The sequence below is a fragment of the Vibrio sp. 1S139 genome (genome assembly GCF_041439475.1).
In the GTDB taxonomy this organism is placed as follows: domain Bacteria; phylum Pseudomonadota; class Gammaproteobacteria; order Enterobacterales; family Vibrionaceae; genus Vibrio; species Vibrio crassostreae_C.
Genome location: NZ_JBGOOD010000002.1, coordinates 115343 through 162658 on the forward strand (window position 1 = coordinate 115343; position 47316 = coordinate 162658).

The window sequence follows — 47316 nt, forward strand, 5'->3', positions numbered from 1 at the left end:
GATGACTGTGTAAATCATGGGTGTATTGTGCTGTGACCCTTTTCCCCGTCCCTAAATCACCAACAAATAATAGAAGTGGGTTAGTTTTGGTATCTAGGGTGATCAATTCTCGGCGTAATGCCTGCATTGATGGTGATTGACCAATCAGTTTCGGGCCAACCTGATTTTGCATTGCCAACTCTTTACGCAGTAGGTTGTTCTCTTCAACCAGTGCGAGCTTATCCGCCGCTTTTTTAACGGCAGTGAGTAGGGCATCGACCACAAATGGCTTTTCCAGAAAATCGTAAGCGCCGGCTTTCATCGAGGACACCGCGGTTTGCACGTCACCATGTCCGGTAAGTACGATGACCTGAAAATGAGGATTTTGGCTCAGTAACTTTTGCGTCAATTGAATGCCATCCATCACCGGCATGTGAATATCGGTGACGACAATTCCGGCTTGCGTGGTATCTATTTTCTTTAATGCCTCAATAGCATTGGGAAAGCAGACAATATCGATGCCTTCAATGAGCATGGCTTGTTCTACGGAGTCTCGAATGGCGGGTTCATCGTCGACAAAATAGAGTTTAGGCATAGAGTGCAAAAGCCGATTCCTTAGCAGTAGGTGAGATTAGCAGTATGTGAGATTCGTTTTCTAATCAGCGATAACAACGGCGTGTTAGCCCTTATCGTTATATAACGGGATGTTTAGCGAGAATACCATGCCTGAAGGCTCTAACCGGTTCGCGCTGATCGTGCCGTGATACGCTTCAATAATCCGTTTCGATATTGAAAGCCCTAGCCCTAAACCTTCCGGTTTGGTGGTGAAAAACGGGTCGAACAGCTGTTCTAGTTTGTCATCTGGCATGCCAATTCCGTTATCCCAAATGATCAGCTGACAAGAGTTGTGATGAAGTTGCCATTCGATGCCTATCTGTGGGCTAGCCTGTTGGTCAACGCTTTCCAGGTTTTGTTGCTCCTGCAAGATTTTCTGTTCAAGAACTTGTTGTTGCAGCGCTTGAATCGCGTTGTGAATCAGGTTCACTAGTACTTGTTCGAGTTCGGTTGGATGAATCGCAATATTGATGTCATCTGGCACCGTGCTTAGCCTTAGCGTAATGCCTTGCTTGATCATCAGCGCACTGAGAATGCTAGTGGCGTTATTGACCGCTTGATGCAGGTTCGCCACATGATGTTCTTGTTTGGTGACCTTGCGAGTAAAGACTTTGAGTCGCGCGATGATGTCGGTAATGGTGTTGTTGAGGCCAATCATTTTCTCAAGATTGCTTTTCACTAAATCGGTTCGTTCCATTTCCAGTAGCTTTAAGCTGTTTTCACTGTAGGTTCGCAGTGCTGCAAGCGGTTGGTTGATTTCGTGGTTAATGCTGGCTGACAGCTCACCGAGTACCGCTAATTTCGCGGTTTGTGTCAGCTCTTGCTCTGTCTGTTTCAACTTGGATTGCGACTCTTGGTATTGAAAAAGGGTTTGTTGCAGCTGTTGATTGGATTGCTTCAAGTAGTGGGTACGTTTATCTACGGTTTGTTCTAGGTTTTGGTTGAGTCGGGTCAACGCCACTTTCGCGAGATAAGTCTGGCGCCACGACCAAGCGATGAGCATCACCAAGCTGTAAATCACTACGAAGATGACATCGATCTGAAAGATTTTAATAAGTTCAGCTCTGGTCTCTTTTAGGGCGACGACTTGGTACTGGTTGTTGCTGATGGTAGCGGGGTAAAGATTAAAAGCACCAAGCTTGAATAACTGGTTGGCGGTGAGCTCTTTTCGGATTTCATTGGATTGAAGGTTGCTAGATTGATTGGCGTTGCTAGCTTCTGACTGAGATCTTGAAGAACGAAAGGCTTCGATGATCGAAATTTCGCTTTGACCGTATTGGCGTTGAAGTGCGATATCCGTTTGTTGTTGCTGCGTTAATGGCAACAGTGAATGATAAAGCCATGGAGCTTGGCTTGATAGAAAGACCACTTGGTTCGAGTCGAGTACTACGATCTCAAAATCGTCGCTGGTCAGGATGTTTTCGAGATTTTCTAAGCTCACTTTTACCGTGATAACGCCAACAACTTCCTTGTCGATATACAGAGGTGAAGACAGAAAATAACCTCGTACGTTCGAGCGAGCGCCTAGCGCGACATATTGTGTGTTGTTACCTTGAATGGCAGAAGCAAAGTAGGGACGAAACGAGAAGTTCTCACCTACAAAGGTACGAGGCTTTTGGTAATTACTGGAAGCGACCACAGTACCGCTCGGGTCGTGAATATAGATGGTGTCGGCTTGGCTTTGATTCGACCATTCAAATAGTAATTGATTGAGCTGCGCAGCGGAAATCTTGTCTGCTCGTGGTGATGAGTCAAAATAAGAGAGCAAGCGCGGGTCATGGCTGAGTAAATCCGGGATCTGTTTGAATTTATCCAATTCAGAGTCGATTTGTAGATTGGCTTTATTCGCTGCTTCATCGAGTTGCTGAGTGACGATTTTTTCTTGGAATTGCACTGCCATAAAGTGGGTTGCGGTCAGCCCTGCAGCTCCCAATAACAATGAGAATAAAACAAAGGGTGTCATTAGGTTAGGCAGTATTTTGGTCACTCGGATCTCAGCTTGTCATCGGTTTGTATAAAGATTATCAATATGATGGAGAGAGTACCGAGATCTTGTTAACACAGAGCACCTTCTGTGAGACAAAACCATGGCTTAGACTTGTGTTTCAAAGGATTACGGCGCAAAATCACAAAAAAATTTAAAGGAGCAAGCAAATGGAACTGACAGATATTCGTCGCGAATACGCTAAGGGTGGATTGAGACGTAAAGACTTGGCCGCAGACCCGATTGAGCAATTCAATTTATGGCTAGAGCAAGCCATTGAAGCGAAGTTGACGGACCCTACTGCCATGACAGTTGCTACGGTTGATGAAAATGGTCAGCCATTCCAACGCATTGTTCTGCTGAAGAATGTGGATAAAGACGGTTTCGTTTTTTACACCAACCTAGGTAGCCGTAAAGCGCACCAGCTTGAGCACAACAGCAAAATCAGTTTGCACTTTCCTTGGCATCCACTTGAGCGACAAGTTCATATTACGGGCACGGCTGAAAAGCTGACGGCTATGGAAAATATGAAGTACTTCTCGTCACGTCCAAAAGAGAGCCAATTGGCCGCGATTGCAAGTAAGCAGAGTAGCCGCATCTCAGCGCGTGGAATTTTAGAAGGTAAGTATCTAGAGCTTAAACAGAAGTTTGCCAAAGGCGAGATTCCTGTGCCTTCTTTCTGGGGTGGCTTCCGAGTTCGTGTGGATAGTATTGAGTTCTGGCAGGGTGGTGAACACCGCTTGCACGACCGTTTCTTGTTCTCACGCCAAGACAACAGTTGGGATATTGATCGCCTAGCGCCTTAGGCTGCTTGATCGCTTAGCTGCTTAACAGATCCAAAAATGCCGTTGATTAGACTGATCAAATCAACGGCATTTTTTTGTCTGCATTTTCAGCTGAACAGTCAATCAGTCACTGTGAAGAACAACAGAGATCTGTTTTTTGAGCAGAGTTTCTGGGATCACTGAGCCCAATCCTGAATCCAATGCATACTCAATCAATTGGCTTTTACTGCGTGCATCAAACTTCTGTTTCAATCTGGCGACATGACCTTCGACCGTTTTGATTGAAATGTTTAACGTCGACGCGATGTACTGTGGTTTCTTGCCGAAAAGCAGTAAGAACAGTACCTCTGATTCTCTCGAAGTCAGCCGCTTTTGCAGCTTAGACACGCGCGGCTCTGACCCCGCAAGCGATGCCTGATCGCCTTTTGTTCCTGTGGCCTGACAAACCCAATGATCGACCTCTAAGATCGCGGTATCGGTAAGCTCTTGGCCATAGAAGATGGTGCCTTGGACGTTGTCGTCGTCATCAAGCCATGGTGTTTTAGTAAAGATATGGGCGTGCCAGCGTCCGTCTGGATAGGGGTGAATATCGAGAATCTTAAGGGTACTGCGTGTATCCATCACATGTTTGTCTTGAGCTCTGAAATCTTGTGCGCACTCGGTGGTTTGACTGGGCATGTCGAAGTCGGTCAAGCCAGTACAAGTCTCATTGGGTTTTAAGCCAATCAATTGGTTGTAAGCAAGGTTGGCGTACACGAAGACCGAGTCAGTATCTTTGCAGCCCCAGCAGCCTGGAAGTTGTTCGAATAAAGAACGATGTATGGAGTTGAGTGGATCTGGCAAGGTTTTATCTCGTGTGTTGCGATGTTGCAATAATATCAGTTTCTTATAGCGCTGCAATGGCAATTAGAGTACGAAAAATAAGGGGGGACTGACAGTTAAACGGACTGCTGACTAACTGTGTCAATCACGGAGAATCGATGGGCATAAAGGGTGATAATCAGGCAAAAAAAAGCCAGCCTGAAGAGGGGCTGGCTAAAGACAAGATATGCCTTGTCGACATGTAGAAGATTTTCAGTCTAATTTACGAGGGTCAGGTAAATTAAACTGAGGCATCAATTTGATACCCAGAGTGACTTACTACTCTATCGACGAATCTACTCCTAGGAGTGCTTATGCATAAGGGGGGAATTCCCCTATAAATGCTGCTCAATGTGATAATTGAGAACCTAGAGTAAATATTTGGGATTCTGAGCCTGTGATTGGGAGCCTACAGCTCTCGTACTACTCGGAATCCTAGATAGTTCGCTGCCGTTGAAGGCGGTACGTACAGTTCGTTAAACACTTTTGCTTCTTCAGGAGAGAAGCTCCACGCGCCACCTTTTGCTAGGCCTTTCTGAACGGTTGTCCATTCCCATACATTACCCACCATGTCGTAGAAGCCTGTAAAATGTTTTTCGTGTTCGTGTTCGTGTTCGTGTGATTGCTTGTGAAGCCCCTAAATTCGCCGGAACGATTGGTTTTACAATGCCCGTAGTTTGTACGCTCTTGATCATCTTTCCGGAGGCATGATCAAGATGATCGCGGTAATGATCTTCTGTTTATGGTGAGGAAATGACTCTCATGATCATTTACAAATTCATCTTGTGCAGATTTCAGAGTATTATTCTCACTATGTCGATCTGAGTACTTTGCTGTCATGCCAAAACCTTTACCCTTTCCAAACCTAGACTTGTCCCCGCTAGGCCTTACTGGCCCTCGCCCTGCGGAGATCATTACTTTGCCTTCGCATATGGATTGTCACGATCACCACTATTCGCAAGTCGTGATTGGTTTAAATGGTCAGGCGGAATTTGAAGTTTGCGGTAAAGGTAATCTTATCGGGCCGGGTCAAGGTTGTGTGGTAACAGCGAGCTCTGATCATGCTTTCGGTGGGGTGGTTGGTCAGTCGGATATCCTAGTGCTCAATATGCCTGTGCCAACCGATGATGACCCTCTAATGTTAGAGAAGATTAACCAGTTAGAATCATCGAACGTCTACTTCCAATTAGACGCGCAAATTCAAAAGCTTATCCATATGTTGGTGCAAGAAATGCAGGCGAGCCCGGATGATCTATTGTTAAGCCGTGCCTGCAATGACACGGTGATCGCTCTGATGCAAAGGCACATATCGGCATTTGAAACCTCAATTAAAGACTCGCGTTTTGATCTTGAAGCACTGGATCGCTACATCGAGCAACACCTCGCGAATAAGATCTCTGTCGCTCAGCTTGCGGGCAGCGTGTTCTTGGGCGAAAGCCAGTTCCATATGCTGTTCAAAGAGCAAATGGGCATTACCCCTCACCAGTATGTTCTTGGTAAGCGTATCGATCGTTCTCGCCGTTTAATTGAACAGGGTAACCTTAGCCTTGGTCAGGTCGCAGAACTGGCTGGTTTCTCCGGTCAATCCTCTTTTACTCACACCTTTTCACGCCTTCAAGGCATGTCTCCATCCCAATACAAAAAGAAAATTTCTGTTAAATAGTGAAACAAAACGGCATATTATTTTAAAGTTTCATATGTGACGTTGTGTTTGTTTTGTTAATAAAGCGAGTTTTTAGCAAAAAACTCGGAGTTTTTGACAAGTAATCCTTATATACTCTAAATACACTGCAGCCATTGTAGAGATCCCGAACTCTTTTCGGGTGTGAGATTAAGGAAAACGCATGTTTACAGCTACTGATGTGTTAAAGCCAGAATTCAATGAGCAGTCGCTTGCTGATCTTTGGACGCTTATCTCACCATTATATATGGTGGATGAAACCCAATGGCTAGAGCAACTTCTGCCGCTAGCTACCCCTTCTGAGTCTGAAAAGCAGCAAATTACAGACAAAACGACGTCGTTGATTGAGTCTATCCGTGCGGATAAAACATCTATTCAGATGATCGACGCCTTGTTGCTTGAATACAGCTTAGATACTCAAGAGGGCATCTTGCTAATGTGTCTGGCGGAAGCCTTGATGCGTATTCCTGATTCGGCAACCGCTGATGCGTTGATTCGCGACAAACTTAGCGTTGCGGATTGGAAATCTCACCTGAAGAATTCTGACTCGGTTTTTGTTAACGCATCAACTTGGGGCCTAATGCTAACAGGCAAGGTGGTTGGACTTTCATCTAAAGAGCAGAGTGCAGGTCAAGCGGTTAACCGTTTAGTGAACAAGCTTTCTGAGCCGGTGATTCGTAAAGCGATGCACCAAGCGATGAAGGTGATGGGTCACCAATTCGTTCTTGGTCGCAGCATTGCTGAAGCGCAGAAGAACGGTAAGTCTATGCGTGACAAAGGTTTTACCTACTCATACGACATGCTAGGTGAAGCGGCACTGACCACTGCTGACGCAAACAAATACTTCAAAGATTACCTAATGGCGATTGAAGCCGTAGGTCGAGACACATACGTCTCTTCAAAATCTAGCCCAGCACCGTCTGTTTCTATCAAGCTTTCTGCGCTTCACCCACGTTATGAAGTGGCGAATGAAGACCGCGTACTGACTGAGCTATGCGACACGCTAGAGCAGTTACTGCGCCGTGCGATTGAGCTTGATGTTGCGATCACGATTGATGCAGAAGAAGCGGATCGCCTAGAGCTTTCGCTTAAGTTATTCGAAAAACTGTATCGCAGCGAGCTAGTGAAAGGCTGGGGCAAGTTTGGTCTGGTTATTCAAGCGTATTCAAAGCGTGCGTTACCGGTTCTAGTTTGGCTAAACCGCCTAGCAAAAGAGCAGGGTGATTTGATCCCGCTTCGCCTAGTGAAAGGCGCGTACTGGGACAGCGAAATCAAATGGTCACAACAAGCGGGCTTTACTGATTACCCAGTTTACACACGTAAAGAAGCGACAGACGTAGCTTACCTTGCATGTGCACGTTACCTATTGAGCCCAAGCGTTCGTGGCAATATCTTCCCGCAGTTTGCGAGCCACAATGCTCATACGGTTTCTGCTATTGCAGTAATGACCGATCATAAAGACTTTGAATTCCAACGCTTACACGGCATGGGTGACTCGCTTTACAACCATGCGATGGAAGCTTACCAACAGTCAGTACGTATTTACGCACCGGTTGGCAGCCACAAAGATCTACTGCCATACCTAGTACGTCGCTTGCTAGAAAACGGCGCAAACAGCTCGTTTGTACACCGTCTAGTTGATGCACGTTGCCCTGTGGCAGAGCTGACTCAACACCCAGTCGATATGCTTCTGGCGTTCGATACATTAAACAACACTAAGATTCCTCTGCCTCCAGCGGTATTCCCTGAGCGTAAAAATTCATACGGTGTGAACATTGATATCGAAAGCGAAGCGCATCAGTTTGAAGAGCAAGTAAAAGGCTTCTTAAACAATCAATGGACTGCGGGCCCTGTGATCAACGGCGAATCTCTTGCCGAAAGCATGATCAAGGCTGATCAGAATGTTGAACAAGTAACAGCACCTTACGATCGTCGTATTAGCGTGGGTCAGGTGGCTTTTGCAAACCTTGATCATGTTTCCGCAGCGATCACTGGTGCAGACGCCGCATTTGCTGATTGGAATGCGACATCGGTTGAAACCAAAGCCGCTGCGCTTGAGAAGCTGGCGGATCTGATGGAAGAAAACCTGGCTGAGCTGGTGGCAATTTGTCATCAAGAAGCGGGTAAGACAATTCACGACAGCATTGATGAAGTGCGTGAAGCGGTCGACTTCTGTCGTTACTACGCAAAACAAGCGAACAACCTACAAGGTTTCGAACTAAAAGGTTTTGATGGTCAAACACGAATCGCTTCTCGACAAGGTCGTGGTGTGTTCGTTTGTATTAGCCCTTGGAACTTCCCTCTAGCGATCTTCCTTGGCCAAATTACAGCAGCTTTGGTTGCGGGTAATACGGTTGTGGCTAAGCCTGCCGAGCAAACAAGCTTAATTGCAGCTCGCGCAGTGGAATTGATGAATGAAGCGGGTTTCCCTGCTGGCACGATTCAGTTACTACCTGGTCGTGGTGCTGAGATCGGCAGTGCACTCACCAGCCATGATGCAATTGCGGGCGTTGCCTTTACGGGGTCAACACCAACAGCACAACGTATCAACGTGTCATTGGCAAGTCGTAACGCTAAGCCTGTTCCGTTTATCGCGGAAACCGGTGGTCAGAATGCGATGATCGTCGACAGTACCGCACTGCCTGAACAGGTAGTCCGTGATGTTATTCGTTCGGCATTCGCTTCAGCAGGTCAACGTTGTTCTGCACTGCGTGTGCTTTACATCCAAGAAGACATTGCAGACCGTGTAATTGCATTGATTCACGGTGCAATGGACGAGCTGAGTGTTGGCATTCCACATCTTCATAAAACCGATGTCGGCCCTGTTATCGACCAAAACGCGAAACAGAAGTTGTTGGCACACTTAGAAAACATGACCAATACCCAGAAGAAGGTGGCTCAACTTTCTCTAGGTACGGATTGTGAACATGGTGACTTTGTTCCACCAAGTGCGTTTGAAATCGATGACATCAGCTGCTTGAAAGAAGAACAGTTTGGCCCTGTGCTGCATATCGTACGCTTCAAAGCGAGTGAGTTGACACAAGTAGTAGACCAAATCAACCAAACCGGTTTTGGCCTAACTATGGGTATCCACAGCCGTAACGAAACAACTTATCGTTGGATCGAGAAACACATTCGTGTGGGTAACTGCTACATCAACCGTGACCAAGTGGGCGCTGTTGTTGGGGTTCAACCATTCGGTGGTCAAGGCTTGTCGGGTACAGGCCCTAAAGCGGGTGGTCCTCACTACCTATACCGCTTTACTGATGTTCATTTTTCTCAATCACAAGACAAGGCATAAGGAGCAGTATCATGGTTCATCAAGTGACAGGTTTTTCTGATGCTTTGTTAGCGTGGGAACAATGGAATCTTACCGACTTTGATCATAAGAGTGCTCAGGTACTTTCATTTAAATCAGAGATCGAAAGCCAATCTGCGCCTCTGGCAGCGGTGGCGACTTATCATCTAGAGCAAGCGTCTGCGCTGCTTTCTGAGCATCACCTAATGGCGGGTCCAACGGGCGAAACCAATGAGCTGTATGCCGCAGGCCGCGGTGTGGCTTTGGTGATTGTTGATGATTGCGAAGAGAAGCTGCCGGCACTGCAAACTGCAACAGCGATGATTACTGCAGCACTATTGGCAGGTAACAGCGTTCAATTGTGCAGTGATGACGTGCAGTTCAATACCTTAATTGCTGATGCTGCAAAACAAGCGAATCTACCAACTAACTTAGTACAGGTTTCCTCGTATGACGCTGCTCAACAGCTGCTGTCTTGCGATGTGCGAAGTGCAGGTTACGTGGGTAATTCACAAACGGCACAAGCTATCAATTTACAGCTTGCTAAGCGTGACGGTGCAATCGTCGGTTTAGTGGCTGAAACGGATCTGGCGACAATGAATGTTGCTAATGATCCACACCTATCGCTGCGCTTCATTACCGAGCGTACGCGAACTATAAATATAACAGCCGTGGGCGGTAACGCGACCTTGCTCGAACTTGGAAGCGAAGCTCACTAACCTTCAGTAAAATTGGCTCTAAGCTCCTTTGGTTGTTTCCATTTTTTGGTTTCTCCATTTTTGGATTCAACCCTTAGTGCTTTGGAGCCTGAATACCTAACTCAATGCACTCGCTTGCCTTTACGGTGAGTGTCTTGCATTGAATTAGGCATGGAAGGCTTTCTACAAAATGAGGACTATCAAATGATAGAAAACAGTTTTGCAATAACGACGACGTTCATTGCGTATCTAATTATGATGCTAGCGATCGGTGTTATTGCTTACAAACGTACATCTAACTCAACTGACTACTTCCTAGGTGGTCGTTCGTTAGGCCCATGGCCTGCTGCACTTTCTGCTGGTGCATCAGACATGAGTGGTTGGTTGCTACTTGGCCTGCCTGGTTACGCTTATGCTGCTGGCTTTGAAGCATTCTGGCTTGCTGGTGGCCTACTGGTTGGTACTTGGGCAAACTGGTTAATCAGTGCTAAACGCCTACGTACTTACAGTATTACAACTGAATCACTGACGCTGCCTGAGTTCCTATCTCGTCGCTTCAACGATAACTCTAAGCTGATCCAAACAATTTCTGCTTTCTTTATCCTTTTATTCTTCCTTTTCTACACAAGCTCAGGCTTGGTAGCAGGTGGTAAATTGTTTGAAACGGTATTCGGCCTAGATTACACAACTGCGGTAATCATCGGTACCGTATGTGTGGTTTCGTACACCCTGTTTGGTGGTTTCCTAGCGGTATCTTGGACTGACTTGGTTCAAGGCCTACTAATGTCTGCTGCGCTATTGATTGTACCAATCGCAGCAATGAACGGCGGCCTTGGCCAGTTATCTACTGACCTTCATAACATCAACCCAGAGCTACTCACGCTATGGAATGATGCGAAAGGTGAGCCTCTTTCTGCTATCGCGATCATCTCGCTAGCGGCATGGGGTCTAGGTTACTTCGGTCAGCCACACATCCTTGCTCGTTTCAAAGCAACGCGTAGCAATAAAGACTTAACAACCGCGCGTCGTATCGCGGTGGTATGGACTGCACTGTCTATGATTGGTGCAATGCTGGTTGGTCTTGTTGGTCTAATCTACGTAACGAACTCTGGTGCACCTAAGCTAGACGATGGCGAGAAGATCTTCATGCTTCTTGTGAACGCGATGTTCCACCCAGTAATCGCAGGTATCCTACTGGCGGCAATCCTAGCGGCAATCATGAGTACTGCGGATTCACAACTTCTTGTATCTTCATCTGCAATGGCAGAAGATCTGTATAAGCAAGTTCTGAAGAAAGACGCTACGTCAGAAGAAATTGTTCGTGTAGGCCGTTTCGCGGTTATCCTAATCTCTTTGATTGCACTTGTACTAGCGATGACGCCAGACAGTTCAGTACTTGGCCTTGTGTCTTACGCATGGGCTGGTTTTGGTGCTGCATTCGGCCCAGCTATTGTATTGAGCCTGTACTGGTCTCGTATGAACCGTAACGGCGCTCTCGCGGGTATCGTGGTTGGTGGTGTGACTATCGTACTTTGGAAACAGTTCACGGGCGGTTGGTTCGATGTGTACGAAATCGTACCGGGAATCATCCTATCGACTCTTTCTATCGTTATCGTGAGTCTAATTACGGGCGAGCCTGAAGACGAAGTTAAGAAGCAACACGCTGAGTTCGAGAAGAACCTCGTTGAGCTAGACTAATTTACATTGTAAAAATACCAATGAATTAGCAAAAGACATGAACAATAGAGTCACTTCGGTGGCTCTATTTTTTTATGTGAGTACGACCTTTGTCTTATTTCAAATTAAGTTTATTCGAGGTTTTCTGATATTGAAATGGGGGTTTACAATGTAAATCGAAAGCGAAGGATCTTGAGCGAGAAATGAAAGGTCTGTCTTGTTGGTGGCGTTTGATGTCAAAAAATAAAATAGAAAAATGGCTATTTTTTGAACTTGGCGCTCACTTTTGTCATTAGCTCGGTGAATTGTGGAACCGAATTGGACATGATGTGTCAATTGTCAGTAACCACTAAAGACCTATAGGACAAAGGTATGCCTGATCTCTATTGCAAAGGATGTAAAAAAACAACACTACATAAGTCTATAATGAAACGTTGTGAATCAGAGCCCGAGACAGCTTCTGGCCGTATGATGCAATGGACGTCAAACTATTTAGTGGAAACCTGTACTACGATATGGAAACTCAGCACTTCTGCCGCACGTGCAATTGTCGTTGCGAAACAGGAAGTACTGTACCCCAAATTGGTTTAGCTTAACTTACAGTAAGCGCTCACTAACTTAGATCAAAAAACCTCCGTTTTAGGAGGTTTTTGCGTTTCTATGCGGCTTTGAGTGCTAGCTCGGCAACAATGGCGTCGCCATCAATCTTCACATCCCAACCATAGTTTGAGTATTCATTTGCTAGTGCCTGAGCAACATCTTTTGATACCGTTACGTGTGTCCATGAACCAATACCGTAAGGTTTATATGCGAGTTCTTGCGTTTTCATAATAGAGTCATCCTTTCTCTTTGATAATTCTATTATTCACTTTGGCCTATATCCTTTCTTTCGTTTCCGGCTCAACTTATTTGTTAATCGGGTCATTTCTATAATAATTTGTTAATAACCAGAGTTTGATTTATAAGGTTTCTTATCTATTTGTATGTGTTTATATCTGGCGTGAATATCATCCGTGCATTTAGTTTTTAAATGTGTGAGCGAGGTTTTCTTCGATTGCACTTGGTATGGAATATACTGAGCGGAATTTAGAATGTTTAAGGAATGTTATGTCTCAGCATCAGCTCGATCGTATCGATAAAGAGATACTAAGAATTCTGCATATGAAAGGGCGTTTACCTGTTGTTGAACTGGCAAAACAGGTCAACCTTACGACGTCACCTTGCTCTGATAGACTCAAGCGATTGGAGAAAGAGGGCTACATCACGGGCTATCATGCTGAGCTTTGTTCAGAAAAGCTGGGACTCGATGTTCAAGTCTTTATCCATATCCGTCTCGATCAGACTAGCTTTTCGATCTTCGACAAATTTGCCCAAGCCGTGGAAATGATGCCTGAGGTGGAAGAGTGCTACTCACTGTCGGGTGACTTTGACACCATGATCAAGGTTCGAGTGAAAGACATGAAGGCGTACCAAGCGTTTATGGCAACGAAGTTGGGCACCTTGCCTGGTGTGATTCAGACACGTAGTGAAGTGGTGATTGAAGAGCATAAAAAGGGCTTCGGCGTGAACCCTGAGTTGTTGGCAACTCTAAAATAGTGGCCTAATTTCGCTTACCAACGTGATTTAGATATAAAAAATGGAAGCAATAAGCTTCCATTTTTTGTTGAGCGTCAGATAAAGAGCAACCCGATAAACTTGTTCGCCTTAAAGCGTAATGGCCGCAGAGATTAAGCCAATCACACCACCGAATACACCGCCCCAAACGACCAACCAACCAAGGTGTTTCTTGATCATGGTCTGAACCATCTCTTTAACCAGCTTAGGTGTTAGTTCATTCAAGCGCTGATCGATGATCGCCTCAATGTTTTCTTTGATTTCATCCATCATCGCAGGCGATTCTAGCTCGTCTTTGATGGCATTTTTTACAGAATCACTCTTGCTGATTTCAATCACAGATTCTTGCATCTTCTCAACAAACGGCGCTTTCATTGGCTCTAGTGCTTCTGTGCCACCAAACATTGCCAACATACCGCCAAACTGAGAGTTCTCGATAACATGCACCAGTGAGTCGAATGCAGGGTTAAAGTCGATCTTCTGAATCACAGGCTCTAGATTGAGCGACTTTCCTGTCATCTCGCTGCTTAGGAAGCGGTCGATGTTACTTTCTGTAAAGAATTGCTCCATCATCAGTTGCTTGATGGCTGCCTTGAACTCTTCAAAGCGCGCTGGAATCACTCCAGAACCGTATAGGCCGGGTACTTTCTCGAACAACATGTGAATCGCAAGCCAGTTGGTGATGGCACCAGAAAAGGCGAATAGGCCTGCATAAAGCAAGTATTGGTTTGCTGTCGCATAGCCGCCAGCAAGCAGCGCTAACGCGATAACGTTAGTTAAGACACTTTTGTTCATGGTTGATCTCTAGAAAGAATATTGCGCGCATTTTAAGAAAAAAACGCCAAGAAAAAAACAAAAGGATCGATGAAGTTTATTGGACAGGTAGCAAAGAGCGCCAAATAGCAGGCATAAAAAAGGCTAGCCTCCCCCCGAAGTCTAGCCTTATTCCAGAACGCGCAAGCGAGGCGTCTTTGGTGTTAATGTCATTATATAATTACGACATAACATTCTGCCATGTGTAATTTACCGCTAATAAACAAATTGCTGTGAATCACATCGCACTTTTAAAATAGCACAAAAATTAAGCGTTTGTAGCTTGCTCAAGGTCATCGGCAATGAAGCCACCGGTTTGGTGATTCCATAGCTGCGCATAAATACCATTCTGGTTAATCAGCTCTTGGTGCGTGCCTTCTTCTACGATATTGCCGGCATCAAGCACGATCAGGCGATCCATCGCTGCGATGGTCGACAGGCGGTGTGCAATCGCAATAACCGTTTTGCCTTCCATTAGCTCAATCAAGCTCTCTTGAATCGCTGCCTCTACCTCAGAATCGAGTGCAGAAGTTGCTTCATCGAGAACAAGTAATGGAGCATTCTTTAGAAGAACACGTGAGATAGCCACACGTTGACGCTGACCACCAGAAAGCTTAACGCCACGTTCACCCACTTGAGCATCGTAACCAACGTTGCCAAACGGGTCGGTTAGCGTTTCGATAAACTCATGCGCGTGTGCCTGTTTAGTCGCCGCGTATACCTCTTCGTCTGATGCCTCTGGTCGACCGTAAAGAATGTTGTCTTTGATCGAACGGTGCAGCAGTGAAGTATCTTGGGTCACCATACCAATGTTGCTACGCAGAGAATCTTGAGTAACGCTCGAGATCTCTTGGTCATCAATCAGGATGCGGCCACTTTCTACATCGTGGAAACGCAAAAGTAAGTTAACTAGGGTCGATTTACCTGCACCTGAACGGCCAACCAAGCCCACTTTTTCACCCGGTTTGATGTTGAGGTTTAGGTTGTTGATCACCCCCTTATTCTCACCGTAGTTAAAGCTTACATTGTCGAAGTTGATACCGCCTTGTGGAACCTCCAGAGGCTTCGCGTCTTTCTTGTCTTCAATAGCAATAGGCTTAGACAGAGTTTTAATGCCGTCAATCACGGTACCAAGGTTCTCAAACAGACCACCAATTTCCCACATGATCCATTTCGACATGCCGTTAATACGCAGAGCCAAGCTGACCGCAATCGCGATTGCACCCACGGTGATTGCGCTATCTAGCCATAGGTAGATAGAGATACCCGCAATGCTGAACACCAATAGATAGTTAGCGAATTCCACGCAGATGTTGAAGCCGGTTACCAAGCGCATTTGGCGGTGCACAGTATCTAGGAAGCCTTCCATGCCTTCTTCGGCGTATTCGGTTTCTCTTTTACTGTGTGAGAACAATTTCACCGTCGCGATGTTGGTGTAGCTATCAACAATACGACCTGTCATCAGTGAACGAGCATCCGCTTGCTCTGAAGACACGTCTTTTAGCTTTGGCACGAAGTGCAGTTGAATACCGATGTAAACGAATAGCCAAATCAGCATCGGAGCCATCAAGCGCCAATCTGATTCAGCAAGCATGAACAGCATCGCCGTGAAGTAAACCGTCACGTAGACAAACACATCGACCATCTTGGTCACAGTTTCGCGCACTGCAAGCGAGGTTTGCATCACTTTGGTCGCGACACGTCCGGCGAAGTCATCTTGATAGAAGGACAGGCTTTGCTTCAAAAGGTAGCGGTGTGCTAACCAACGAATCGACATTGGGTAGTTGCCCAGCAAAGTTTGGTGAAGCAATAGCGAGTAAACACTGATCAAGATTGGCATCACAACCAACAGCAGAATACCGAGCCCCATCAATGTCGATTCGTTGTCTGCTAAGAAAGTGTCTGGGTTGCTTGTTGATAGCCAGTCGACCAATTGCCCCATGTAACCGAACAGCGCGACTTCGATGATCGCGATGGTCATGCTCATCAACCCGAGCAAAATCAATGGTTTTTCGAAACCTCGAGTGTAATGGCGGCAGAATGCCAGTATGCCAGTAGGAGGTTGTATCGGCTCTCCCTTTGGAAAGGCTTCAGTAAAGCCTTCAAATTTCTTGTACATAGATTTCCCTTTATAAACTAGTGCATCTATAAGCGACTGCATCGTTGGTGCAGCTTTGTTTTTATGGTCTTGATTCGAAATTTAACTGCCTTAGTTTGAAATTATATAAGCGCCCATGGGTTCTTATCAGCATTAAGTCATTCGATGGATTTTGTTCTAGCGCCTATTTAGGCACTTGGCTTTAAAACACTAAAACTTTGTCTAAGCGATACAGGAAAGGTCCAAAGAGTGTCTTTCATGACGCGTATTTTAGATTGAATTAGACAGGAAAAGTTAAGCTTATTTCAAACGTAATTGATTGTTATGCAACGGTGATAATCCTAACGTTAAATGGATTGAATTGTAATCAAAACTCGTGATGGGCGAGAAAATGGAATCAGAATATTTATCCATAAAGTGACTTAACGAATATGCATACAGTTGGTTCTTTCTGATGTGCTGTTATCTTGCAGTAAAAATTACCGATTAATCTAAGATCTGCAGTAATTGTTTGGGATAAATATTCAAATCAATATTCTTTTCAGTGAATCTTGTCGTAACAAGTTGTTTACAATTCTGAAGTAAATAAAAGATAGGGACGGTTGAAATGTTAAACCTACACAAAAAATCATTTCATATCACTAATGTTCAAAACGCCAATTGCGTTGTTATGGTGCCACCAAAAGAGTTTAAATTTAACGAAGAAACAGCACGTGATAACGAATTTCAGCACAGAGTTAATCTGACCGAAGCTGAGGTGAAAGTAGAAACGATGGCCGAATTTAAAGCTATGGTCGCTTCGTTGCGTAAAGAAGGTGTGCAAGTTGTAGAGTTTGATTACCCAGAATTGGGCGTTGAAACTCCGGATGCTGTTTTCCCAAACAACTGGTTCAGTACCTGTAGTGATGGAAGCTTATTCACGTTCCCTATGGCGTGTGAAAACCGTCAGAATGAAGTTAAGCCAAATGCTCTTATTGAAGCGTTAGAAGCGTCGGGTCGCATTGTTAACCATAGCGAGTCTCTAGAGTCTTACATCGCGCAAGGTTCTTATCTAGAGAGCACGGGCGTGATGGTTATCGACCATATCAACAAGACCATCTACGCTGCGCTTTCTCAGCGTTGTGACCGCGAAGTGTTAGAAGATTATGCGAAGCGCATTGGTTATTCTCGCGTGGTCTCGTTCCAAACGGCATTACCGTCTGGCCAACCGATTTACCATACCAATGTGATGATGGCGATTGGCGATAACTTCTGCGTGATCTGTGATGAAGTGATTCCTGAGTTTGAACGCCGCTTTGTGGTGAAGTCGCTTGCTAAAGATAAGCAGGTTATCTCTATCTCAATTGATCAGATGAACCGTTTCTGTGGCAACATCCTGCAGCTTGAAACCGTGAATGGCGACAAGGTGATCGCGATGTCTCAATCGGCTTACGATGCGTTTTCTCCAGCCCAGTTAGCTCAGCTTTCGACGCATGGAAAACTGCTGCCATTTAACGTGAAAACGATTGAAGACATTGGCGGTGGTTCGGTGCGATGCATGTTGGGTGAGGTGTTTTTACCAACGCGAGTAAATCGTCTGTAACAAGCACTCACTTTCAGTAATGAATCTTTGAATACCACTCTTATCGCAGAGTGGTATTTTTGTTTTTGTCTTTCACATATAAGAGAACAGAGCTCGATACAGGAGTCAACGCGCAAAAGCTAATGGAAATAAGCTATGAAGCGTCCTTAAAAGCTCTGTGTTCGATGAACTGAGCCGATAGTGTTACGACTTCTTTGGAGTAGACAAGCGCCGTGTGGTTGAGTTTGAGGGCGTAAGTATCCGTTGCTCCTCTCAGGTTGGCGTCTTCGAGTGTGACTGTGCCATCGCCTGGGTTTTTCCCCAGTACAATACGTCCAACTCCGGCGTCGTAGGTGCCTGTAATCACGCCAATCGGCACATCAATATCGTAGTCACCCAAGCCATCACTTAAGATCATTTTGCTCGAACCAAATATAAATCCAAGACCATGATTCGAAAGCGTTTTGGCTATGGTTGCCCCATTGTGCGGCGTACCTGCGGTAATAATGCAGGTGTCTGCAAAGTCGGGTTGGTAGAACTTAAAGTAGTGGCGAATCAGCAAGCCACCGAGTGAGTGACCAAAGAAATAGACCTCATCGTACTCATTAAAGCGAGCATTTACGAAGCGATTGAGGCGTTTGGCTGCAGAAGGGAAACGCAGCGAGTTGTAGGCAAACTTGTGCGTTGTAAAGCCGCGTTTTTTGAAGTTTCTATCCAGATATAGCATGATCAACGCAGGCATATATAGACCATGAATTAAAACTATATGCTTGTTTTTATTATTCATTATTGCCCTCCGACTGATGGTGTTTTCAGTATATGGAGTCGCAATTCTAAACTCAACAAAACTTGCTGTGAATGGGACACAATAGACAGAGAGTGTCGTAGTGGCAGTTCGTTATTCTGACCTGACCCCGCCATAAACGTCTATAGTTAATCCCCCTTGTTTGGCATAAGTATTGGGTGTTAGGCCAATGGTTTTCTTGAGGTAACGAATTAGGTGCGGTTGGTCACTAAACCCAAATTGAAAGGCGACGTCCATCCAGTCGATGTCATCCAAATTTCTCTTATACAAGTATTCCAACATAGCTTCGAGTTTGTTCATCGATTGGCACTGTTTTAATGTCAGCCCTGTTACCTTGTTGAAGCTTCTCTCTAATGTTCTTTGCGAGCAAAACAGCTTGTCGCTAAGCTCTGCAATCGGCGTCGAATCAAGTACACCCAACACTTTGTGAGTGATTTCACTGTGTCTATCTGTTTTACCGGTCGATAACCATGGAAGTAGTAAATCATCCAGCTTCTGGCAACAAGCTTCAAAGTCGGTTTGAGCAAGCTTAATCAGTGACATCGTATCGACATCAGAGTTGTTTAGTAAATCTGCAAGGTCGATGGTATTGACGCGATCTAGGCTTGGGTGCGGGCAATCAGGGGTGACTAACGAATACAAAGCACCAACGTGGAACTTGATGCCCAAGTGAATAAACGGCTTCGAGTGATCAAGTTCAATGGCTTTGTGATGGGGCAGCAACAGGTGGCTGCCAACCCCTTGCTCGACTTGCTGCTCTATTGTGTAGTGATACGGCTGATCGCAGGGGGACAGGATTAAATGCGCTGAAGGGTCAGGGTTGAGTATCGGAAACTGATGAGTTTGGGCATCGGGCGTTTTCTCGATAAGCCAGTAGCAATCAATGAACTGAGCGATTTCAGGGGATTTTGGCGACTGTAACCAATTGATCATTCGAACTTCTATTTCTGATGAGTACTTTACCATTATATGTGGATATCGTTGTCTGTGACAGTTTTATCCATACTAAGTGCTTGCGCTTGGCATCTTAGCTTCACTTCACACTGAGTGCGCATGCTCAGTGCGAGGTAAAGCTGAGTTTTCAACTAGCGAAAATCAAACTGTAAGATGCGATGCTTTGATGACAACCCAGCGCGTGTGATAGCTTTTTGCGCGCCAATATTGCTATTTTCTGTTGAACAGATAACTTCCAAATCTTGCTGGTTAGCGTGCTGCTTTAGAAAGTTAAGAACACGCGTTGCTAACCCTTTTCCGCGCTCTTGTTGAGCGACAATCATACCCAGGTCGGCAAACTGTGTTTGATGCTCATCGAACTTACGGCACTCACCGGCTGCGAGAACGCTGCCATTTTCCCAGTAGCCCCATAACTCTTGGCGGGCAATCAAATTGCCGTAGTAGCCGGTTAACCACTCTTTTGGCGCACCAATCGTTGATGAAGCAAATTCGACTAATTGATCGAGTTGTTCTTGCGTCGCGAGAGTCATCTCGATGTCTTCAATACGACCTAAATTACGACTAGAGTTAGCTTCTTGGTCTTGGCAATACATCAAGGAGTTCACCTTAAATGAATGGGTGTTATCCATGCATAGTGACAAGTATTGTGGTTCTGCCGTGCTTACGAATGCGCCTTTCACTTCACCAATCACAGAGCTGTTGTTTTCTACGATTAAGGTAAACAAGTCTTCTATATTGGTGTTGGCTGTTGGTGCTAGGTAGAATTGAAGTAAGTAACCTTCTCCGTTCAATACGCAATACCCCACAAGTTTGTCATCTTCGTAAAAGCCGTAATGGTCAGACATAGGTACAAAGCCAAAATGCCACATGCCATCGAGTGGAGCTGTAGATTCAGCAAAGTAAGCCGTTTTAAGTTCGCTTAAGTCGCTAAGTACTGAGATTTTTTTGATGTCTAACATCGCGTTAATTCCTGTTGTTTCGATTCGGTAGAGTGCGTGGTTGTCATCTTGTTCTCAGGTGCGTCAACGGACGATGAGATAAATTGATTAGCCAAGCCACGTTTCAATAGCAGCAATTGTAGGTGAGTACTCTAGATTGATATTGAATAAAAACGACAGTTTTGAAAGGCGTGTAAGTATTAACAGGAGAGCTTATGTTAATTGAAAGAGGGCAAGATATCTTACCCTCTGTTGAACTTATTGATGTGGAAGTTCAACAGAGGGCGCATTACTTATCTGAGTCTTCAGCTTTGATGAGTTTTGTATCGACAGTTTCACTCTTTAACTCAGGATCAACTAATACCTTTATCACGCCTTTTTGTAGGATCAGGTTATTAGGGTAGGTGATAATGTTGCCCGAACTGTGTCGAAGAATAACATGGAACATGGTGATATCGATGATCACACCGCTGATGTCTTCGTCTTTCTCCGCGACTCTTACTCTGTCGCCAATGCGATAAGGGAAGACGAAAAATATTAGTACGCTGGCTGTGAGGTTACTTAGAATCGACCATTGCGCGAATAAAGCGACACCCAGCACCGCAAATATCGAAGACAAGAACAGAGAAATATCACCAAAACCCAAGTTAAGAACAATCGTAAACACAGCGATGAAGAGTAGAAACAGAACAATATTGAAACACTTAATCACGAACTGCTTTCGCTTCAATTCGACACGCTTATTTTCCGCTAATGTTTCTATCCAGTTCTTACCTAAGCGTTTGATCACCCAATACACAGTGATAAGAAGTAAACCTAAAACTACTTGTCTAAGCCACATATTGGATTGCAAAAACTCAACCATTAAATAAACCTCAATTTTTTCAAAATAACGACCTCTGCCGCTATGACCACGAGCAGCCCAACGCAAAATAGTGGAAATGCTATCGGGTTATCTGTTCCGGGTATCCCAGCGATATTGACACCCAGTAAACCGGTGAAAAACCCAGCAGGGAGGAAAATACCTGCAATGATAGAAAATAGGTACGTATTTCTATTCATTTTTTCAGCTTGTTGCTGACTTAGGCTCGCTAAAAATACATTAATTTGTTCGATGTAAAACTCAACAGACTCGTTAATTCTCAGGATGGTATCAAGGCTGTTCTTTATATGACTGTTGTGCTTACTCAATGGCGCAGGTAGGTCACTCATTAAATCTTCAAAAACGTATTTCTGTGGCTTCAAATAACGCCTTAGTCTGAGTAGCCTTGAATGTAGAGCGTTAATGGATCTTATGTCGATATTGGATGTAGATTCTAACTCGTCAATTAATAGTTCGACGGGTGCTAGGAAGGTTGAAATACTGTGGTTTATTCCACGGATCATGCCCAACAACACATCAGGTAATGATGTAGGGCCTTGGTTTTGTTTGAGATCAGATATCAGATTACTGACCGCTTTTGAAGGAACTTTACGTGTCGATATTAAAGTGCCTTTGTACCATAAGATGCGTAGGCTAAGCATGTCGTCAGGGTTAGCACCTTCGTTTAGATTAATGCCTCGCAGAATCATCAAAAAACAGTCGTGGCCAAATTGTTCGAACCGAGGGCGGGTGTCATCGGTGAGTAATGAATCGATGATGGCATTTGGAACCGTATTACTGTGGAGCCATTCTCTCAAACCGTCAGCATCTCTTTGGCAGTGATACCAAGTTGATTGCTCGAATGAGGCTGGGCTGGTGGTGTGTTCATGTGCCACCCCCTCAGAAAATTGCCAGCTTGAAATTATGAAAGCGTCCATTCATTTGTCCTTAATGATATGACGTAAACATTGATATTATGCGCCATTCAGGCGCGGTATTGAACTGAGCTTAATCGTGGTAAGTTCAATGAGCGATGTGAGTGAGATGAAGTCTAATAAGACATGTTGGTCTTTGGAGTACGACGGACTCTTCCATTATTGTCTCTATTAAATGTAGCTCATTGTTTCGTCGTTATAAATTAGCACTCTGGCTCCATGTTAGCGACGAAAAAAAGAAAAGACCGAGGTCTTTTCTTTTTAGGGGAGGTTGCGGAGAGCTTGCTCAGGCAACTCGAGTTTTCCGATGGTTTACATAAGCAAAAGCACTAGCGACAAGAAGCAAAAATGTCTTGGTTCTCTCGGTATTCTTTGGTTTGCACGTCCATTAGGCCAAGCAAGGAGTCGAACAGGTTATCTTGGGAGAAGCTCTGTTCTTTGCCTGCCTTTCTTAAGCAGGTCTGGTTTATCCCTTTCTGCTCGGCGAAACCATCAGACATCCACATTATCATAGGCACATGGGTTTGCTCTTTCGGTGCCAATGAATAAGGCATGCCGTGTAAGTAGACGCCATTTTCTCCCAATGATTCTCCGTGATCGGAAATGTACATCAGCGCAACATTGTACTTATCGGTGAGTTTCTCTAGCTTCTGAATAGCCTGTGATAGAAAGAAATCTGTGTACAAGATGGTGTTGTCGTAGGTGTTGACCACTTGCTCTTTGGTGCAGTTTTCGATATCAGAACGTGGGCAGTCTGGCACAAACTTCTTATGATCTTCTGGGTATCGCTCAAAGTACGTTGGGCCGTGAGATCCGGCAATGTGATAGAAAATGATGCTATCTTGCTTGAGATCTTGCGTATCTTGTTCGAAGTTCTCTAGCATCGCTGTGTCGTAGCATACGTCGTTATTACACAATGGGTCGCTGTCTTTGGCGATGAGCGTCATCTCTTTGATTCGATGTGCGACCGCCTTATCCCCACCATCATGTTCTCTCCAAATAGAGTGAATGCCCGCGCGGTTCATAATGTCGACCACGTTATCTTGGTTGTAGGCTTTGTCGCGATCATAGTTGCTGCGATTCATGTTCGAGAACATGCAGGGTACTGAAACTGCGGTGGCTGTACCGCACGACTGAACATCAGAGAAAAATATCGGGTTATAAGGCTTGGTATGAGCGTTGGTTTCTCTCTCATAGCCATAATATTGGTAGTTATACACGCGAGCGGTTTCGCCAAGCACAAACACCAATAAGGTCGGTTTGGTTGCCGCTTTTGCTTGTGGCTTGAGTTGAGCATCTAATCCCAATTCTTGATAGGGGATGGGCTGTTTGATGTAGGTGTTATTGATGTATTTGACTGTTGATGCTACATACTCGGTCGGAATGATCATCTTTTTGATGTGCGAGTTATTGCGACCAATCGATACGTAATCTTTGTAGAAAAGCCCGGCAATAATCGCAATGACGATCAAGGAAGAGAGCAAGCCAATCGATTTCCAGACAAAGAAATCCTTCCAAGACTCTTTTTCAAGTTTGGTAAACAACAGGATGAGAGATGGAATACCACCCATAGCCAGTAGCCATAAGATCGAGTGACCACTGATATAGCTGGCTGCTTCACCGCTATTGGTCTCAAACACATTCTCTATCATGCCGTAGTCGACGAATATGCCGTAATTGAACATGCTGTAGCTGACTAAGGTTGAGGTGATCAGCAATAAGATGAAAAACGGCTTAGAGAAAATAGGCCAGTTGAAGACTTGGAAGATGAAATTAAAGGCAGCAAGGAAGAAGATAGGAATGGAGATAAGAAACGCAACGCTTTCAGACTTCGATGCCTGAACAATACTAAACAGTTCTTGGGAGAGAGGTAGATTGACGACAAGCAGATAATACACGGCCAACACAAAAGGCAGCTTGTTTATCGACATGTTAAAGCTTGGTAGATTCATAGGTCTTGTTTTCCTGCGTCTCTTATCCCTTTATTTTAGTCTCGCTACCAAGAAAGCTCTAATATCAACGCATAAAGCTCAGTAAGTAATGGTGAGCGATAAACCGGCTAAAGTGAAATGACGCGATAGTGCGTGTAGAAACAAAAAATTCACTTTACTGAGTGACCTTCATGACAAGGTGGAACAGCAAAGTGAATTAGTATGTTCAGCTTATTCTATGTGGTTCAATCACATTAGAAGTTGTAAGAACCACCGAAGCTAATGCTGTTGAAGGCAAGTGTTTTGTCTTCTTTCTTAAAGCCGTAGTCGTTCTCAACACTCACTGCGTCTGCTTGTGAGATTAGGCGTAGTGTTAGATGTTCGATTGGCGTGTATTCAACACCAACACCAAAGTGGAAACCGGTACCGCTGTCATCATCGTAACCAGCGCTCTTATTTGCGTGTAGGTCAACAGAGCTTAAACCAGCCAATACGAACGGACGAATCGTGTTGTCGAACGTGTAACCTAGGTTTGCTGATACAGAAACAGACGTTGGAGACATTTTTTCTGTACCTTTTTTGTAGTCTGCGTAGTCGTTGTAGCCAAGCTCAACACCAACGATACGGTTGAACTGGTAGCCACCATATAGGTTGTAACCCATGCCGTCTGAGTCTAGGTTGCCTTGACCGTCTGTATCAGAATCTTGGTACACACCAAGGCCGCCACCGATGTACGCACCGCCGTCAGTACCTGCAGCTAAAGCTGGAAGAGAAACTGCGCTGATTAAACCCAGTGCTAATGCTGATTTTGTTATCTTGTTCATTTTTGTTACTCACTCTTAAATGTCATGCCAGTATCAATTATTTTTGTTTTGCGACCTTTCGACCGTTGGTGAGTATTATTCCGTAGTCTTGTACCTATTACTGTATGGCTTTGTAAGTTGAATCGTTACATAGTAGAAAAAATGCTCGTCAGGTTGCGTAGTGAGTTAGGCTGCCAAAAACAAGGAATACACATGCTAATGAAACAAAATACATGTTTGGTGGTTGTGGACGTGCAAGGTAAGCTTGCACGCCTTGTTGATGAGAATGAGACACTTATTTCTAACTGTGGAAAGTTGATTAAGGGCGCACAGGTTTTGGGTCTGCCAATTATTCGTTTGGAGCAGAACCCAGAGAAGCTAGGTGCTACAGTCGACGAACTTAATGACTTGCTGAATGATGCAAAGCCGATACCTAAATTCACTTTCAACGCGTGTGATGAGCCCAAGTTTGTTGAGGCGGTTCAAGCCAAGGATGTAGAGACTTGGTTAGTGTGTGGTATTGAGGCTCATATTTGTGTTTATCAAACCGCAATGGGGTTGTTGGAACTTGGGTACAAGGTTCAGGTAGTTGGCGACTGTGTTAGCTCACGAACGGCACTCAACAAAGATCTGGCAATCCGTCGACTAATGGATGCTGGTATCCAAATCACAGGATTAGAAATGAGCTTATACGAGCTTGTGAAAGACTGCCGCGCGCGTGAATTTAAGCTCATTCTATCCTTGATTCGTTAATCACCGAGAGGCTGTCTATCGCCACCGCCTCGGTAAGAATCGAGCGCAACTTTCAAGCGACGCAGTTTGTCGCGCGAGCGGTTCTTGTGATTGACTGCGATTCCCATAGAAAGCACATCCACTAACGCCAACATAGCGTAGCGAGAAGCCGACGGCTTGTAGATGAAGTCGGTTTCCATATGCTTGATGGGTAACAAGATATCGGCAATTTTTGCTAGCGGTGTATCTTGTGGGGTAATCGCAATGATCTTAAGTCCGTACTGCTTAGCCAGCTCTGCCGTTTCTGTGATCACTGGTGTAAAGCCAGTCGCAGAGATCATCACCATTACGTCATTAGCATCTGCCGTGGCAGCAACCATACGTGACATCAAGCCATCGTTGTACGACACCACTGGGTAGCCTAAACGAAACAGTCGATGTTGCAGCTCTTGAGAAGCAATGGTTGAACCACCACCCATACCAATAGCAATGATCTGTCTGGCGTTATGCAGCCAGCTGACTGCGGTTTCAACGTCTTGCTCTTTGAACAAGGTGCGGTTGATGTCTAGGCTTTGCTTGATCGATTCGTAGATACCTTGATAACCCGTTTGGTCAACCGGTTCGAGGATAAAGCGCTGGCCAACGGTTAGCGTCTGAGCCAACTTAATCTTCATATCACGTACGTTGCTGCAACCGATCGCTTTAGCAAAACGTGTAATGGTGGCTTCACTCACTTGAGCGCTTTCAGCAAGCTCTGTGATGCTGGCATTGGCAGCAAAATCAATGTCGTCCATGATCAGCTTAGCGACTTTTTTCTCTGCATCACGAAGAGCGGGAAAACGCTCCGTTATCTGTGAAATGATATCTACTTCTAAACTCAAGAATCCTGATCCTTTGTTGATGGGGCTAATCGTTATCACCTAGTTATTAAGAACCTAGCTCGTAAGAAGTAAGCTCTTTAGCTTTTTAGCTTTTTAGCCATTTAGCCGTTTAAAACTAAGCGTTAGCCCCGTTAGTATATCTTATTGTTTCGCTGATTCTAGCTTATTGAAAAATCGAACTAGAAGCAGGTTTCCACCCAGTTTGTTACCTGATGGTCGTCATCGCTGATGGCAATGTGGCGCCACTTATCGAAGGTTAAACACGGGTGTGAGGTTGAGAATGCAATCATGTCGCCCACTTCAATTTCAGAAGAGCCGTCCGTTTCAACAAAGGTATGCTGATCCATCACGGCGGTCGCAGTCAGCCCTTTCACAGAGATAGCTTCGCCATTGCGATAGCCGCGTTCGGCAATAGGTAACCCCGCATCAAAGGCCACATCACGCTTGCCTAGCCCAACAACTAGTTTGGTCGGTTCTGGGCGAGAGATTACATACGCCCATACCTCAAGTGCCGATTCCAGATCTCCACCCAATTCGCACGCGTAACCTTGGTTTACTTGGGCACGCTGCAACACCTTGCTTTGAGCGTCTAGGTAGATACCTGTGTCGTGAATCGCGTAACAGCCCGGGCGGATGATCGCCAAGTAATCGGTTAGGTTCGCTAAACATTCTGCAACCACGTCATACCAAGCCGAACCTGCACCAGTGATGATAGGTTGACCGGTAATTAAACCGTCTGATGCGAGGCTTTCGACCGAGGTCAGCGCTTGGTTTAAGAAGGTACGAATGTCTTGCTCGGCATTGTCGCCATGAATCACGCCCTCATACACCTCAATACCCGCTAGCGAAAGTGCAGGCGTATCTTGAATGGTTTGAGCCAGTTCTAAAACTTCTTGAGGTGAACGACAACCACAACGGCCACCCGGAACACCAAACTCGATTAGAGCTTTTAGCGTCTGCTTTTTGTTGGCGAAGTATTGGTTGAGTTGCTGCACGTTTACCGATGAATCCACACAGCAATAGAAATCAACGTCGAACTCACTAATAAGCTGTTCGATGATCGCCATGTTGGTTTTACCTACCAATTGGTTAGCCATGATGATTCTTTTTGCGCCTGCCATTGCTGCAATTTCTGCTTGTGCAGGTGTCGCAACGGTAATTCCCCAAGCGCCATTTTCTAGCTGTTGACGGAAGAAATCAGGCGTCATCGATGTTTTGCCATGTGGCGACAATTTAACCTGATGATGATCGGCGAATGATTGCATCCAATTCAGGTTATTGGTCAACGCTGATTGTTTGATAATTGCTACCGGAAGCGAAATGTCTTCATCAACCAGTCGATAAACACCGTTCTCAGATTGTGATACTGCTCTCCCTTTTTGGCCTTTTTCAGTCAAGATGAAACTATCTTTTTGATACTTTATAACATCTTTTTGTGCAGGGTTATGTTTCATTACTGATTCCTAACATGATTTAAGTGGTTGTTATTTAATGTTTAAATATATCTGTAATGTGTTTTGTGATAGAAACTATCACACAAATTAAAATATTATGTGTGTTTTGTCACTGAAAATAATCGGCTGGATTTCTAATATAGCTCCATCAACAAAGTGGATTGAGAGAGTGAGAAATGTTGTTCGATACGATAATTAAAAATGTAGAGGTGTTTGATGGCACCGGCGAACAATCGTTTTGTGCCGATGTAGCAATCCGAGATGGAAAAATCGCCGAAATTGGCAAAGTCGATCATGAAGATTGTGGCCAGTTGGTTGAGGGAGCAGGCTTAGCATTGGCTCCTGGATTTATCGATGTACATACACATGACGATACCAACGTAATTCGTTACCCAGACTGCCTACCTAAGATCAGCCAAGGTGTGACAACCGTGATTGTTGGCAACTGTGGCATCAGCGCATCGCCAACGGTTTTGGCGGGCGATCCACCAGACCCAATGAACCTATTAGGCGCGCAGGCTGATTTCAAATACCCAACCTTTGCCGCGTATGCACAAGCGGTAGAGCAAGCGCAACCAGCGGTGAACGTAGCAGCATTAGTTGGCCACACTACACTGCGTAACCAAGTGATGGACGACCTGCAACGCACCGCAAGCGAAGAAGAAATCGCGGTAATGCAAAGCAACCTTGATTTAGCGATGGAGCAGGGTGCACTGGGTTTGAGTTCAGGTTTGGCTTACGCAAGCGCGAAACAAGCCAACGCCAATGAAGTGATGCAGTTAGCGAAAGTGCTGTCTAGTCATGGCGGTATCTATACCACGCATATGCGTACTGAATTCGAAGAGATCTTAAGCGCGATGGAAGAAGCGTTTGAGACCGGGCAATACGCGAAAGTACCCGTTGTTATCTCTCACCTTAAATGTGCAGGTGCAGGCAACTGGGGCAGAACTGTTGAAGTGCTTGATTTGATGGACAAGGTTTCTGAGCACCAAGATGTGTCTTGCGACTGCTACCCATACTCAGCGAGCTCTTCGACATTAGATTTGAAACAGGTGACGGACGATTTCGATATCTTCATTACTTGGTCTAAAGCAAAGCCAGAACATGCAGGCAAAACGCTTAAGCAGATTGCTGATGAGATGAACCTACCACTGATGGACGCAGCAAAAGCGCTTCAACCAGCCGGTGCGGTTTACCACTGCATGGATGAGAACGACGTAAAGCGCGTATTGAAATACAAGCTGACCATGGTTGGTTCTGATGGTTTACCAAATGACCCGCATCCACATCCAAGATTGTGGGGCACTTTCCCGAAAGTCTTAGGCCACTACTGCCGAGATGAAAAACTGTTTGCGCTGCCAGAAGCGATTCACAAAATGACCGGAATGTCTGCGAAGCGCTACAACCTCGCGGGAAGAGGTGAGATTCGCCAAGACGCATTTGCCGATTTAGTTTTATTTGATCCAAAGAATATTAAAGACACAGCAACATTTGAAAACCCTATTTCAGTTGCTGAGGGAATCGAAAGTGTATTTGTAAATGGTGAGTTAACTTACCAAAAAGGAAAAGTAAAAAATAATCGTTCAGGCGTTTTTATTTACCGTAATTAGAATTTAATTATTTTATTAAATATACAGTAATAAGAAAACGACGAATTAATTTAAATATATTGGAACAGAACCAATATTATCTATAAAGAAGTGGAGTTAAAAAATGACTATTAAACGTTACGGTGTTGAAGGCGGTACAGGTACAGGCGGACAACATTTACCATTTGCACGCGCAACTGAAGCGGGTGGTTTCCTATACGTTTCTGGCCAGACACCGATGACAGATGGTGAAGTGGTAGAGGGTGGCATTGTTGACCAGTCTCGCCTAGCGATCCAAAACTGTGTCGATATCATGACTGAAGCGGGCTACGGCCTAGAAGACGTAATGCACGTAAAGGTTGTGCTAACGGATTCTCGTTACTTCCAATCTTTTAATAAGGTATTCAAAGAGTTCTTCGGTGCTAACCCACCGGCTCGTATCTGCATGGTCTGTGACCTAGTGGTAGACGTGAAGGTTGAAGTAGATGTGACTTGCTACCGCGCGGATCGCGTTTAGTAATAACCTAATCACAATTACCTACTTAGAGAGTATTAGGGGTTAGTCATCCCTGTTATTATCCTTTAATACTCTCACCCTACATTTATAAAAATTACTTTAATTAAAATAGATAAAATCAATAAAGTAATTATATGAAATATAAAAATGAATGAATCATAAATAAAGTTCAAGAATGAACTCAATATTTCACTGAGAGGTGTCAAATGAACAGCACACTTTTTCTTACAGGCTTCGGCGTGTACGTATGTTTTCTAATTTGGTTAGGCTGGTTTGTCTCGCGTAATCAAAAATCTGGCGAAGATTTCTTATTAGGCGGCCGTGGCCTGCCATTATTCTTAGTACTTGGTACAACGGTTGCGACTATGGTCGGCACGGGTTCAAGTATGGGCGCGGTTGGCTTCGGCTACGCAAATGGCTGGGCAGGTGCTCTGTACGGAATTGGCGGTGCTGTGGGCATCCTATTGCTTGCACTTTGGTTTGCTCCGGTTCGTAAACTGAACTTCATGACCATGAGTGAAGAGCTGGCTTATTACGTTGGCGCTAACCGAATCGTAAAAAACGTGGTTGGCCTACTTATCTTTATCGCGTCAATCGGTTGGTTAGGTGCGCACATTCTAGGTGGCGGCATGTACCTAGCGTGGATTGCAGACATCGACCTTAACCTTGCGAAAATTATTATTGCTGCAGCTTTCACTATCTACGTTGTTATCGGTGGTTACACAGCAGTTGTATGGACCGATACGATTCAAGCAATCATCCTTTTTGCTGGCTTCATCCTAATGGCGGTAATGTCTGTTGATCACATTGGTGGCATGGATAACCTTTACGCTGCGATGGACCCTGCTGCTACAAGCTTTTTAGCAATCGATAAACTGGGCATTCTGCCTGCTGTTTCTCTGGCTGTGGTTATCGGTGTGGGCGTACTTGCAACACCTTCATTCCGTCAGCGTATCTACTCTGGTAAAGATGTTTCAACTATCCGTTGCTCATTTGTCGCTTCTGGTGTGTTGTACCTTTTCTTCTCTATTATTCCAGCAATCATTGGTATGGCTGCGCACGCAATCGACCCATCATTGGATAACCCGAACTACTCGTTCCCATACGTAGCTGCAACGGTTCTTCCAGTTGGCGTAGGCATGATTGTTCTTATCGCAGGTCTATCTGCAACCATGTCGAGTGCAAGCTCAGATGCGATTGCCGGTGTATCTATCCTACTGCGTGACGTGTACGTGATGTTCACAGGCCGCGTACCAAACAAAGAATCAATGTTGAACTACTCTCGTCTAGCTTTGGTTGTGGTGATTGGCTTCGCACTACTGTTCGCACTGACGTCAAACGACATCATTGGCTACATCACTAAGATGATTTCAACGGTTATGTCGGGCATGTTTGTGTGCGGTATGTTGGGTAAATTCTGGAAACGCTACAACTGGCAAGGTGCGCTTGCAACACTAGCGGGTGCTTCTGTAGCTTCATTCGTAGTAATGTTAAACGCTGACTACACAGCCTTCTGGGGCAACCCAGTTATCCCATCATGTCTGTTTGCTCTAACGGCAGGTGTGGTTGTGAGCCTAGTGACTCCGGCTAACCAAGTAACACCTGAAATGGCAAAAGCGATTCTTGATGACGAGCGTGCTCTGATGGAGATGGAAATGTCTGAGACTGGCGTACTTGAAGAAGAAGCGGCACCTCAACGTCCTGCAAATCAAACAAGCTAAACCTAGTCTCCACAACTGGTTTGCTTAATTCAGGTCCTGCTTAGTGGCAGGGCCTTCTCCCACATATATCTCTCTATTTTAGGATCGGCTATGCCTGCATCTTCTCATTTCAATATTGCTTTCTTCGGCGAATGTATGGTCGAAATAAGCGGCTCTCCATTAACCAAAAAATTTGGCGGTGACACGCTCAATACCGCGCTTTACCTTTCTCGCTTAACCCAACATCAAAACCTGTCTGTTCATTACGCGACTGGTTTGGGTAGCGATGAACTGTCTCAAAACATGATTGATAGCTGGCAACTAGAAGGCATTCAAACCAATTTCGTTGAACGTATTCCAAACAAGTTGCCCGGTTTGTACATGGTAGAAACGGACGAAACGGGTGAGCGACATTTCCACTATTGGCGCAATGACGCGGCAGTAAAATCTTACTTTCAAACTGACGACCTGAATAAGCTTGAAATCGCGCTGACAGAGAAACAAGTCGACGCGGTGTACATCAGCGGTATCAGTATCGCGATTTTAGATGACACCTCACGTGAACGTCTGTTGAAAGCCATTGGTGTGTTCTCAAATCAAGGCGGAAAGCTGATTTTTGATAACAACTATCGCCCGCAACTTTGGACGACTGAACAAGCTCAGCATTGGTACGCCAAGTTACTACCATTGGTCGACATTGCACTGATTACCGAAGACGACGACCTGCTGGTTTGGGGCAATGGCGAGAGCGTTCAACAACGCTGCCTTCGCTTAGGCTGCCAAGAGATCGTCATCAAACGTGGCTGTGAGCCATGCAAGATTGTTCAAGTTGAACAAGGCGATGTTGTTGAGAGTTATGTATCCGCGACTCGTGTTTCTAACGTGGTCGACACCTGCGCTGCGGGCGATTCATTCGCTGCGGGTTATTTAGCTGCGCGTCTTACTGGCGAGAGCGCCACCGACGCAGCCGAATTTGGCTACCAACTGGCTTCCATCGTTATTCAATACTCTGGCGCAATAATCCCTATGAGCCAACTGATTAAAAAATAAAAAGCGGAACTATTATGTCTCAAGAAATGATCAACACACTTAAGCAGTTCAAAGTTATCCCTGTTATCCAAATCAACAAGGTGGAACATGCGATTCCACTAGCAAAAGTGTTGGTAGAAAACGGCCTGCCAGTAGCAGAAGTGACGTTCCGTACCGAAGCGGCAGCGGATTCGATTCGTGCGATGCGTGATGCCTACCCAGAGATGTGTATCGGTGCAGGTACAGTACTCACACCTGCGCAGATCGACCTTGCGAAAGAGGCGGGCAGCGAATTCATCGTAGCACCGGGCTTGAATCCCAACACAGTAAAACGTTGCCAAGAGATCGGTATGCCAATCGTTCCTGGCGTAAACAACCCAAGCCAAGTAGAGCAAGCGTTGGAGCTAGGTCTTAACTTTTTGAAGTTCTTCCCAGCAGAAGCGTCTGGTGGGATCAATATGGTGAAATCTCTGTTAGCGCCATACGTTGATGTGTCTTTAATGCCAACGGGAGGTATCGGCAAGCACAACGTGAATGACTACCTAGCCGTGGATCGCGTGGTGTGCTGTGGCGGTACTTGGATGGTATCTCCGAAGATGATCGAGAATGAACAGTGGGACGAGATCGCGGAGTTAGTTAGAGAAGCGGTCGCTCTTGTGAACTAACGAGAAGCGTTTGGAATAAAGATAAGTGTTTTAAATAAAGATAAACAACAGCAGTGGTTGATGGTTCTGTTTTGTGAATTGCCTCCGATAAACAAAACAGAACGCCCGTTATATAGGAAAACTAATAATGAAAAAAACTATATTATCCCTATTGATTTCAGGTTCAGTAGTGTCCCCAATGGCGTTAGCAATGGCTCCAAGTACCGATCTAAATTTAATGCCGTACCCGCAAACAGTCGAGCTGAAAGCTGGGCAGGTTAAGGTTGATGGCAACTTCAAGGTTTACATCAAAGGCTTTAACTCTGACCGTGTTGAATACACGGCGAAACGCTTTATTGACCGCCTTGAGCGCCAGACTGGTGTACCTATTCTAAACTGGCAGGTTGATAGCGCCGACCAAGCGAACCTGATCATTGATATCGACGCGGCGCCAAAATCTGAAGTACAAAACATTGATTCTGTGGAGTCCTACAAAATTACGACTCAGGGCGAACAAATCACGCTGAGCTCTCCAAGTCCATACGGCACAATTCACGGCATCGAAACCCTTTTACAGCTCGTTGAAACCACAGCGACTGGCTACCACATTCCTGCTGTCACGATTGTCGATGAGCCTCGCTTCCGCTGGCGTGGTGTCTCTTACGATACCTCTCGTCACTTTATCGAATTCGATGTGCTGATTCGTCAGTTAGATGCGATGGCATCGGCGAAGATGAACGTTTTCCATTGGCACTTCTGGGACGACCAAGGTATTCGCATTCAAACCGAATCATGGCCACGTTTGTGGTCTGAAACCGCTGATGGTAACTACTACACCAAAGACCAAGTCCGTTACTTAGTGGAATACGCGCGTAATCTTGGTATTCGTGTGATTCCAGAGGTGTCTCTTCCGGGTCACTCTTCTGCGGTTGCTTATGCTTACCCGCGCCTGATGTCGGGTGGTGAAGGTCAAAGCTATGAGCAAGAGCGTGGTTGGGGCGTGTTTGAACCATTAATGGACCCATTGAATCCAGAGCTCTATGAAATGCTGGGCGACGTATTTGATGAAGTGACCGAGCTGTTCCCAGACGAGTATTTCCACATCGGTGGCGATGAGCCGAACTATGCGCAGTGGAAAAACAGCGAAAAGCACCAACAGTTCATTGAAGAGAATAATATCGATGGTGAGCGTGGCCTGCAGTCTTACCTCAATGTAAAAGTTGAGAAGATGCTCGAAGAGCGCGGTAAGAAGATGACGGGTTGGGATGAGATCTGGCATAAAGATCTGCCAACTTCTATCGTGATTCAAAGCTGGCAAGGGCACGATAGTATCGGTCGTGCAGCGAAAGAGGGCTACCCAGGTATTCTTTCTACGGGTTACTACCTAGATCAACCTCAGCCAACTAGTTACCATTATCGCAACGATCCAATGCCAAGCGGCATCACGGTTGACGATAAGCTGCACAGTGGCGAAAAATTCGTGACTTACCAATGGCAGAAACCTCGTTCTAAAGGCAGCCCACGTAAGGGAACACTGACCATGATTGAAGCAAAAGACGGCACGTTCCGCGCATTCAGTGATTACAACGGCAAGTCTCGTGAAGAGATCTACATCCTTGATTACGTGCCGGGCAAAACCTTTGTCGGCCACTTCGATAACTTCATGTCGTACACCGAGTTCAACCTGAACCTAAATCCAAATGGGTTTGCGGAAGGCAGCTATCAGTTAATTGGTAACGTGCGCTGGCCAACCACAGGTGAAGTGATTGCGAGCAGTGATGTTGAAGGCAGCGTGATCCCTGAGCCAAATGGTGGCTACCCTGCAGAGTTAACCGACAAAGAAAAAGAGCTGATTTTAGGCGGCGAGATCACCATGTGGCTAGAGAACAAAGACAGCCTCACGGTTGAAAACTACCTATGGCCACGTAGCTATGCAATTGCAGAGCGTTTTTGGTCGGATGCAGAACTGACCGACGAACGAAGCATGTATAAGCGCATGAAAGCGATGGATACATGGTCGGAAGTGTCGGTTGGGTTACGTCACCACGCCGATGCTGACATGTTGTTGAAGCGCATTGCAAAAGGCCAAGATATTCACGACCTGCGCGTGCTAGCTAAATACACCGAGCCTGCTCAATACTACGCTCGCAACTGGGAGAAGTGGAATTCTACGGAACCTAAGGGCACTTTATACAGCCAATACGAGCGCTTAAACCGCTTCGTTGATGCGCTGCCTGTGGAAAGCTACGCCGTGTATGAGATGCAAGACTTGGTCAATGACATGGCGACAGGCAATCAACAAGTACTTGAGCAACTTGCTGAGCATTATCAGCAAGCAAAATCGGCTGCACTAGCGGCTAAAACTGTCTTCGTTGGCAACGTATCTTCGGTAGAGACTGTGGTGGTTGCAGAGAAAACCGTTGAAGTGGCAGACTTGGCGTTAACCTTGATTGCTAAAGCACAAGCAGGCGAGAAAGTAAGAGAAGCAGACGTGAATGCCTACCAAGCGATACTGTCTGATTCGGCGAAAATCTATGATGAATCAATCATCGCGATTGTTCGCCCGACTGAGTTACTGTTAAAGCAGCTAGCTGAGTAAGTCGCGAATTGATTAACTGATAAGTCATACGCTAATAAGTGAATCAAAACCGCCCTCTGTGGGCGGTTTTTTAGTTCTGTCTTCTTTATGTGGTGCGATTTAATGCTTTTTGTTAGTAACTACTCACTATCTATATTCTTCAGCGTTAATGTGAATGTCATGCCTTGGTCTGGGTTGTTCTTTGCTATCAAGGTGCCTTGCATATCCCGTACATTGTTGGCTGTAATAGCTAACCCCAGCCCCAAACCTTCGCCCATTTTTTTGTTGGTATGAAACGGTTCGAAAATGGTTTCGAGTTGGTCTTCTGATACACCGCAGCCATTGTCTTGCACCTTGATGATCACACGTTGTTGATCGGTATGTGCACTGATAACAATGGTCGCGGGTGTTTGATTCTGAGTAGCATCGATGGCGTTTCTAAGCAGGTTACCAAGCACTTGGCGAAGTCGTGCTTCTTCTCCCATTACCATCGAAATATTGGAAGCGATACGCACACGAATATCGACGCTGTCTAGCTCGGTTTGATGAATACGCAGGGTTTCTTGCAGTGCGTCTGTTAGGGAAACAGGATAAGGTTTCTCAAGCCTTTGAAAGGCGAATGACTTCAGCTGGCTAGTCATGTTAGCCATTCGGTCGATTAGGCTCATCACCAGATCCATGTTCGCTTTCAGCATCTTAGTCTCGCCTCTTTCCATCAGCAACTGGTTACTCGAAAGTAGGGTTTTTAGGCCAGTAAGCGGCTGATTGAGTTCATGAGTAATCGCACTCGACATCCGCCCTAGTGCAGCCAGTTTGCTAGATTCGACAAGTTCTTGCTGCGCATCTTTTAGATCTTGAGTTCGCTCTTCGACCCGCAGTTGTAGCGTTTTATTGGCGTTTTGCACCGCAATTTCGGCTTTCTTACGTTTGCTGATATCGATTACGGTACACAGGTAGTAAGTCGTCGCATGCCAAGGAAAGGCGCTAATAGAGAATAAAACAGGGAAGTAGCTGCCATCGCTGCGTCTTGCCATGGTTTCGACGCTAGTTATCTCGGCCAGCTCTTGATGCTGCTCTAAGTTTTTGAGCAGTTGCAAGGTGGTTGAATTCGGGTTACCTGCCTCAAATAACTGCCACGCCTTGATGTTATTGATCATTGAATCAGATAGTGAAAAGTAGTTCTTCGCCATCAGGTTGATATCGTGAATGCGTCCGTGTTTATCGATCAGTATTAACCCAACATGGGTTTTATTGATCATCCCAGACAGTCGTTTCTCAGACTCTTCGATAAGCTTTTGGATTCTCAGATTGCTGAGCTTTTTCTGGCGTCTTTGGTAAAGAATAACCAACAGTAACAGAATGAAAAGACAGCCAACCGCCACACTCCAGCTGATCCAGTTCGTGGTCTGGTTGAGGCTGGTTAATGGCGTTAGGTAGGTTAAACGCCAATTCAGATCGTCTAACTTGATGGACTGAATTAGGTAATCTTTATCTAGCAATCGCCACACGCGAATATGGGTTTGGTCATACAGCTCACGTTTTGTCGCTGTGGGCTGAGAATTGAAGGTGTCATTGAACCAATCGGCACTCAACCTGTTGTCACTGGAGAGAAAGAACTGATCGCGAGGGTTCTGAAACAGTATCGCCTCACCATCGGCAAACCATTGATCGGTTAACAATGACAAATCGATTTGCACCGCGACAATGCCAACCACATCAGAGGCTCGATATACGGGTGCCGCTATGAAGTAATCGGGTGTCACGCCTTTGTTTTTTGTCACCACTGAAATCGCACCACCTTGTTGGTGGATCTTCGAAACAATTGTACTGGCGTTCTTATTGCTCAGTTTGCTTCTTTCAACACTCGATACCAACAAGTCCCCTTCGCCAGAAAGCAGATACCAGCCCTTGGTGTTGGCGGCTTTATCCAATTGAATCAGCTGCTTCTTAATGCGTTTTTCTAGGCGGGCTTCACCATCAATGAAGCGCACACTGGTTTCATCATTGGTTACTAGGTAGGGCAGATAATAGAAACGCTTAAGGGTTCGCCTTGCTTCGGCAATGTAGCCAAGGAAGCGCTGTTCGGCATAGCGTTGGGCTTGTTCAAGCTTCCACTGGCTGATGCCATTCTTGGTGGTGACCTGCACCAAACCAATCAATAAACAGGTACACAGGAATAACCAATATCGATTGTTATTCATCATTTCTGATCAAATCCCTTTAAAATTAGTGGCTTGCCTCTTTGAGCTAGTGGTTTGACAAGGTTTTATGTTTGCTTTTTAAGCGAATGGAGAGTGAGACAAATCGAAGCTAACAAACATTATTAAACTGTTAAAGGAGTGTTATTCAAAGTGGGAGCTAGCTCCTTTTCGTCTGAGGTTTTTTTACATACCGTGGACGATATTAATCAGATGTAGAGTGGCGGAACCAAACTATGCAGCGTATTGCTTTAATTGAAGATGACGCGATTGTGCGTCAAGCAACCAGCCAATGGTTGCAGCTGGCGGGCTTCGATGTCACCGCATTTGAAGTAGGACAAGATGCGTTAAACGCCGTAGAGCAGGGTGATTTTCAAACCATTATCACCGATGTTCGTTTACCTGATATTGATGGTGTTGATCTGCTAGGGCGTTTCAAAGGTCTTGTGCCAGATGTGCCTGTTATTTTGATTACTGGGCATGGTGATGTCGATATGGCGGTGAAAGCCTTACAGCAAGGTGCCTATGACTTCATTGAGAAGCCATTCGACCCAGAGCGTCTGTCTCAAACGGTATCGGAAGCGGTAGATAAACATCAAAGTGGCCAAGACAGAAACAGTCGTCAGAACTATCTGGATAACCTTAAGGGCATTGAGCAGGTGCTGATCGGTCGCAGTAAGGTGATGTGTGAACTGCGCGAGCAAATCCAGAAAGTCGCTTCCATAGACACCAACGTGATCATCTATGGTGAAACGGGTTGTGGTAAAGAGCTGGTCGCCTCTTGCTTACATGAATTCAGCCAACGTAAAACCCATCCGTTTGTTCCGCTCAACTGTGGCGCAATCCCAGAAAATCTCTTTGAAAGCGAGCTGTTTGGACACGAAGCCGGAGCGTTTACTGGTGCGGCCAAACGACGCATTGGTAAGCTGGAATTTGCCGACAAAGGTACAGTGTTCCTTGATGAAATAGAGAGTATGCCGCTGTCGATGCAGGTAAAAGTGCTGCGCACCTTGCAAGATAATGTCGTCGAACGCGTGGGGGGGAATCAGCAACAACATGTTGATCTACGAGTGGTCTCTGCCTCGAAAAGCGATCTACTGAATCACCCCGACTTTCGCCAAGATCTATTCTATCGTTTGAATGTTGCCCAGCTGCATTTGCCTCCACTCAGTGAGCGTGAAGAAGATGCCTTACTTTTGTTTGAACACTTCACCCAAGAAGCCAATTCCGAAACACGTATAGCCAGTGAGGCTGATCGCTATGCACTGCTCTCGTATGCGTGGCCGGGCAATGTGCGTGAACTGCGTAATGTTGCGATTCGTTTTGCATTGGATGAAAGCTTGACCGTTGGGGATATTTTGGCGTGTCGTCCCAATTCTGTCACAGAGTCCACAACGGCGGGCATCCCTTTGGCGGTTCAAGTACAGAGCTTTGAAAGGAAAGTGATTCATGATGCCTTAGTTCGTTATAAAGGGCGTATCAATGACGTGATGCAAGATTTGGATTTACCTCGTCGAATATTGAACCAAAAGATGGTGCGTTATGGGTTAAATCGAAGTGACTATGTTGACCCTTAGAGAGCGGCTTCATCGCAGTGCTTGTTGATTTTTAATGAGCAATAAATGGCTCATTGCATATTTATCAATTTACATACATTGATCACACAACTGCAACATGGTGTGACTTGCTTCCCGATCTACAGGTGTTAATTCCGGTAGCCGATAAGCCAAAAATGGCTTACTTAATAACAGGGGAATAAGCAAAAAACGGCTTATTTTGAATAGGTTTTAAAATAAAAGTAAATTAAAACAAATAGTTAAAAACTGGCATTACGCTTGCTATCTATTGTTGTTAACAAAAATATAACGTGAATAACCCTACATGGAGAGTAACAATGAAATACAACAAGCTGGTTAAAACTTTAGCGCTAGCAATGGCTTCTCTTGGCCTTATCAGTAATGCGTCAGCTGAAGAAGATCGCAGCTATATTTTAGCGACGGCTTCAACGGGTGGTACCTATTATCCAGTGGGTGTGGCCTTAGCGACATTGAGTAAAGTTAAGCTTGCGCCTAAGCAGCATTTTTCTTTAGCGGCTATCAGCTCTGCGGGCTCGGGTGAGAACGTAAAGTTGTTGAACGAGAACGAAGCTCAGTTCGCTATTCTACAAGGTTTGTATGGTGCTTGGGCTTGGCAGGGTTTAGGGCCATATGAGAAATCTGGCAGACAAACTCAACTGCGTTCAGTTTCCATGTTATGGCAAAACGTAGAACACTTTATTGTGCGTTCAGATCTAGCAAAAACAGGTACGGTAAGCGATCTAGAGAACCTAAACGGTAAGAAATTCTCTATCGGTAAGAAGAACTCTGGGACTGAAAACTCAGGTCGTCAAATCATGCAAGGCTTATCCGTGGACCCAGAACAATTTAAACTCGCCTTTATGGGTTATGGTGGCAGTGCGAGCGCATTACAAAATGGCACAATTGATGGTATGAACACGCCTGCTGGTGTTCCTGTTGGTGCGGTGACGCAAGCCTTTGCAGCACTGGGTGAAGATATTCAAATCTTGTCGTTTACCGATGCACAAATCAAACAAGCGAATGGTGATTACAATATTTGGACCAAGTATGAGATCCCAGCAAACACTTATCCAGGTGTCGATAAACCAATTACTACGATTGCCCAACCTAACTTCCTAGCGGTTCGTGAAGACATTTCTGAAGAAGATGTGTATCAACTGACCAAAGCTATCTATGAAAACCTACCTTTCCTACAAGGTATCCATAAAGCAACCAAAGCAATGGCACTTGAGAAAGGGATCGCAGGTCTGCCTGTTCCTCTTCACCCAGGCGCTGCACGTTATTATCGAGAGATGGGCATCGAGATCCCTTCTGAGTTGATCGTTAACTAGCTTATCTTTTGTCAGGTAACTATTGGTTCGTGAGCTAATGATTTGTCGCGAACTAGCTGTTTGTCATCAACTAACCCCTTCGTGACTTAATTGCTTGGTGCACGTTCGCTCAAGAATGTGTTCGTGCACCTCCTCACTTTATGGATTTTCTCTTCGTGTTTGCTGCGGAGAGCAGGAGTTTTCTATGAGCGATTCGCTGCAGCAGGAACTGAAAAAATTTGAACTGCCGACCCGAACGGATTTTCCGTGGGTGGGCAAAGCAATAACGACAATGGGAGTGCTCCTCTCGTTGTTACACATTTGGTTTAACACCTTATCTACCTTGCCTGAGCTTTGGATCTCGGCGACCCACTTCGCTGGCTTTGCGATCATTTGTGCACTCTGGTATCCCGCTCATATCTCGCTGAAAAATAGCAAGATAGCGCTGGCTGTCGACATCGGAATTGCCTTGGCGGCTCTGGCTTGTCTTATCTATATCCCCTTCGCAGAAGACGCCCTTTATGACCGAGGCGTAAAATTTATCGCCAGTGATTGGTTTTTCTCTATCTTGGCGATTGCCATCGTCATCGAGCTGATTAGACGCACTATGGGCTGGTTCATTCCAGTGCTTATCTTAGTGTGTTTAAGCTATGTAGTGCTTTGGGGACAATGGACCAGCGGTATTTTTCATTTTCCGGGTTTAAGCCTTGAGACGTTACTTTATCGAAGCTTTTATTCATCAGAAGGGATGTTTGGTTCGATCTCAAGAATCAGTTGGACCTTCGTGTTCATGTTCATCTTATTTGGCGCATTTTTAGTTCGATCTGGTGTCGGCGACTACATTATTGATGTATCCCGTGCCGCGGCGGGCAAAGTGATTGGTGGCCCTGGTTTCATTGCCGTTATTGGCTCCGGCTTGATGGGCTCAGTCTCCGGGTCGAGCGTAGCAAACACAGTATCGACGGGCGTGATCAGTATTCCCTTGATGCAAAAGGCAGGTTTCCCTTCGCGCTTCGCGGCAGGTGTTGAAGCGGCTGCATCTACTGGCGGGCAGCTGATGCCACCTGTGATGGGTGCGGGCGCGTTCATCATGGCCTCTTACACGCAAATTCCTTATGTCGATATTATTGCGGTTTCCTTCGTTCCTGCGCTTATCTACTTTTTGTCTGTGGCATTCTTCGTGCGCATCGAAGCAAAACGCAGTGGTGTGCAAAAGGTGACTTCTGGCTGTGAGCCTCTATTGAAAGTATTGCTGTCGGGTTGGCACAACCTGATCCCATTAGCGGTGTTAGTGACTCTGTTGGTGAAGGGCTTTACGCCGACTTACGCTGCGGGCATCTCGATTCTGTCTGTCGTGGTGGCTTCATGGTTCTCTAAAAATCACAAAATGGGTCCAAAGGCGATCATCGAAGCGCTTTCTCAAGGCGCAAAAAACATGGCGACCACGGCTGTGTTGCTAGTGGGTATTGGTCTAGTTGTTAATGTCATTAGCACTACGGGAATTGGTAACACCTTCTCTTTGATGATCAACAGCTGGGCGAATGGCGAGTTACTGGTGATGATCGCCTTAATTGCACTGGCGTCTTTGATTCTGGGCATGGGCTTACCAGTAACCGCGGCTTATATCGTGTTGGGTACTCTGTCTGCACCAGCTTTGTATAAACTGATTGCTGAAAGTCAGTTGCTCGACCTGTTGGTTTCGGGACAGTTACCGGAACAGGCGAAAGCTATCTTCATGTTGGCTGCGCCAGATAAGCTTGATTTGCTGAACGCGCCAATGGCACTTGAAACAGCCAAAGAGATGATTGCGTTAGTCCCTGCTGATTTTGTGGAAACTCTGCTTGAACAGAGCCTTGGCTTAGAAGCGATCAGCCTTGCACTGCTTTCTGCCCACTTGATCATTTTCTGGCTATCGCAAGACAGCAACGTGACTCCGCCTGTTTGTTTAACTGCATTTGCGGCTGCAACCATTGCTAAAACACCCCCGATGAGAACGGGATTAATGGCATGGAAGATAGCCAAAGGCTTGTATTTAGTACCATTGTTGATTGCCTACACTAACTTGGTAAGTTGGGATGTGATCTCCGTGTTAGTCACGGGTGGCTTTGCTGTTATTGGTACTTACGCGTTTATCGCGGCGATTGAAGGTTATCTAGAGAGCGAAGTTAATATTATTACTCGAGTAGCGTTGGTTGCGGTAGGTATAGCTCTAGTATGGCCTGATGTTTCAGTCGTGATCCGTTTGGTATGTGTTGCCATTTTTGTTGGCATCTTTATCTACAGCGGTCGTAAATACGATGCTAATCAAGTGAAAATGGAATCAGAAAGTGAGGAAAAAAAGTTACCTCAAACCGGGTCTAACACTGTCGCGTCTTCCCTATAATTAAAAGGATTGAATGTAGGAATATTATGAACTCAATATACGACTATATTATCGTTGGTGGCGGCATTGTTGGCGTGTCGACGGCTTGGCAATTACAGCAAGCTCACCCTGATAAAAGTATCCTTTTAGTCGAGAAGGAACGTGGTTTCGCGCAGCACCAAACTGGCCATAATAGCGGGGTGATTCATGCTGGTGTTTACTACGTTCCGGGCAGTTTAAAGGCGGATTTTTGTAAACGCGGCGTAGAGCGCACCATCGCCTTTTGTAGCCAACACGATATCCCCGTCGAAAACTGCGGTAAGTTGTTGGTCGCGACCAATGAGCAAGAAGTGGAGCGAATGAATGCGCTCTATCAGCGTTGCCACGATAACGATATTGATGTTGATTTGTTGGATCAAGCTCAGCTCAAACTTGCCGAGCCAAATATCACGGGTTTGGGTGCGATTTATGTCAAAACCACCAGTATCGTCGACTACAAAAAAGTCACCGAAGTGATGGCTCAAGAGTTTGTTGAGGCGGGTGGTAAGCTTAGCCTTGGTACGGAAGTGATCATGGCCGATGAGCAAGAAGATGAAGTGCAGTTAACGTGCAAAGTAGATGGTCAGACTCTTCAACTGAACAGTCGATTCTTGATCACGTGTTCTGGCTTGATGGCCGATAGAATGACCAAGATGTTAGACATCGAAACCGACTTCCAAATCGTGCCTTATCGCGGTGAGTATTATCAGTTAGACGCTAAGCACAACCAAGTGGTGAATCATCTTATCTATCCGATCCCTGACCCAGAACTGCCTTTCTTGGGCGTGCATTTAACACGCATGATTGATGGCTCCGTAACAGTAGGGCCAAATGCAGTTCAAGGCTGGAAGCGAGAAGGTTATGGCAAGCTTAACTTTAGCTTCAAGGACACTTGGCAGATGCTGAGCTTTGTGGGTTTTTGGAAAGTGACTGCGAATCACTTGAAAACGGGTTTGGTCGAGTTTAAGAACTCGTGGTGGAAACCGGGATATCTAAAGCTAGTGAACAAATACTGCCCGAGTATTACGGTTGATGATTTTAAGCCTTATCCTGCTGGGATTCGTGCTCAAGCGGTACTGAAGGATGGCACCTTGGTCCATGATTTCCTGTTTGCCGAAAGCCCAAGAAGCTTACATGTATGTAACGCGCCATCACCGGCTGCGACCTCTGCAATGCCGATTGGTGAGTACATCTGTGGCAAGGTAATGAAAAAGACGGCTTGATGATAACTAAAGGTTATTAAGTTGAGATGCTCTCCGAAGACAATAAAAAATCCGCAAGCTCCAATCTATTTATGATCGTGGGCTTGCGGATTTTTAGTTTTAGCCGTGTTTGCTAGGTTTAATTGTTAGTCAATTAACCAACCTTAAAGCCAATCAGGAACGAAGTTAGCGACGATGGTGACATCACTAAAGTTACGGTAACCGCGCACCATGATGCTGAATTCACCCGCTGGCTTGTTCAATACACACTGTTCGTTGCTGCTGTTCTGGTATGGGCGGCAGTCGTAGTTCGCTTTCGATACGGTGCCGTTGTGTTTCACATATAAGTCGGCATCGCCACTTCGAGGGCCGGTTAATGTTACCGTTAACTGACCTGCACTTTGAGTCGTAAATGTGAAGAACTGCTCTTCACCATATCCTGCAGTAAGTCCTTTAACAGGCACGCCATTTTGCAGCTCTTTAGGGCCTGCAACGGGTGAATCAAGGCTGGTTTCGACAAGGTAAGCAATGGCTAGTTTGGCGAACTTGGTCGCGTGTGTCGCCGTAGGATCGGAGTTCTCAAGCGTGTCGTGCTCAGTGTGAATACTTGGGTTGTAATCATTGAACATGCTTTCGAATGGCATGGCAGCTGGGTAGCCAACATTGTGCCAAGAGGCGTGGTCAGAACAGGCATAGCCACAATCATCGAAACCGTAACTGATGTCGCTCGCGTAAGTGTCGATCAGCTCGCTTAAATAGGCGGTGAGGTTGCTGTCGGTGTAGTCCGTGATGAAGGTGATATCGTGCGCTGAACCGTTGTAGTTGGTCATGTCTAATTGCAATACCGATACAACGTTGGCTTGCTCATCTTTTAAAGCGTTGGCGACATCTTGTGAGCCTCTCAATCCCACTTCTTCGGCTGCATAACCATAAAATTTAATGGTCTTGTCTGGCTGAATACCACTGGCGATCATCAGGCGAAGCGACTCTGTTACCGTTGCAATGCCTGACGCATCATCATCGGCTCCTGGTGAGATGGTGCCTTCGCTTGTCCAAGAACCAACCGTTGAATCAAGGTGTCCGCCAACCACGACGATCTCTGCAGGATATTTCGCGCCAAGCAGTGTCACTTCAACAGATTTTTGCGGATATTCAGCATGTGTGATTTGGCGTGCAGAGGCATACGGCACGTCTTTAATTTCTGTTTCCCAACGCTCTAAAAGCCAATCCGAAGCAGCAACACCAGTAGAAGTAGTATAAAAACGGTTGGTGAAGTTGGTTAGATTTTCTATGGTCGTGACCATGTTGTTCGGCTCGACCTGAGCGAGTAGGTCGTTCACTGTGTCTTGATGGCTGATCACCGGCTTTTCGAAGCTGCTCATCGTCAGTGGCATCGCTGCGGCTTTGAGTGCGCTTGCTTTGTCTTCGTGCACCATGTAGCCACCACAACGGTGAGTTTCTTCGTGCATGTGGCTGGAGAGTTTTGCGAGCTCTTTCTGGTTGATTTTCGCGACGATGGAATGCTTGTTTCCTGTCACGCCTGGGTAAACCGTTGCGCCATGTTGAGTCATAATATGTTGTGCGTCCGCATCGGTGGTGATCCAAACCTCTTCGTTCGCTGGTGGTGTGATACCTAGGGATGCGTAAGCCGCAGTACTGTTGATTAGGGTTAACGATCCCCCGAGCACAGCTAAAGCTAGCATGCTTTTTTGAATAGCCATTTGTCGTCCTTTTTATGGTGAGTATTGTTATGTTGATGGGTTCGATTTTTGTGTAATGCGTAGGTTTTTCATGTAGACGTTTCATTCGCTAAATAGCTCATTAGCCAAATAGCGAAAAGGGCTCCTTTCGGAGCCCTGAATTTACTAACGATTATTGTATTTTAATGAAACGGTAGTGCTTGGTTTCTGAACAGATATCGCTTGAGGTACATACTTGGTACTCCACATCCACTGTGCCGTTGTGACGGAACTTGTCGACGTATGAGTTAAAGTCTGTAGCACCAACATTCTTGCCATTACGCTTAATCACGAAGTAGTCATTGGTGTCGTAATCCCATGCCAGCTTAACGCGAGCTTTGCCATTCGGGTTTTTGTTACCAAACTTCAGTTTTAATGGGAAGCCTTCCGCTGAGTCCCCTTCAATCGTAATCGACTTGCTTGTTGATGTTGCAACGCCTGCATCGTCTGTCACGGTTAGAGTAACCACGTAGTCGCCAGCTTCAGCGTAGGTATAGCGAGTCACTTCACCTGTTTGTGTGTTGCCATCGCCTAGGTTCCATTGGTAAGAAACGATCTGACCATCGCTGTCCGAACTTGTGCTGCGCAGCTCTACTTCTTTGCCTACGACCGTGTGTTCGAAAGAAGAAACTGGCGGTACGTTAGCATTGCCTGATCCGTACGATGCTTTCAGATTTGCACCTGCGTAATCTGAGTAACCCAGAATGTTCACCGTGTAGCGACCAGCTGTTGGGTTTTCAATTACACATACTTCATCGGTTACGCTTTCACTCTTACAGATATTCTCTTGAGAGCTTGGCGCATAATCTAGACCGACATCATAGACAGAACCTTAAGCACTAAGCTCAGCGTAAATTCCGTCTAACGTAATGT

36 protein-coding genes and 2 pseudogenes (1 of these 38 running past the window's edge) are annotated in these 47316 nt (G+C 45.6%); 19 read left to right on the forward strand and 19 right to left on the reverse strand.

What is annotated here, in order from left to right; genetic code table 11:
* Both ACED46_RS01350 and ACED46_RS01355 read right to left on the reverse strand, forming a co-directional pair.
* A protein-coding gene (locus ACED46_RS01350; protein ID WP_371720791.1) for a sigma-54-dependent transcriptional regulator crosses the window boundary here: on the reverse strand, nucleotides 1-574 show its start. 713 nt of this gene lie to the left of the window's left edge; 574 of the gene's 1287 nt are visible here — the first part of the coding sequence; the start codon lies at nucleotides 572-574; its stop codon lies off the left edge, out of view.
* A gap of 84 nt (nucleotides 575-658) precedes the next feature.
* On the reverse strand, nucleotides 659-2581 hold the full coding sequence (locus ACED46_RS01355) for an ATP-binding protein (RefSeq protein WP_371720774.1): 1923 nt from the start codon (nucleotides 2579-2581) through the stop codon (nucleotides 659-661).
* A gap of 167 nt (nucleotides 2582-2748) precedes the next feature.
* On the opposite strand from ACED46_RS01355, the gene pdxH reads away from it, so the two are divergent.
* Nucleotides 2749-3384 carry a pyridoxamine 5'-phosphate oxidase gene (pdxH, locus tag ACED46_RS01360; protein ID WP_017061203.1) on the forward strand — a complete coding sequence of 212 codons (636 nt, stop codon included), beginning with the start codon at nucleotides 2749-2751 and terminating at the stop codon, nucleotides 3382-3384.
* A gap of 102 nt (nucleotides 3385-3486) precedes the next feature.
* Here the strand turns inward: pdxH and ACED46_RS01365 are convergent, their stop codons facing one another.
* Entirely contained in the window at nucleotides 3487-4269 is a 783-nt protein-coding gene (locus ACED46_RS01365; RefSeq protein WP_371720775.1) for a PAS domain-containing protein, read from the reverse strand.
* Nucleotides 4270-4633: 364 nt separating this feature from the next.
* Nucleotides 4634-4810: pseudogene (locus ACED46_RS01370) on the reverse strand (SUMF1/EgtB/PvdO family nonheme iron enzyme); the annotation flags it as partial.
* A gap of 252 nt (nucleotides 4811-5062) precedes the next feature.
* Between ACED46_RS01370 and ACED46_RS01375 the strand changes: the two are divergent.
* From ACED46_RS01375 to ACED46_RS01395, 5 genes are all read left to right on the forward strand, one after another.
* Nucleotides 5063-5887 carry an AraC family transcriptional regulator gene (locus ACED46_RS01375; protein ID WP_017061200.1) on the forward strand — a complete coding sequence of 275 codons (825 nt, stop codon included), beginning with the start codon at nucleotides 5063-5065 and terminating at the stop codon, nucleotides 5885-5887.
* A gap of 181 nt (nucleotides 5888-6068) precedes the next feature.
* Entirely contained in the window at nucleotides 6069-9206 is a 3138-nt protein-coding gene (putA, locus tag ACED46_RS01380; RefSeq protein ID WP_371720776.1) for a bifunctional proline dehydrogenase/L-glutamate gamma-semialdehyde dehydrogenase PutA, read from the forward strand.
* Between the two features lie 11 nt (nucleotides 9207-9217).
* Nucleotides 9218-9922, forward strand: coding sequence for a 1-pyrroline-5-carboxylate dehydrogenase (locus tag ACED46_RS01385; RefSeq protein ID WP_048614230.1), 705 nt, complete (start codon nucleotides 9218-9220; stop codon nucleotides 9920-9922).
* A 150-nt stretch (nucleotides 9923-10072) separates the two neighbouring features.
* On the forward strand, nucleotides 10073-11599 hold the full coding sequence (putP, locus tag ACED46_RS01390; protein ID WP_170930181.1) for a sodium/proline symporter PutP: 1527 nt from the start codon (nucleotides 10073-10075) through the stop codon (nucleotides 11597-11599).
* A gap of 405 nt (nucleotides 11600-12004) precedes the next feature.
* Nucleotides 12005-12169, forward strand: coding sequence for a hypothetical protein (locus ACED46_RS01395; protein ID WP_371720777.1), 165 nt, complete (start codon nucleotides 12005-12007; stop codon nucleotides 12167-12169).
* A 67-nt stretch (nucleotides 12170-12236) separates the two neighbouring features.
* On the opposite strand, the gene ACED46_RS01400 is transcribed toward ACED46_RS01395, so the two are convergent.
* Nucleotides 12237-12407: a hypothetical protein gene (locus ACED46_RS01400; RefSeq protein WP_017061196.1), complete on the reverse strand. Its 171-nt coding sequence runs from the start codon at nucleotides 12405-12407 to the stop codon at nucleotides 12237-12239.
* A 278-nt stretch (nucleotides 12408-12685) separates the two neighbouring features.
* On the opposite strand from ACED46_RS01400, the gene ACED46_RS01405 reads away from it, so the two are divergent.
* Nucleotides 12686-13174, forward strand: coding sequence for an Lrp/AsnC family transcriptional regulator (locus tag ACED46_RS01405; protein WP_004732526.1), 489 nt, complete (start codon nucleotides 12686-12688; stop codon nucleotides 13172-13174).
* Between the two features lie 108 nt (nucleotides 13175-13282).
* Here ACED46_RS01405 and ACED46_RS01410 read toward each other — a convergent pair whose 3' ends face one another.
* On the reverse strand, nucleotides 13283-13987 hold the full coding sequence (locus tag ACED46_RS01410) for a hypothetical protein (protein WP_017065155.1): 705 nt from the start codon (nucleotides 13985-13987) through the stop codon (nucleotides 13283-13285).
* Between the two features lie 286 nt (nucleotides 13988-14273).
* Nucleotides 14274-16124 (reverse strand): ABC transporter ATP-binding protein, encoded by a 1851-nt coding sequence (locus tag ACED46_RS01415; protein ID WP_065584473.1) that lies wholly within the window; start codon nucleotides 16122-16124, stop codon nucleotides 14274-14276.
* A gap of 586 nt (nucleotides 16125-16710) precedes the next feature.
* Between ACED46_RS01415 and ACED46_RS01420 the strand changes: the two genes are divergently transcribed.
* Entirely contained in the window at nucleotides 16711-17685 is a 975-nt protein-coding gene (locus ACED46_RS01420; protein ID WP_371720778.1) for an arginine deiminase-related protein, read from the forward strand.
* Between the two features lie 133 nt (nucleotides 17686-17818).
* Here ACED46_RS01420 and ACED46_RS01425 read toward each other — a convergent pair whose 3' ends face one another.
* The 7 genes from ACED46_RS01425 to ACED46_RS01455 all read right to left on the reverse strand — a co-directional run bounded on the left by ACED46_RS01425 (nucleotide 17819) and on the right by ACED46_RS01455 (nucleotide 24913).
* A complete protein-coding gene (locus ACED46_RS01425; RefSeq protein ID WP_017061192.1) occupies nucleotides 17819-18451 on the reverse strand; it encodes a triacylglycerol lipase in 633 nt (210 codons plus the stop codon).
* Between the two features lie 111 nt (nucleotides 18452-18562).
* A complete protein-coding gene (locus ACED46_RS01430; RefSeq protein WP_017062012.1) occupies nucleotides 18563-19402 on the reverse strand; it encodes an AraC family transcriptional regulator in 840 nt (279 codons plus the stop codon).
* A gap of 152 nt (nucleotides 19403-19554) precedes the next feature.
* The gene (locus ACED46_RS01435; RefSeq protein WP_371720779.1) at nucleotides 19555-20382 is read right to left on the reverse strand and encodes a GNAT family N-acetyltransferase; all 828 of its coding nucleotides are present in this window, start codon (nucleotides 20380-20382) and stop codon (nucleotides 19555-19557) included.
* Nucleotides 20383-20650: 268 nt separating this feature from the next.
* Complete coding sequence (locus ACED46_RS01440) at nucleotides 20651-21226, reverse strand: mechanosensitive ion channel family protein (protein ID WP_017062014.1); 576 nt, start codon at nucleotides 21224-21226, stop codon at nucleotides 20651-20653.
* On the reverse strand, nucleotides 21226-22161 hold the full coding sequence (locus tag ACED46_RS01445; protein ID WP_017062015.1) for a CorA family divalent cation transporter: 936 nt from the start codon (nucleotides 22159-22161) through the stop codon (nucleotides 21226-21228). Before ACED46_RS01445 ends, ACED46_RS01440 begins: the two co-directional genes overlap by 1 nt.
* Before the next feature lie 326 nt (nucleotides 22162-22487).
* Nucleotides 22488-24110 carry a phosphoethanolamine transferase gene (locus ACED46_RS01450; protein ID WP_371720780.1) on the reverse strand — a complete coding sequence of 541 codons (1623 nt, stop codon included), beginning with the start codon at nucleotides 24108-24110 and terminating at the stop codon, nucleotides 22488-22490.
* A gap of 233 nt (nucleotides 24111-24343) precedes the next feature.
* Nucleotides 24344-24913, reverse strand: coding sequence for a porin family protein (locus ACED46_RS01455; RefSeq protein ID WP_136974546.1), 570 nt, complete (start codon nucleotides 24911-24913; stop codon nucleotides 24344-24346).
* A gap of 192 nt (nucleotides 24914-25105) precedes the next feature.
* Between ACED46_RS01455 and ACED46_RS01460 the strand changes: the two genes are divergently transcribed.
* Entirely contained in the window at nucleotides 25106-25645 is a 540-nt protein-coding gene (locus tag ACED46_RS01460; protein ID WP_371720781.1) for a hydrolase, read from the forward strand.
* On the opposite strand, the gene ACED46_RS01465 is transcribed toward ACED46_RS01460, so the two are convergent.
* The gene (locus tag ACED46_RS01465) at nucleotides 25642-26505 is read right to left on the reverse strand and encodes a MurR/RpiR family transcriptional regulator (protein WP_017062019.1); all 864 of its coding nucleotides are present in this window, start codon (nucleotides 26503-26505) and stop codon (nucleotides 25642-25644) included. The two genes, ACED46_RS01460 and ACED46_RS01465, sit on opposite strands and share 4 nt — an antisense overlap.
* 179 nt (nucleotides 26506-26684) lie before the next feature.
* Nucleotides 26685-27959, reverse strand: a complete 1275-nt coding sequence (locus tag ACED46_RS01470) for an amino acid deaminase (RefSeq protein ID WP_017067117.1) — start codon at nucleotides 27957-27959, stop codon at nucleotides 26685-26687.
* Nucleotides 27960-28135: 176 nt separating this feature from the next.
* On the opposite strand from ACED46_RS01470, the gene ACED46_RS01475 reads away from it, so the two are divergent.
* From ACED46_RS01475 to ACED46_RS01500, 6 genes are all read left to right on the forward strand, one after another.
* Complete coding sequence (locus ACED46_RS01475; protein ID WP_371720782.1) at nucleotides 28136-29569, forward strand: amidohydrolase family protein; 1434 nt, start codon at nucleotides 28136-28138, stop codon at nucleotides 29567-29569.
* A gap of 103 nt (nucleotides 29570-29672) precedes the next feature.
* Complete coding sequence (locus ACED46_RS01480; RefSeq protein WP_017065166.1) at nucleotides 29673-30065, forward strand: RidA family protein; 393 nt, start codon at nucleotides 29673-29675, stop codon at nucleotides 30063-30065.
* Between the two features lie 206 nt (nucleotides 30066-30271).
* Complete coding sequence (locus ACED46_RS01485; RefSeq protein WP_371720783.1) at nucleotides 30272-31786, forward strand: sodium:solute symporter family protein; 1515 nt, start codon at nucleotides 30272-30274, stop codon at nucleotides 31784-31786.
* 90 nt (nucleotides 31787-31876) lie between these two features.
* Nucleotides 31877-32815: a sugar kinase gene (locus tag ACED46_RS01490; protein ID WP_371720784.1), complete on the forward strand. Its 939-nt coding sequence runs from the start codon at nucleotides 31877-31879 to the stop codon at nucleotides 32813-32815.
* Nucleotides 32816-32829: 14 nt separating this feature from the next.
* Nucleotides 32830-33459 (forward strand): bifunctional 4-hydroxy-2-oxoglutarate aldolase/2-dehydro-3-deoxy-phosphogluconate aldolase, encoded by a 630-nt coding sequence (locus ACED46_RS01495; RefSeq protein ID WP_017070148.1) that lies wholly within the window; start codon nucleotides 32830-32832, stop codon nucleotides 33457-33459.
* A gap of 127 nt (nucleotides 33460-33586) precedes the next feature.
* Nucleotides 33587-36037 carry a family 20 glycosylhydrolase gene (locus ACED46_RS01500; protein ID WP_137001596.1) on the forward strand — a complete coding sequence of 817 codons (2451 nt, stop codon included), beginning with the start codon at nucleotides 33587-33589 and terminating at the stop codon, nucleotides 36035-36037.
* Between the two features lie 119 nt (nucleotides 36038-36156).
* On the opposite strand, the gene ACED46_RS01505 is transcribed toward ACED46_RS01500, so the two are convergent.
* Complete coding sequence (locus tag ACED46_RS01505; protein WP_371720785.1) at nucleotides 36157-38220, reverse strand: sensor histidine kinase; 2064 nt, start codon at nucleotides 38218-38220, stop codon at nucleotides 36157-36159.
* A 230-nt stretch (nucleotides 38221-38450) separates the two neighbouring features.
* On the opposite strand from ACED46_RS01505, the gene ACED46_RS01510 reads away from it, so the two are divergent.
* The 4 genes from ACED46_RS01510 (at nucleotide 38451) to lhgO (ending at nucleotide 44725) form a co-directional block, all read left to right on the forward strand.
* Nucleotides 38451-39791, forward strand: a complete 1341-nt coding sequence (locus ACED46_RS01510) for a sigma-54-dependent transcriptional regulator (protein WP_371720786.1) — start codon at nucleotides 38451-38453, stop codon at nucleotides 39789-39791.
* Nucleotides 39792-40108: 317 nt separating this feature from the next.
* Complete coding sequence (locus ACED46_RS01515) at nucleotides 40109-41122, forward strand: TAXI family TRAP transporter solute-binding subunit (protein ID WP_371720787.1); 1014 nt, start codon at nucleotides 40109-40111, stop codon at nucleotides 41120-41122.
* A 184-nt stretch (nucleotides 41123-41306) separates the two neighbouring features.
* Nucleotides 41307-43484 carry a TRAP transporter permease gene (locus ACED46_RS01520; protein WP_229647601.1) on the forward strand — a complete coding sequence of 726 codons (2178 nt, stop codon included), beginning with the start codon at nucleotides 41307-41309 and terminating at the stop codon, nucleotides 43482-43484.
* A gap of 26 nt (nucleotides 43485-43510) precedes the next feature.
* Nucleotides 43511-44725 (forward strand): L-2-hydroxyglutarate oxidase, encoded by a 1215-nt coding sequence (gene lhgO / locus ACED46_RS01525; RefSeq protein WP_229647602.1) that lies wholly within the window; start codon nucleotides 43511-43513, stop codon nucleotides 44723-44725.
* Nucleotides 44726-44868: 143 nt separating this feature from the next.
* On the opposite strand, the gene ACED46_RS01530 is transcribed toward lhgO, so the two are convergent.
* Together ACED46_RS01530 and ACED46_RS01535 are read right to left on the reverse strand one after the other, a co-directional pair.
* Entirely contained in the window at nucleotides 44869-46425 is a 1557-nt protein-coding gene (locus ACED46_RS01530; protein WP_371720788.1) for a M28 family metallopeptidase, read from the reverse strand.
* Between the two features lie 151 nt (nucleotides 46426-46576).
* Nucleotides 46577-47260, reverse strand: a pseudogene (locus ACED46_RS01535) (PKD domain-containing protein); the annotation flags it as partial.
* Nucleotides 47261-47316 lie beyond the last annotated feature (56 nt).

Bases quoted from the DNA above. Each gene is read 5' to 3' on its own strand.
- pdxH (WP_017061203.1), top strand. From the start codon at position 2,749: ATGGAACTGACAGATATTCGTCGCGAATACGCTAAGGGTGGATTGAGA.
- ACED46_RS01375 (WP_017061200.1), top strand. From the start codon at position 5,063: ATGCCAAAACCTTTACCCTTTCCAAACCTAGACTTGTCCCCGCTAGGC.
- putA (WP_371720776.1), top strand. From the start codon at position 6,069: ATGTTTACAGCTACTGATGTGTTAAAGCCAGAATTCAATGAGCAGTCG.
- ACED46_RS01385 (WP_048614230.1), top strand. From the start codon at position 9,218: ATGGTTCATCAAGTGACAGGTTTTTCTGATGCTTTGTTAGCGTGGGAA.
- putP (WP_170930181.1), top strand. From the start codon at position 10,073: ATGGAAGGCTTTCTACAAAATGAGGACTATCAAATGATAGAAAACAGT.
- ACED46_RS01395 (WP_371720777.1), top strand. From the start codon at position 12,005: ATGAAACGTTGTGAATCAGAGCCCGAGACAGCTTCTGGCCGTATGATG.
- ACED46_RS01400 (WP_017061196.1), bottom strand. From the start codon at position 12,407: ATGAAAACGCAAGAACTCGCATATAAACCTTACGGTATTGGTTCATGG.
- ACED46_RS01405 (WP_004732526.1), top strand. From the start codon at position 12,686: ATGTCTCAGCATCAGCTCGATCGTATCGATAAAGAGATACTAAGAATT.
- ACED46_RS01410 (WP_017065155.1), bottom strand. From the start codon at position 13,987: ATGAACAAAAGTGTCTTAACTAACGTTATCGCGTTAGCGCTGCTTGCT.
- ACED46_RS01415 (WP_065584473.1), bottom strand. From the start codon at position 16,124: ATGTACAAGAAATTTGAAGGCTTTACTGAAGCCTTTCCAAAGGGAGAG.
- ACED46_RS01420 (WP_371720778.1), top strand. From the start codon at position 16,711: ATGTTAAACCTACACAAAAAATCATTTCATATCACTAATGTTCAAAAC.
- ACED46_RS01425 (WP_017061192.1), bottom strand. From the start codon at position 18,451: ATGAATAATAAAAACAAGCATATAGTTTTAATTCATGGTCTATATATG.
- ACED46_RS01430 (WP_017062012.1), bottom strand. From the start codon at position 19,402: ATGATCAATTGGTTACAGTCGCCAAAATCCCCTGAAATCGCTCAGTTC.
- ACED46_RS01435 (WP_371720779.1), bottom strand. From the start codon at position 20,382: ATGTTAGACATCAAAAAAATCTCAGTACTTAGCGACTTAAGCGAACTT.
- ACED46_RS01440 (WP_017062014.1), bottom strand. From the start codon at position 21,226: ATGGTTGAGTTTTTGCAATCCAATATGTGGCTTAGACAAGTAGTTTTA.
- ACED46_RS01445 (WP_017062015.1), bottom strand. From the start codon at position 22,161: ATGGACGCTTTCATAATTTCAAGCTGGCAATTTTCTGAGGGGGTGGCA.
- ACED46_RS01450 (WP_371720780.1), bottom strand. From the start codon at position 24,110: ATGAATCTACCAAGCTTTAACATGTCGATAAACAAGCTGCCTTTTGTG.
- ACED46_RS01455 (WP_136974546.1), bottom strand. From the start codon at position 24,913: ATGAACAAGATAACAAAATCAGCATTAGCACTGGGTTTAATCAGCGCA.
- ACED46_RS01460 (WP_371720781.1), top strand. From the start codon at position 25,106: ATGCTAATGAAACAAAATACATGTTTGGTGGTTGTGGACGTGCAAGGT.
- ACED46_RS01470 (WP_017067117.1), bottom strand. From the start codon at position 27,959: ATGAAACATAACCCTGCACAAAAAGATGTTATAAAGTATCAAAAAGAT.
- ACED46_RS01475 (WP_371720782.1), top strand. From the start codon at position 28,136: ATGTTGTTCGATACGATAATTAAAAATGTAGAGGTGTTTGATGGCACC.
- ACED46_RS01480 (WP_017065166.1), top strand. From the start codon at position 29,673: ATGACTATTAAACGTTACGGTGTTGAAGGCGGTACAGGTACAGGCGGA.
- ACED46_RS01485 (WP_371720783.1), top strand. From the start codon at position 30,272: ATGAACAGCACACTTTTTCTTACAGGCTTCGGCGTGTACGTATGTTTT.
- ACED46_RS01490 (WP_371720784.1), top strand. From the start codon at position 31,877: ATGCCTGCATCTTCTCATTTCAATATTGCTTTCTTCGGCGAATGTATG.
- ACED46_RS01495 (WP_017070148.1), top strand. From the start codon at position 32,830: ATGTCTCAAGAAATGATCAACACACTTAAGCAGTTCAAAGTTATCCCT.
- ACED46_RS01500 (WP_137001596.1), top strand. From the start codon at position 33,587: ATGAAAAAAACTATATTATCCCTATTGATTTCAGGTTCAGTAGTGTCC.
- ACED46_RS01505 (WP_371720785.1), bottom strand. From the start codon at position 38,220: ATGATGAATAACAATCGATATTGGTTATTCCTGTGTACCTGTTTATTG.
- ACED46_RS01510 (WP_371720786.1), top strand. From the start codon at position 38,451: ATGCAGCGTATTGCTTTAATTGAAGATGACGCGATTGTGCGTCAAGCA.
- ACED46_RS01515 (WP_371720787.1), top strand. From the start codon at position 40,109: ATGAAATACAACAAGCTGGTTAAAACTTTAGCGCTAGCAATGGCTTCT.
- ACED46_RS01520 (WP_229647601.1), top strand. From the start codon at position 41,307: ATGAGCGATTCGCTGCAGCAGGAACTGAAAAAATTTGAACTGCCGACC.
- lhgO (WP_229647602.1), top strand. From the start codon at position 43,511: ATGAACTCAATATACGACTATATTATCGTTGGTGGCGGCATTGTTGGC.
- ACED46_RS01530 (WP_371720788.1), bottom strand. From the start codon at position 46,425: ATGGCTATTCAAAAAAGCATGCTAGCTTTAGCTGTGCTCGGGGGATCG.